Source organism: Leclercia adecarboxylata, from assembly GCF_006874705.1.
GTDB lineage: Bacteria > Pseudomonadota > Gammaproteobacteria > Enterobacterales > Enterobacteriaceae > Enterobacter > Enterobacter adecarboxylatus_C.
Genome location: NZ_CP035382.1, coordinates 2,985,824 through 3,042,363, shown reverse-complemented (window position 1 = coordinate 3,042,363; position 56,540 = coordinate 2,985,824). Strand labels below are relative to the sequence as shown.

At 58.0% G+C, this 56,540-nt stretch carries 54 protein-coding genes, 1 tRNA gene and 2 pseudogenes (2 of these 57 running past the window's edge); 28 read left to right on the top strand and 29 right to left on the bottom strand.

Annotation, left to right across the window (positions count from 1 at the left end):
• Positions 1-728, top strand: partial view of an FGGY family carbohydrate kinase gene (locus ES815_RS15405; protein ID WP_142488561.1) — the final stretch only. It extends 772 nt beyond the left edge of the window; the window shows 728 of its 1,500 coding nt (coding positions 773-1,500); its start codon lies beyond the left edge, outside the window; the stop codon is at positions 726-728.
• A gap of 96 nt (positions 729-824) precedes the next feature.
• Here the strand turns inward: ES815_RS15405 and ES815_RS15400 are convergent, their stop codons facing one another.
• The 3 genes from ES815_RS15400 to ES815_RS15390 form a co-directional block, all read right to left on the bottom strand.
• Entirely contained in the window at positions 825-977 is a 153-nt protein-coding gene (locus tag ES815_RS15400) for a Hok/Gef family protein (protein ID WP_142488559.1), read from the bottom strand.
• A gap of 344 nt (positions 978-1,321) precedes the next feature.
• Positions 1,322-1,474 (bottom strand): Hok/Gef family protein, encoded by a 153-nt coding sequence (locus ES815_RS15395; protein ID WP_142488557.1) that lies wholly within the window; start codon positions 1,472-1,474, stop codon positions 1,322-1,324.
• A gap of 240 nt (positions 1,475-1,714) precedes the next feature.
• Entirely contained in the window at positions 1,715-2,428 is a 714-nt protein-coding gene (locus tag ES815_RS15390; RefSeq protein WP_142488555.1) for a GNAT family N-acetyltransferase, read from the bottom strand.
• Positions 2,429-2,637: 209 nt separating this feature from the next.
• On the opposite strand from ES815_RS15390, the gene ES815_RS15385 reads away from it, so the two are divergent.
• From ES815_RS15385 to ES815_RS15365, 5 genes are all read left to right on the top strand, one after another.
• Entirely contained in the window at positions 2,638-4,206 is a 1,569-nt protein-coding gene (locus ES815_RS15385) for an ABC transporter substrate-binding protein (protein ID WP_142488553.1), read from the top strand.
• A 138-nt stretch (positions 4,207-4,344) separates the two neighbouring features.
• Positions 4,345-5,358 carry an ABC transporter permease gene (locus tag ES815_RS15380; RefSeq protein WP_142488551.1) on the top strand — a complete coding sequence of 338 codons (1,014 nt, stop codon included), beginning with the start codon at positions 4,345-4,347 and terminating at the stop codon, positions 5,356-5,358.
• Positions 5,358-6,191 (top strand): ABC transporter permease, encoded by an 834-nt coding sequence (locus ES815_RS15375; RefSeq protein ID WP_142488549.1) that lies wholly within the window; start codon positions 5,358-5,360, stop codon positions 6,189-6,191. The genes ES815_RS15380 and ES815_RS15375 overlap by 1 nt, the downstream gene beginning before the upstream one ends.
• A complete protein-coding gene (locus ES815_RS15370; RefSeq protein ID WP_142488547.1) occupies positions 6,184-7,020 on the top strand; it encodes an ABC transporter ATP-binding protein in 837 nt (278 codons plus the stop codon). Before ES815_RS15375 ends, ES815_RS15370 begins: the two co-directional genes overlap by 8 nt.
• A complete protein-coding gene (locus ES815_RS15365) occupies positions 7,007-7,717 on the top strand; it encodes an ABC transporter ATP-binding protein (RefSeq protein ID WP_142488546.1) in 711 nt (236 codons plus the stop codon). The genes ES815_RS15370 and ES815_RS15365 overlap by 14 nt, the downstream gene beginning before the upstream one ends.
• A gap of 75 nt (positions 7,718-7,792) precedes the next feature.
• Here the strand turns inward: ES815_RS15365 and ES815_RS15360 are convergent, their stop codons facing one another.
• From ES815_RS15360 to ES815_RS15345, 4 genes and pseudogenes are all read right to left on the bottom strand, one after another.
• A complete protein-coding gene (locus tag ES815_RS15360) occupies positions 7,793-8,275 on the bottom strand; it encodes a cold-shock protein (RefSeq protein ID WP_142488545.1) in 483 nt (160 codons plus the stop codon).
• Between the two features lie 96 nt (positions 8,276-8,371).
• On the bottom strand, positions 8,372-8,617 hold the full coding sequence (locus ES815_RS15355) for a YmjA family protein (RefSeq protein ID WP_142488543.1): 246 nt from the start codon (positions 8,615-8,617) through the stop codon (positions 8,372-8,374).
• 79 nt (positions 8,618-8,696) lie between these two features.
• Positions 8,697-9,011, bottom strand: a pseudogene (locus ES815_RS15350) (cupin domain-containing protein); the annotation flags it as partial.
• A 40-nt stretch (positions 9,012-9,051) separates the two neighbouring features.
• A complete protein-coding gene (locus ES815_RS15345; protein WP_142488542.1) occupies positions 9,052-9,489 on the bottom strand; it encodes a nuclear transport factor 2 family protein in 438 nt (145 codons plus the stop codon).
• Positions 9,490-9,682: 193 nt separating this feature from the next.
• On the opposite strand from ES815_RS15345, the gene ES815_RS15340 reads away from it, so the two are divergent.
• Positions 9,683-10,804, top strand: coding sequence for a YbdK family carboxylate-amine ligase (locus ES815_RS15340; protein WP_142488541.1), 1,122 nt, complete (start codon positions 9,683-9,685; stop codon positions 10,802-10,804).
• Here ES815_RS15340 and ES815_RS15335 read toward each other — a convergent pair.
• From ES815_RS15335 to ES815_RS15325, 3 genes are all read right to left on the bottom strand, one after another.
• The gene (locus ES815_RS15335) at positions 10,794-13,889 is read right to left on the bottom strand and encodes an efflux RND transporter permease subunit (RefSeq protein WP_142488540.1); all 3,096 of its coding nucleotides are present in this window, start codon (positions 13,887-13,889) and stop codon (positions 10,794-10,796) included. The genes ES815_RS15340 and ES815_RS15335 overlap by 11 nt on opposite strands.
• A 9-nt stretch (positions 13,890-13,898) precedes the next feature.
• Positions 13,899-14,963 (bottom strand): efflux RND transporter periplasmic adaptor subunit, encoded by a 1,065-nt coding sequence (locus tag ES815_RS15330; RefSeq protein WP_142488538.1) that lies wholly within the window; start codon positions 14,961-14,963, stop codon positions 13,899-13,901.
• A gap of 63 nt (positions 14,964-15,026) precedes the next feature.
• A complete protein-coding gene (locus tag ES815_RS15325; protein WP_142488537.1) occupies positions 15,027-17,747 on the bottom strand; it encodes a cation-transporting P-type ATPase in 2,721 nt (906 codons plus the stop codon).
• A 488-nt stretch (positions 17,748-18,235) separates the two neighbouring features.
• On the opposite strand from ES815_RS15325, the gene ES815_RS15320 reads away from it, so the two are divergent.
• Both ES815_RS15320 and ES815_RS15315 read left to right on the top strand, forming a co-directional pair.
• Positions 18,236-18,484, top strand: coding sequence for a DUF1158 domain-containing protein (locus tag ES815_RS15320; RefSeq protein WP_142488536.1), 249 nt, complete (start codon positions 18,236-18,238; stop codon positions 18,482-18,484).
• Between the two features lie 244 nt (positions 18,485-18,728).
• A complete protein-coding gene (locus tag ES815_RS15315) occupies positions 18,729-19,670 on the top strand; it encodes an omptin family outer membrane protease (RefSeq protein WP_370649938.1) in 942 nt (313 codons plus the stop codon).
• 46 nt (positions 19,671-19,716) lie between these two features.
• Here the strand turns inward: ES815_RS15315 and ES815_RS15310 are convergent, their stop codons facing one another.
• Positions 19,717-20,058 carry a RamA family antibiotic efflux transcriptional regulator gene (locus ES815_RS15310; protein WP_106992253.1) on the bottom strand — a complete coding sequence of 114 codons (342 nt, stop codon included), beginning with the start codon at positions 20,056-20,058 and terminating at the stop codon, positions 19,717-19,719.
• A 32-nt stretch (positions 20,059-20,090) separates the two neighbouring features.
• On the bottom strand, positions 20,091-21,194 hold the full coding sequence (locus ES815_RS15305; protein ID WP_142488535.1) for an MBL fold metallo-hydrolase: 1,104 nt from the start codon (positions 21,192-21,194) through the stop codon (positions 20,091-20,093).
• A 190-nt stretch (positions 21,195-21,384) separates the two neighbouring features.
• Here ES815_RS15305 and ES815_RS15300 point away from each other — a divergent pair, with 190 nt between their 5' ends.
• The 3 genes from ES815_RS15300 to nfsB all read left to right on the top strand — a co-directional run bounded on the left by ES815_RS15300 (position 21,385) and on the right by nfsB (position 23,079).
• Positions 21,385-21,975: a TetR/AcrR family transcriptional regulator gene (locus ES815_RS15300; RefSeq protein WP_142488534.1), complete on the top strand. Its 591-nt coding sequence runs from the start codon at positions 21,385-21,387 to the stop codon at positions 21,973-21,975.
• Positions 21,965-22,336: an MmcQ/YjbR family DNA-binding protein gene (locus ES815_RS15295; protein WP_142488532.1), complete on the top strand. Its 372-nt coding sequence runs from the start codon at positions 21,965-21,967 to the stop codon at positions 22,334-22,336. Before ES815_RS15300 ends, ES815_RS15295 begins: the two co-directional genes overlap by 11 nt.
• 89 nt (positions 22,337-22,425) lie before the next feature.
• Positions 22,426-23,079, top strand: a complete 654-nt coding sequence (nfsB, locus tag ES815_RS15290) for an oxygen-insensitive NAD(P)H nitroreductase (RefSeq protein ID WP_142488531.1) — start codon at positions 22,426-22,428, stop codon at positions 23,077-23,079.
• A 27-nt stretch (positions 23,080-23,106) separates the two neighbouring features.
• Here nfsB and ES815_RS15285 read toward each other — a convergent pair whose 3' ends face one another.
• The 3 genes from ES815_RS15285 to ES815_RS15275 form a co-directional block, all read right to left on the bottom strand.
• Positions 23,107-23,697 carry a hypothetical protein gene (locus ES815_RS15285; RefSeq protein WP_142488530.1) on the bottom strand — a complete coding sequence of 197 codons (591 nt, stop codon included), beginning with the start codon at positions 23,695-23,697 and terminating at the stop codon, positions 23,107-23,109.
• Between the two features lie 164 nt (positions 23,698-23,861).
• Positions 23,862-24,896, bottom strand: a complete 1,035-nt coding sequence (locus ES815_RS15280; protein ID WP_142488528.1) for a DUF2157 domain-containing protein — start codon at positions 24,894-24,896, stop codon at positions 23,862-23,864.
• On the bottom strand, positions 24,893-25,762 hold the full coding sequence (locus ES815_RS15275) for a helix-turn-helix transcriptional regulator (RefSeq protein WP_142488527.1): 870 nt from the start codon (positions 25,760-25,762) through the stop codon (positions 24,893-24,895). Before ES815_RS15275 ends, ES815_RS15280 begins: the two co-directional genes overlap by 4 nt.
• Positions 25,763-25,869: 107 nt before the next feature.
• On the opposite strand from ES815_RS15275, the gene ES815_RS15270 reads away from it, so the two are divergent.
• Together ES815_RS15270 and ES815_RS15265 are read left to right on the top strand one after the other, a co-directional pair.
• Positions 25,870-27,306, top strand: a complete 1,437-nt coding sequence (locus ES815_RS15270) for an MFS transporter (RefSeq protein ID WP_142488526.1) — start codon at positions 25,870-25,872, stop codon at positions 27,304-27,306.
• 67 nt (positions 27,307-27,373) lie between these two features.
• The gene (locus ES815_RS15265) at positions 27,374-28,618 is read left to right on the top strand and encodes a mechanosensitive ion channel family protein (protein ID WP_142488525.1); all 1,245 of its coding nucleotides are present in this window, start codon (positions 27,374-27,376) and stop codon (positions 28,616-28,618) included.
• A gap of 1 nt (position 28,619) precedes the next feature.
• On the opposite strand, the gene ES815_RS15260 is transcribed toward ES815_RS15265, so the two are convergent.
• The 10 genes from ES815_RS15260 to ES815_RS15215 form a co-directional block, all read right to left on the bottom strand.
• Positions 28,620-29,594, bottom strand: coding sequence for a LacI family DNA-binding transcriptional regulator (locus ES815_RS15260; RefSeq protein WP_142488524.1), 975 nt, complete (start codon positions 29,592-29,594; stop codon positions 28,620-28,622).
• Positions 29,595-29,669: 75 nt separating this feature from the next.
• On the bottom strand, positions 29,670-30,812 hold the full coding sequence (locus ES815_RS15255) for a Gfo/Idh/MocA family protein (RefSeq protein WP_142488523.1): 1,143 nt from the start codon (positions 30,810-30,812) through the stop codon (positions 29,670-29,672).
• Positions 30,805-31,830, bottom strand: coding sequence for a sugar phosphate isomerase/epimerase (locus ES815_RS15250; protein ID WP_142488522.1), 1,026 nt, complete (start codon positions 31,828-31,830; stop codon positions 30,805-30,807). Before ES815_RS15250 ends, ES815_RS15255 begins: the two co-directional genes overlap by 8 nt.
• A gap of 14 nt (positions 31,831-31,844) precedes the next feature.
• A complete protein-coding gene (locus tag ES815_RS15245; protein ID WP_142488521.1) occupies positions 31,845-33,083 on the bottom strand; it encodes an MFS transporter in 1,239 nt (412 codons plus the stop codon).
• Between the two features lie 258 nt (positions 33,084-33,341).
• The gene (gene pheP / locus ES815_RS15240; protein ID WP_142488520.1) at positions 33,342-34,730 is read right to left on the bottom strand and encodes a phenylalanine transporter; all 1,389 of its coding nucleotides are present in this window, start codon (positions 34,728-34,730) and stop codon (positions 33,342-33,344) included.
• A 103-nt stretch (positions 34,731-34,833) separates the two neighbouring features.
• Positions 34,834-36,807 (bottom strand): PhoX family protein, encoded by a 1,974-nt coding sequence (locus tag ES815_RS15235; RefSeq protein ID WP_142488519.1) that lies wholly within the window; start codon positions 36,805-36,807, stop codon positions 34,834-34,836.
• 119 nt (positions 36,808-36,926) lie between these two features.
• A complete protein-coding gene (locus ES815_RS15230; RefSeq protein ID WP_142488518.1) occupies positions 36,927-39,113 on the bottom strand; it encodes a TonB-dependent receptor in 2,187 nt (728 codons plus the stop codon).
• A 64-nt stretch (positions 39,114-39,177) separates the two neighbouring features.
• Positions 39,178-40,260 (bottom strand): YncE family protein, encoded by a 1,083-nt coding sequence (locus ES815_RS15225; protein ID WP_142488517.1) that lies wholly within the window; start codon positions 40,258-40,260, stop codon positions 39,178-39,180.
• Positions 40,261-40,543: 283 nt separating this feature from the next.
• The gene (locus tag ES815_RS15220; RefSeq protein ID WP_142488516.1) at positions 40,544-41,008 is read right to left on the bottom strand and encodes a hypothetical protein; all 465 of its coding nucleotides are present in this window, start codon (positions 41,006-41,008) and stop codon (positions 40,544-40,546) included.
• Entirely contained in the window at positions 40,995-41,804 is an 810-nt protein-coding gene (locus tag ES815_RS15215; protein ID WP_142488515.1) for a winged helix-turn-helix domain-containing protein, read from the bottom strand. Before ES815_RS15215 ends, ES815_RS15220 begins: the two co-directional genes overlap by 14 nt.
• Positions 41,805-42,341: 537 nt before the next feature.
• On the opposite strand from ES815_RS15215, the gene ES815_RS15210 reads away from it, so the two are divergent.
• The 3 genes from ES815_RS15210 (at position 42,342) to ES815_RS15200 (ending at position 45,770) form a co-directional block, all read left to right on the top strand.
• Positions 42,342-42,782 carry a transcriptional regulator gene (locus ES815_RS15210; RefSeq protein ID WP_142488514.1) on the top strand — a complete coding sequence of 147 codons (441 nt, stop codon included), beginning with the start codon at positions 42,342-42,344 and terminating at the stop codon, positions 42,780-42,782.
• Between the two features lie 149 nt (positions 42,783-42,931).
• Entirely contained in the window at positions 42,932-44,848 is a 1,917-nt protein-coding gene (locus ES815_RS15205) for a methyl-accepting chemotaxis protein (protein WP_142488513.1), read from the top strand.
• A gap of 76 nt (positions 44,849-44,924) precedes the next feature.
• Positions 44,925-45,770, top strand: coding sequence for an EAL domain-containing protein (locus ES815_RS15200; RefSeq protein WP_142488512.1), 846 nt, complete (start codon positions 44,925-44,927; stop codon positions 45,768-45,770).
• Here the strand turns inward: ES815_RS15200 and ES815_RS24160 are convergent.
• The gene (locus ES815_RS24160; protein ID WP_142488511.1) at positions 45,711-46,556 is read right to left on the bottom strand and encodes a hypothetical protein; all 846 of its coding nucleotides are present in this window, start codon (positions 46,554-46,556) and stop codon (positions 45,711-45,713) included. The two genes, ES815_RS15200 and ES815_RS24160, sit on opposite strands and share 60 nt — an antisense overlap.
• A 214-nt stretch (positions 46,557-46,770) precedes the next feature.
• On the opposite strand from ES815_RS24160, the pseudogene ES815_RS23970 reads away from it, so the two are divergent.
• Positions 46,771-46,857, top strand: a pseudogene (locus ES815_RS23970) (TraR/DksA family transcriptional regulator); the annotation flags it as partial.
• 1 nt (position 46,858) lies between these two features.
• Here the strand turns inward: ES815_RS23970 and ES815_RS15185 are convergent.
• Both ES815_RS15185 and ES815_RS15180 read right to left on the bottom strand, forming a co-directional pair.
• The gene (locus ES815_RS15185) at positions 46,859-47,350 is read right to left on the bottom strand and encodes a hypothetical protein (RefSeq protein ID WP_142488510.1); all 492 of its coding nucleotides are present in this window, start codon (positions 47,348-47,350) and stop codon (positions 46,859-46,861) included.
• A 246-nt stretch (positions 47,351-47,596) separates the two neighbouring features.
• Positions 47,597-47,673: transfer RNA gene (locus ES815_RS15180), tRNA-Arg, on the bottom strand.
• 222 nt (positions 47,674-47,895) lie between these two features.
• On the opposite strand from ES815_RS15180, the gene folD reads away from it, so the two are divergent.
• From folD to ES815_RS15155, 5 genes are all read left to right on the top strand, one after another.
• Positions 47,896-48,762 (top strand): bifunctional methylenetetrahydrofolate dehydrogenase/methenyltetrahydrofolate cyclohydrolase FolD, encoded by an 867-nt coding sequence (gene folD, locus ES815_RS15175; protein WP_142488509.1) that lies wholly within the window; start codon positions 47,896-47,898, stop codon positions 48,760-48,762.
• Between the two features lies 1 nt (position 48,763).
• Positions 48,764-48,976 (top strand): ribosome-associated protein YbcJ, encoded by a 213-nt coding sequence (ybcJ, locus tag ES815_RS15170; RefSeq protein WP_142488508.1) that lies wholly within the window; start codon positions 48,764-48,766, stop codon positions 48,974-48,976.
• Between the two features lie 281 nt (positions 48,977-49,257).
• The gene (locus ES815_RS15165) at positions 49,258-50,757 is read left to right on the top strand and encodes a PTS transporter subunit EIIC (RefSeq protein ID WP_142488507.1); all 1,500 of its coding nucleotides are present in this window, start codon (positions 49,258-49,260) and stop codon (positions 50,755-50,757) included.
• A gap of 74 nt (positions 50,758-50,831) precedes the next feature.
• Positions 50,832-51,848 carry a Mal regulon transcriptional regulator MalI gene (malI, locus tag ES815_RS15160; protein ID WP_142488506.1) on the top strand — a complete coding sequence of 339 codons (1,017 nt, stop codon included), beginning with the start codon at positions 50,832-50,834 and terminating at the stop codon, positions 51,846-51,848.
• A gap of 72 nt (positions 51,849-51,920) precedes the next feature.
• Positions 51,921-52,442 carry a metal-dependent hydrolase gene (locus ES815_RS15155; RefSeq protein ID WP_142488505.1) on the top strand — a complete coding sequence of 174 codons (522 nt, stop codon included), beginning with the start codon at positions 51,921-51,923 and terminating at the stop codon, positions 52,440-52,442.
• A gap of 89 nt (positions 52,443-52,531) precedes the next feature.
• Here ES815_RS15155 and cysS read toward each other — a convergent pair whose 3' ends face one another.
• On the bottom strand, positions 52,532-53,917 hold the full coding sequence (gene cysS / locus ES815_RS15150) for a cysteine--tRNA ligase (RefSeq protein ID WP_106992225.1): 1,386 nt from the start codon (positions 53,915-53,917) through the stop codon (positions 52,532-52,534).
• Between the two features lie 205 nt (positions 53,918-54,122).
• Between cysS and ppiB the strand changes: the two genes are divergently transcribed.
• The 5 genes from ppiB to purK all read left to right on the top strand — a co-directional run.
• Entirely contained in the window at positions 54,123-54,617 is a 495-nt protein-coding gene (gene ppiB, locus ES815_RS15145; RefSeq protein ID WP_106992224.1) for a peptidylprolyl isomerase B, read from the top strand.
• Between the two features lie 3 nt (positions 54,618-54,620).
• Entirely contained in the window at positions 54,621-55,343 is a 723-nt protein-coding gene (gene lpxH, locus ES815_RS15140) for a UDP-2,3-diacylglucosamine diphosphatase (protein WP_142488504.1), read from the top strand.
• 107 nt (positions 55,344-55,450) lie between these two features.
• The gene (locus tag ES815_RS15135; protein WP_142488503.1) at positions 55,451-55,780 is read left to right on the top strand and encodes a hypothetical protein; all 330 of its coding nucleotides are present in this window, start codon (positions 55,451-55,453) and stop codon (positions 55,778-55,780) included.
• Positions 55,781-55,875: 95 nt separating this feature from the next.
• On the top strand, positions 55,876-56,385 hold the full coding sequence (purE, locus tag ES815_RS15130) for a 5-(carboxyamino)imidazole ribonucleotide mutase (protein ID WP_142488502.1): 510 nt from the start codon (positions 55,876-55,878) through the stop codon (positions 56,383-56,385).
• On the top strand, positions 56,382-56,540 hold the 5' end (the start) of the coding sequence (purK, locus tag ES815_RS15125) for a 5-(carboxyamino)imidazole ribonucleotide synthase (protein ID WP_142488501.1). Its footprint extends 909 nt past the window's final position; 159 of the gene's 1,068 nt are visible here — the first part of the coding sequence; its start codon is at positions 56,382-56,384; the stop codon falls past the right edge of the window. Before purE ends, purK begins: the two co-directional genes overlap by 4 nt.

Sequence of the window (56,540 nt, the reverse complement as noted above, 5' to 3'; positions counted from 1 at the left end):
AAGGCTGCGTGAAGGCGACCTACGGCACCGGTTCGTCGGTGATGGCACCGGTCTCCTCCGCCCGCTGCGACGTTAGCGCGCTGGCCACCACCGTGGCGTGGCATGATGGCGACACCCTGGTCTACGGCCTTGAGGGCAATATTCCGCACACCGGCGATGCGGTGGCATGGATGGCGGACAGCACCGGCTTAAGTGAGCTGTCGCAGGCGGAGCTGGCCCATGAGCTGAACACCCTGCCCCGCTCGGTGGACTCCACCCTCGGCGTCTATTTTGTTCCAGCGCTGACCGGTCTTGGCGCCCCCTGGTGGGATGAAAACGCACGCGGCATGATCCACGGCCTGAGCCGGGGCGTGAAGCGGGCGCACCTGATCCGCGCGGCCCTGGAATCGATCGCCTATCAGATTGCCGACGTCGTTGAGGCGATGCGGGTCCATCCGGGCTTTACCCTCAACGGATTGATGGTTGACGGCGGGCCGACGAAAAACGACTGGCTGATGCAGTATCAGGCGGACCTGCTCGGCTGTCCGGTGATGCGCAGCGACGTGCCGGAGCTCTCCGCGATGGGGGCCGCCCTGCTGGCCCGTAAGGCGCTGTTTAACCTGACCACCGCGCAGCTGCGCCAGTATCTGCCGGAACATGTCACTTTTACACCCGACATGGCGCGTCACGCCCGGTTGCAGAGCCGCTGGCAAGCCTGGCAGGAGACCGTTGAACGAGTAAGAACGTAAAAATGCCCCGTCCGGCTCATCACCAGACGGGGCAAAAAAACGGGTGCCTGTACCAAACCGACAACCGGATAAGCGGGGATTGCTCCCCGCATACCGCTACTTCTTCGTTTCGTAAGCGAGAACAGCTTTCACTTCCATATCGCGCTCCTTAAAGCTCACTTCGCATAGCTGCTCGTGAACCAGAAACGTGACGCCCAGCACCGTTAAACTCAGGACCAGGATCGCCGCAAAGGCGTACTTGTTAAGCATGTCATTGCCTCCTTGCTAAGAAGAGGCTACCATCCAAATTGTCTAGGTTTGGAGTGGTAGCCCCGGTTGATGGAAACATCTCCGGGGCTTTTGCTTTCTGACTCACCACACCTGCCTGAGCTCAGAAAGCATCAGGCACCCGCCGCAATATTACTCTCGTATCGCTGAAAAAAGCGCCATTAAACTGTGTATTTAACCAGTAAAATGACGTTTTCAGAATACGTTTAGGATGCCGCTACCATAAATAAAAATGCCCCGTCCGGCTCATCACCAGACGGGGCAAAAAAACGGGTGCCCGAACCAAACCGACAACCGGATAAGCGGGGATTGCTCCCCGCGTACCGCTACTTCTTCGTTTCGTAAGCGAGAACAGCTTTCACTTCCACATCACGCTCCTTAAAGCTCAGCTCGCATAACTGCTCGTGAACCAGAAACGTGACGCCCAGCACAGTTAAACCCAGTACCAGGATCGCCGCAAAGGCGTACTTGTTAAGCATGTCATTGCCTCCTTGCTAAGAAGAGGCTACCATCCAAATTGTTTGGGTTTGGAGTGGTAGCCCCGGTTGATGGAAACATCTCCGGGGCTTTTGCTTTCTGGCCCACCACGCCTGCCTGAGCTCAGAAAGCATCAGGCACCCGCCGCTATATTACTCCCGTATCGTCTAAAAAATCGCCTTTTAACTGTATATTTAACCAGTAAAATAACCTTTTCGGAATACGTTCAGATTGCCGGGAAATCAGGCGGTTTCCGGGCGCACATGAAACGTCTCTAGGCGTCTGATTTGTCGTCCCTCCGCATCAAAATTATCCGCAGCCAGCCAGCCGCGAATGGCCGCGTCCCGCTCCGGCCATTCGCTGTCAATGATGGATAACATATCGCTGTCGCGGTTGCGGCCTTTACGTACCAGTTTCTGCCGCAGCCGCCCTTCCCAGACAAAGCCCAGCCGCTCGGCGGCCCGACGCGAAGCAATGTTCATCGAATCGCACTTCCACTCCAGTCGACGGTAGCCCCGTTCAAAGCCATACTTCAGCAGCAGCCAGACGGCTTCAGTGCCGAGCGGGCTGTTTTTCATTTTCCGCGACCAGGTGACATGACCAATCTCCACCGAGCCCAGCTGCTGTTCAATTGCCATGTAACAGACCAGCCCAACGGCGCGCTCGCTGCGGCGATCGATCACCGCAAAAGGCACCAGTCCCTCATCCTGCACCTTGACCTGCAACCAGTCGACGGTAGCTTCTACGCTGGCAGGTTGATTGCTGGCAAGCCAGGTCCAGTCGCTGTCGTCGCCCAGCGCGTACGCCTCGAACAGATCCACCGCATGCTCTACCGCATCCAGCGGTTCAAGACGGCAAAAACGCCCTTCCAGTACCCCACGCTCCAACACGCTGGCCCCCTGCCAGCCGGGAACAGGATCGTTAACGGTCTGCCCCCAGATATTGATTTCCGGCACGCTCTCCCCCTTTTGTTTGTTAATAGATTGTTATTTCACAATACAGGATTGCCTGCATAACGGTACCGCTGGCCCCGCTAATAACTATAAATAATTCATTATGCGCTACGGGAATAAGCTAAGCAGAATTAAGACTTTCCTAATTTCTGTCCGCCCCCCTAACGTAACGGTCTATAAAACAATCAAAAACAAGACGTTCAGGGATCGTTATGACCAAAAAACTACTGCCGTTACTGGTGCTGGCTGCGCTGACAGCAACCGCCCATGCCGCTACGCCACCTGATACGCTGGTTGTCGCTCAGGGTCTGGATGACATTGTGAGCCTCGATCCGGCCGAAGCCAACGAGCTCTCCAGTATCCAGACCGTGCCCAGCCTGTATCAGCGCCTGGTGCAGCCTGACCGCGATAACCCGGAAAAAATCACCCCGATCCTGGCCGAAAGCTGGGAGGCGGATGCGGCAGCAAAAACCCTGACCATCAAGCTGAAGCCGGACGCGAAATTTGCCTCCGGCAACCCGCTGCGTGCGGAAGATGTCATCTTCTCGTATACCCGCGCCATCACCCTGAACAAGTCCCCGGCCTTTATTCTTAACATGCTGGGCTGGGAGCCGGGCAACATCGCCAGCCAGCTGAAAAAGGTGGATGATCACACGCTGCAGCTGCACTGGACGGCAGACGTGAGTCCGGCCGTTGCGCTGAATATCCTCTCCACGCCGATTGCCTCCATCGTGGATGAAAAGCTGGTCACCGCCAATGTCAAAGGCGATGACTTTGGCAACGCCTGGCTGAAGATGCACTCTGCAGGCAGCGGCGCGTATAAAATGCGCGTCTACCAGCCGCATCAGGCCATCGTGCTGGAAGCCAACGCCAGTGCGCCGGGCGGCGCGCCGAAGCTGAAAAATATTATTATCAAAAACGTGCCGGATCCGGCCTCCCGTCGCCTGCTGATCGAGCAGGGTGACGCCGATGTCGCCCGCGATCTCGGTGCTGACCAGGTGGGTGCCCTCACCGGCAAACCGGGCGTCACCGTGCTGAGCATCCCCTCTGCGGAGCAGAACTACCTGGTGTTTAACGCTGGCAACAGCGCCAACCCCCTGCTGAATAACCCGGCCTTCTGGGAAGCGTCACGCTGGCTGGTGGATTATGAAGGCATCACCAAAGATCTGCTGAAAGGCCAGTACTTTGTCCACCAGAGCTTCCTGCCGGTAGGCCTGCCAGGCGCTCTGGAGAATAACCCGTTCAAATTTGATCCGGCCAAAGCGAAAGAGATTCTGGCGAAAGCGGGTATCAAAGACGCGCACTTCACCCTCGATGTGGAGAACAAACCACCGTTTATCACTATCGCCCAGTCGATGCAGGCGAGCTTTGCCCAGGGTGGCGTGAAGATCGAGCTCCTGCCAGCGGCCGGTAGCCAGGTGTATGCCCGCGTGCGGGCCAAACAGCACCAGGCCGCTATCCGTCTGTGGATCCCGGATTACTTCGACGCCCACTCCAACGCCAGCGCCTTCGCGTGGAATGACGGCAAATCCAGCACCGTGGCCGGGCTTAACGGCTGGCAGATCCCGGAACTCAACAAAGCCACGCTGGCGGCAGTGGCCGAGCCGGATCCGGCCAAACGCCTCGACCTGTATAAGCAGATGCAGGAGCAGCTGCAGCAGACCTCGCCGTACGTGTTTGTCGATCAGGGCAAAACCCAGATTGTGGTGCGTGATAACGTGAAGGGTTATCAGCAGGGGCTCAATGCGGATATGGTCTGGTACGATAAGGTCACGAAATAGCCCAGTATGTCGGCCACGTACATGCGATCATCGCCCGGCGGCGCTGCGCTTGCACGGGCCTACAAAACCTCTCCACGCACGATGATATTTTGTAGGCCGGGTAAGGCGAAGCCGCCACCCGGCATGAAGAGATCTCCCATGCCACATCTTTCCACCCGCGTGCTCCAGGGCCTGCTGACCCTGTTCCTCACGCTGCTCGGGCTTTTGCTCGTGACCTTTGCGCTCTCTGCGCTCTCGCCGGTCGATCGCGTTTTGCAGATCGTCGGCGATCATGCCAGCCAGTCCACCTACGATCAGGTTCGCCACCAGCTCGGGCTGGATCGGCCGCTGCCGGTGCAGTTCTGGCACTATCTGGTTAATCTGGTGCAGGGCGACCTCGGCACCGCCAGTGCCACCGGGCAGCCGGTGCTGCAGGATCTGCTGCACGCCTTCCCGGCCACCCTGGAGCTGGCCACCCTGGCGCTGATCCTCGGTTCCCTGCTGGGGGTGATGGCCGGGGTGCTGTGCGCCCGTTATGTCGGTTCGCCGCTCGACCTGGTTATCCGCACCCTCACCCTGCTAGGCAACTCGGTGCCCATTTTCTGGCTCGGGCTACTGATGCTGGCGCTGTTCTACGCGAAGCTGCAGTGGAGCGCCGGGCCCGGCAGGCTGGACGATATCTGGCAATATACCGTTGAGCCGCGCAGCGGATTTGCGCTGATCGACACCTGGCTTTCCGGCGACATGGCGGCCTTTAAAAACGCCGTCAGCCATCTGGTTTTGCCGGTGCTGCTGCTGGCCTACTATTCGCTGGCGAGCATCACCCGCCTGACGCGCTCCGCGTGCCTGAGCGAGATGAACAAAGAGTACATCCTGCTGGCACGAGCCAAAGGGGCGGGTGAGATGACCATTCTGCTGCGCCACGTGCTGCCCAATATTCGCAGCACACTGCTCACCGTGATTGCGCTGGCCTACACCAGCATGCTGGAGGGCGCGGTGTTAACCGAGACCGTCTTCTCGTGGCCGGGAATTGGTCGCTACCTCACCACCGCCCTGTTCGCCGGGGATACCACCGCCATCATGGGCGGAACGCTGCTGATCGGCGTCTGTTTCGTGCTGATCAATAATCTGACCGACCTGCTGGTGCGGTTCACTGACCCAAGGGTGCGCTGATGCCGTTTTATCTGTTTTTACGACGTCTGCGCCGCTCGCCGGCGGCATTCTGCGGGCTGGTCATCATTACCCTGCTGCTGCTGGTGGCGCTGTTCGCCCCGTGGCTGGCCCCGGTCGATCCGAACTGGCAGGACGCCGCTGCACGACTGCAGGCCCCCAATGCCCAGCACTGGCTCGGCACCGACAGCTACGGCCGCGACCTGCTCTCACGCTTAATTTATGGCAGCCGTCCGGCGCTGGGACTGGTGGCGCTGGTCACCGTTATCACCCTGCCCGCCGGGCTGCTGGTAGGAATTTTATCCGGCTACTACGGCGGCTGGCTGGAGCGGGTGTTAATGCGCTTTACCGACGTGGTGATGTCGATGCCGCGGCTGATCCTCGCCTTTGCCTTTGTCGCCATGCTCGGTCCGGGGCTGGTCAACGGCGCGCTGGCGCTGGCGTTAACCACCTGGCCGGCCTACGCCCGGCAGGCGCGCAGCGAGATCCAGCGTCTGCGCCACAGCGACTATCTGGCGGCGGCCGAAATGATGGGCATTCGCGGTTTTCGCCTGCTGCTAGGGCATCTTCTGCCGCTGTGTCTGCCCTCGGCCATCGTGCGCCTGGCGCTCGATCTGGCCGGGATTATCCTGGCGGCGGCCGGGCTGGGCTTCCTCGGCCTCGGCGCACGTCCCCCGATGGCGGAATGGGGGGCGATGATTGCCGACGGGATGCAGGTCATTTTCGATCAGTGGTGGATTGCCGCTATTCCGGGCGGAGCGATCCTGATTGCCAGCCTGGCCTTTAACCTGCTGGGCGACGGCCTGCGCGACGTGCTGGAGCCACAACATGACTGAACCCCGCATTATTGTCGATTCCCTGACGATTGATTATCCCGCCGCGCGGGTGGTTAACAACGTCAGCTTTACCCTGGGCAATGAGCGGCTGGCGCTGGTCGGGGAATCCGGCTCGGGCAAGTCGATGACCGCCCGGGCACTGATGGGGCTGGTGCGCAAGCCAGGCCGGGTCAGCGCACAGCGGCTCAATGTGCTGGGGCACGATCTCACTAACCTGTCGCCGCGCGGCTGGCGACAACTTCGCGGTAACGAGATTGCGATGGTGCTTCAGGATCCGCGCTACGCCCTTAACCCGGTAAAAAATGTGCTGGCGCAGCTGGATGAGGCCTTAACCCTGCACCAGAAACTGTCGCGACGGGAACGGCTGGAGCGCATCCACGAGATGATCCACGCCGTGGGTCTGACCGACGCGGTGCTCAGCCGCTATCCGGGGGAACTCTCCGGCGGCATGGGCCAGCGGGTGATGATTGCCATTGCGCTCATCAACAACCCGCGGGTGCTGATTGCCGATGAACCCACCTCCGCGCTCGATGCCCGCCTGCGTAACCAGATCCTCGAGCTGCTGGTGGAGCAGTGCGCGCAACGCCAGATGGCGATGCTGCTGATTAGCCACGATTTGCCGCTGGTGGCGGAGCATTGCGATCGCGTGCTGGTGATGTATCAGGGCGAAAAGGTGGATGAGATGGCAGCGAGCCAGCTGCCTCAGGCCACCCATCCTTATACGCAAACGCTGTGGACCTGCCGCCCTGCTGCCAACACGTTCGGGCAGATGCTGCCGACGCTCGACCGCACTCAGCCCTGGAAGGAGGTGACTCATGGCACTCGTTAACGTAGAACAGCTACAGGTGACCTTCGGGGAAAAAACGGCGGTTTCTGCCGCCAGCTTTACGATTGAGCAAGGTGAAACCTTCAGCCTGATCGGTGAATCGGGCTGCGGGAAATCGACCATTCTGCGGGTGCTGGCCGGGCTACAGCGCCAGTGGCACGGCAATATTCAGGTGCTGGGCGACAAACTCCAGCCCGGGGTACGTTTTACCGGCTCGCTGCGCCGCAACGTACAGATGGTGTTTCAGGATCCCTGGGCTTCGCTGCACCCCAATCACACCATCTCGCGCACCCTGGCGGAGCCGTTACGGATCCACGGTGAAACGCAGATAGCGGAAAAGGTGGCGGAGGCGCTGCAGCAGGTGGGGCTGGCTGCCGATGCGGGCAAGCGCTATCCCCACCAGCTCTCCGGCGGGCAGCGTCAGCGTGTGGCAATTGCCCGGGCGCTGCTGTTACGCCCGCAGCTTCTGCTGCTTGATGAGCCCACCTCGGCGCTGGATATGTCGGTGCAGGCCGAAATTCTCAACCTGCTGAATCGCCTGAAACAGCAGCACGGAATGACCTACCTGCTGGTGAGCCATGATGCGGATGTGATTGCCCATATGTCGGATCGGGCGGCGTTTATGGCGGGAGGTGTGATCCAGCGTTTTTTTGACCGTGAGGCCTTAAACGCAGGTGAACATCGGATGAACCAGGGGTAGTGCCCGGCGGCGCTGCGCTTGCACGGGCCTACCATATCGGCCGGGTAAGGCGTAGCCGCCCCCCGGCAGTGCAGATTACATCAGGTTCTTAAGCTGTTTTACCGTAGCATCAATGTCGATTTCATCTTCGGAGAAAATAAACGTTTTGCCCTGGAAGGTGGTGATCGCCAGTTTTTTCAACGTGCGCATCTCGCCTGTTTTCGCGGCTGATTTTGGGGCGATATTTCCCATCAGGCTCTTCACCGACAGCACCTCTTTATCCAGTTTGGTGTCGGCAGACTCTTCTTCGCTGTACACCAGGTAAGACTTGATGGAGGTGATCTTATGACGCTCGCCATCAATGAAGATGTATTTGCTTTCCGGTATCACTTTAACCGCAAACGCCGACAACCCTTTGTTGTTGGTGGTGGGTTCAAACGTCACCGCGGCATCTTTCTTAATCAGATCAGGGTTGGCGACCTTAATCACATGAAAATAGCGGTTGTCGCCGTTTTCATCTTTGATAAATCCAAACCCCTTATCTTCAAACCAGGTTGTGATTGTTCCGTTCATCGCCATCGCCGTTACCGCCCAATTAATCGTTTATCAACTCAATTTTTGCCGCGCGCAGTGTAAAGCACAACGCCTGCGCAGACTACGTCTTTCACGCAGGAACTACTCATTGCCCCACTGATTGAGGAAATTGGCAATATCATCGATACGCTGCGCGTTGATACCCGCTTCCACCGCCATCTCGGTCTGCGCCTCTTCGCTGATCTCTTCGTTATTCATCAAGCGGGTGATCAGCAGCTGGAAATAGAGCGCCAGCGGATCGCGTTCGGCTTCGCTTACCGGGGTGGCGGCTTCCGTCGTGTACTCATCCACGATGTCATAATATTTAATCGGTACGTCGTTGCTCATAAGTGTTCCTCAGGATGTCAGATGCTGCCTGATAATAGCATTCTCCCGCGTTTTTTTCTGGCATCCCTGCCGGATAACCTTAGATCCAGACATCGTTTTCAGCGGTGCGCGCTCCGCCTTCGTGTCCGGTACTCAGGACGCCGCAAGGCTCGATCATCATCATTTTCACCGTCTCTTCCGCAGAGGTTTTATGCTCAACGCCTTTGGGAATCACGTACATCTCTCCCGGATGAATGAGGATATGCCCGTCGCGAAAATCGATCCGTAAAACGCCCTCGATAACAATAAAGGCTTCATCGGTCTCCGGGTGGGCGTGCCAGATAAAATCACCGGAAATTTTGACGATTTTAAACTGGTAATCATTCATCTGAGCGATGACTTTCGGCTGCCAGTGTTCGAGAGGATGAAGAAAAAAGCCCGTCCATCAGGCGGTATCACCCGCTGCGTACCCTCTTCTTCACGCCGCGTACGGCCCAGCCCAGCAGAGGAAGATGTTCATAAATCATCTCTCCGGCATCGTAGTAATCGCGCTGGCGAACGATCATATCGTCCTCAATTTCCACGAATGAGCACCCCGGCAAAGAGAGCGTTCCGCCTCCGGCCATCCGCGGATGTGACCAGTGCATGGTCCATGTCACGACAAAACGCCGGGCGTCATACAGAGGGGGATCGAGGGTGAAACGGCATGAGTCGACGTTAGCCAGCAGGTGCATGAAATAGCGCTGGATCGAAAACAGTCCTTTGTGCTCGCCAAAAGGATCGAAAAGTATGGCGTTAGCATCATAGAGCGCGACAAGCGCCGAGGGGGGCTGGTTATCCAGATCGGCGTAGTAATCTACAAATCTGTCGATGACGGATGGCAGTGCGCTCATAAATCCTACCCTGTATTTGAACAACATCGTGGTTGCGGCATAGTTAAAACTTACACAACCAATGTATTTTGTCCAAGTTTAGGCTTTTCTATTTTTTAATGACAGCGCTCACCCGCAGCCAATGCCTTCACCTGCCCGGAGCGAGATCCCCCCGTTGTCTATACTCAACTCATCACAGACAACGGAGTGCGCTATGCCTTTACCCGACTTTCATTCCTCTGAACCCTATACCCTGGGCATCGAACTGGAGCTGCAGGTGGTTAACCCGCCGGGCTACGATCTTAGCCAGGACTCCTCCGCCCTGATCGACGCCGTGAAAAACGACATCAAAGCCGGAGAGGTGAAGCATGACATCACCGAAAGCATGCTCGAGATCGCCACCGGCGTGTGCCACAACATCGACCAGGCGGCGGCGCAGTTCTCCGCCATGCAGCAGAGCATCCTGCGCGCCGCGGCGGAGCACCATATCCGGATCTGCGGCGGCGGCACGCATCCGTTTCAGAAATGGCAGCGTCAGGAGGTGTGCGAGGACGAGCGTTATAACGCCACGCTGGAGCGCTTTGGCTATCTGATTTTGCAGGCCACGGTATTCGGCCAGCACGTCCACGTGGGGTGTCGCACCGGCGATGACGCCATTTACCTGCTGCACGGCCTGTCGCGCTTCGTGCCGCACTTTATCGCCCTGGCGGCAACCTCGCCCTACATGCAGGGCACCGACACGAAGTTTGCTTCATCGCGCCTCAATATCTTCTCGGGGTTCCCGGATAACGGCCTGATGCCGTGGGTTAACAGCTGGCAGGAGTTCGAGGGTCTGTTTCGTCGCCTGAGCCACACCAGCATGATCGACAGCATCAAAGATCTGCACTGGGACATTCGCCCCAGCCCGCATTTTGGCACCGTGGAGGTGCGGGTGATGGATACGCCGCTCACCCTCGCCCATGCCATCAATATCGCCGGGCTGATTCAGGCCACCTCGCACTGGCTGCTGACCACGCGGCCTTATAAGCATCAGGAAGCGGATTTTCTGCTGTACCGCTTTAACCGTTTTCAGGCCTGTCGCTACGGGTTAGCGGGGATCCTGACGGACGTGCATACCGGAGAGCAGAAAACCATTGCGGAGGATCTCGCCTGGCTGCTGGAGCGCGTGGCGCCGTCTGCGGAGAAGCTGGGCGCGACGAGCGCGATTCAGGAGATTGGCCTGATGCTGAAGCAGGGCAAGAGCGAGGCGCAGCGCATGCGGGACTTTATCGCAGACGGTGGCTCGCTCATCTCCTTAGTGCAAAAACATGCCGAGCTGTGGGCGACTAATCCGTAAGCCGGTGCCCCCACTCGCGCAGGCGCTGGAACAGCACAAACAGCGCCGGGATAAAGACAATCCCCACCACGGTGGCCACCAGCATGCCGCTGAACACCGTGGTGCCGATGATACGGCGGCTCTGGGCACCGGCTCCGGTCGCCAGCATCATCGGCAGGACCCCGATAATGAACGACACGGCGGTCATCATCACTGCCCGGAAGCGGCGGGACGCCCCCTCGCGGGCAGCATCGACAATGGCCACTCCCTCCATGCGCCGCGCGCGGGCAAACTCGACGATCAGGATGGCGTTCTTGGCGGCAAGGGCGATCAGCAGCACCAACCCAATCTGCACGTAAACGTCGTTGGCGTACCCCGCTATCCACAGCCACACCAGCGCCCCGCCGAGGGCAAACAGCACCGAGAGCATCACGCTCGCCGGCAGCGTCCAGCTTTCGTACTGGGCGACGAGGAACAGCCACGCCATGACCACCGCCGCCAGCACGATCCAGATCGCCTGGTTGCCGGTCTGCTGCTCCTGATACGACATGCCGCTCCAGGCGTAGTCGTATCCGGCGGGCAGATTCTCTGCCAGAAGCTGCCCCATCACCGCCATTGCGGTACTGCTGCTCCCCCCTTGCGCCGCCGAGCCGCTTACCGACACCGACGGGAACTGGTTGTACTGCTGCAGGAACGGCGCGCCGACGGTCGGGGTGATGGTGACGAGGTTGCTCAGGCGTACCCGCTCGCCGTTATTGCTGCGCACGAACAGCTCGCTGATTTGCTCCGCGCGCTCGCGCCACTGCATCTCGTTTTGCATCACCACCTGGTAGACGCGGTTGTTGACGCTGAAATCCCCGGCGCGGGTGCCGCCAAAAGCGGTTTGCAGGCTGCTGAAGATGCGCGACACCGGCACGTCGAGGCGTGCGGCCCGCTCGCGGTCAACGGTTAGGGTCAGCTGGGGCACGTTGCTGCTCCAGGTGGTGAACACCCGGCTCAGCTGCGGGTGCTGGTTGGCTTTCGCCAGCACCTCCCGGGTGACGCGTTCCAGCTCCGCCGGGCTCTGCCCCGTCTGGGCCTGAATGCGCAGGTCGAAGCCGGAGGCGTTGCCCAGCCCCGGCAGCGTCGGGGGCGCGAAGGTCATGATGGTCGCTTCCGGCAGGGCCAGCAATTGGTGCTGCAATGTGCCCATCACCGCATCCAGCGGTGGCCGCTCGCTCCAGTCCCTCAGCATCACGGAGATAAAGCCGCCGTTGGAGGCGCTGGTGCCGTTGAGAATGTTGAACCCGGAGACCTGAATCACGTCCTCCACCGCCGGATTTTTGGCGATCAGCGCCCGCGCCGTCGCCATCACCGCTTCGGTCCGTTCCAGCGAGGCCGACTCCGGCAGCTGGACGCTGGCGAAGAAGTAGCCCTGATCTTCCTGGGGCAGGAAGCCTTTTGGCATCGACATAAAGCTGAACGCGACGACAGCCGCCGCGCCTGCGGTCGCCAGCAGCGCCAGCCACGGGCGCAGGTTTAAAACGTTCACGATGCGGGTGTAAAGATTGCGCGTGGCGTCCAGCCCGCGGTTGAAGGTGCGATAGACTGCCGCCGGGCGCGCAGGACGCGGGCGCAGCAGCATCGCACAGAGCGCGGGCGTCAGGGTCAGCGCCACCAGGCTTGAGAGCGTCACTGCGGTGGAGAGCGTGACCGCAAACTGGCGATACAGCTCGCCGACAATTCCCGGCAGCAGCGCTACCGGCACAAACACCGCCAGCAGCACCAGGGTGGTGGCAATCACCGGCCCGGCAATCTGCCGCAGCGCCTGGGCGGTGGCCGCCGTGCGGCTCTGCCCTTCCGCCATCAGCGTTTCGACGCTCTCCACCACCACAATGGCGTCATCCACCACCATGGTCAGCGCCAGAATAATGGCGAACAGGCTGAGGGTGTTGGCGGAATAACCCAGCGTATAGAGCACCGCAAAGGTGCCCACCAGCGACACCGGAATGGCGAGCGCGACAATCAGCGTCGCGCGCCAGCTTTGCAAAAACAGGGAAACCACTACCACCACCGCCAGCAGGGTCAGCGCCAGCGAAACGCCAATCTCCTTGATGGTGGCCGCAACAAAGGAGGTAGTGTCGAATTTCACTTCGTACGTCAGATCGCCCGGGAAGCGTGCGGACAAACGTTCCAGCTCGGCGCGCACCGCGTCAGCCACGCGCAGGGCGTTGGCGGACGGCGTGGGGTAGATGCCGAGGTAGGCGGAGTCATGCCCGTTCAGCTGTGCGCCGGAGCTGTAGCTGCGGGAGCCGAGTTCAATGGTGGCGACATCCTTCAGGCGCACCAGCTGGCCCATCTCCCCCGCGCGGATAATGATCCCGGCGAAATCTTCAGCCTGATTTAAGCGCCCCAGCCCGTTAATGGTCAGGGTCTGCTGCTGGCCGTTAAACACCGGTGGCGTGCCGACCTGGCCTGCCGCCCCCTGCACGTTCTGCTCCCGCAGCGCCTGGGCCACGTCGTCGGTGGTGACGTTCAGGGCGTTCATGCGGTCCGGACGCAGCCAGATGCGCATGCTGTAGTCCCGCGCGCCAAACATCTGCACCTGCCCAACGCCCGGCAGGCGGGACAGCGCCTCGCGCACCTGGGTGCTGGCGTAGTTGCTGACGAACAGCGGCGTGTGGGTGTTGTTCGGTGAGTAAAGGCTTACCCCCATCATCAGGTTAGTGGCGCGCTTGCGCACCTGCACGCCGTTTTGCTGCGCCTCGGCGGGCAGCTGCGCCACGGCCTGCGCGACGCGGTTTTGCACGTCGATGGCGGCTAAATCGGGGTCCGTTCCTGCGGCAAAGGTGATGTTCAGGCTGTAGCTGCCTTCGTCCGAGCTGGTGGATTCCATATAGAGCATATGATCCACGCCGTTCAGCTGGGTCTCCAGCGGCGTGGCGATGGCTTCCGCCACGTCAGCCGCGCTGGCACCGGGCCATGACGCTGACACATTCACGACCGGGGGCGTGATCTGCGGATACTGCTCCACCGGAATCATCCTCAGCGCGATAGCCCCCAGCAGGGTGATGACCAGCGCGATCACCATTGCGAAGCGCGGGCGTTTGATGAAAAACGTCAGCATGGTGGCTCCTTAATTGAGTATCTGAACGGCAGCGCCTTGCTGCACGCGCTGCGCGCCGTCAGTAATCGCTCGCTCACCGGACTCGATGCCGGAGGCAATCTGAAACTGCTGGCCGATCTGCCCGGCAAGGGTCAGCGGGCGTTGTTCGGCTTTACCGTCGGCGTTAACCACCCAGGCGAAGTATCCGTTACCGTTTTGCTGCACCGCCGCGGCGGGCAGGGTCAGCACTGGCTGAACGCTTGCCGGGCGCAGATACAGGTTTACGTTGCCGCCGGGCAATAGCTGATGGCGCGGGTTGGCAAACTCGGCGCGCAGCATCACGCTGGCGGTGCGCGGGTCGATGCGGTTATCCACGGACGTCAGTTCCCCGCTGATGCGCTGACCGTTGCTGTCTATCAGCACCTGCCAGGCCTGCTTCATGGCGCGAATGTCCGAATGCTGCCCGGCTTTAGTGGCGAAGGCTCCCTCCTCCAGCGCAAAGGCAATGCGGATCGGGTCGAGCTGCACCACCTCCACCAGCACGCCGCTGGCCGGGTTCACGAGGCTGCCCATGTGGAAGTTGCTGTGTCCCACGCGGCCATCAATGGGCGCGGTAATGCGGGTGTACGCCAGGGTGACGCTACGGGTTTCGAGCCGGGCTTTCGCCTGCTCAAGCGCGGCGCGGGCGACGTCGCGCTGCATGCGGGCGTTATCCACGTCGTGACGACTGATGGCGTTGTTACTGCCTAGGCTCTCAAAGCGGGAGAGCTGCTGCTGCGCCTGACGCAGGGTGGCTTCTGCGCTCCTGACTTCGGCCTGCGCCAGGCGCAGGGCGGCCCGCGGCTCGGCGTTGTCCAGCTCAAACAGCAGGTCTCCCTTTTTCACATACTGCCCGTCGCGGAAGTGCACCCGGGCGATCACGCCCTCCGTGCGCGCCCGCAGTTCAACGGTGTGTATGGCTTCGACGCGGCCCGGGATCTGGCGCTCGGCGGCGTGGGCGGTCTGCTCCACGGTGGCGACGCGCACGGGGATGGCGGCGGCAAAGGCGGTTTGCAGGGCGCAGGTGAGGAGTACGCACAGGAAGGTCAGTTTCATGGGGATTATCTCTGAATATGACCCTCTCCCCTGTAGGGAGAGGGTGAGGGGTAAGGTTTGAGGTTATGCAGCCTTACGGAACCTGCGGGTCAGGCGCTTCTCGATTTCGACGATGAAGAACATCACGCTCGCCATCCCCAGGGTGACGCCCCAGTAGCGCAGCGGCAGAGCTTCGGTGCCGAATAGCATCTGCATAAACGGCAGGTAGATAATCGCCAGCTGCAGCAAAAGCAGCACGCCCGTCACCAGCCAGATCCCTTTGTTTGCCAACAGGCCGCGGTTCAGGGAGAAGCCCCCGGTGTTGCGGCAGTTAATCATGTAGACCCACTGGGCACAGACCAGCATCTGCAGCAGCACGGTACGGATAAACTCTGCGCTGTGGCCGCGCGGGGCCAGCCAGGCTTCCAGCGCAAAGGCGGCGACGGCAATCAGGGTACCGACGAAGGCCACGCGCCAGACGGCGTAGGCATCCATCACGTGCTGCCCGGTCTGACGCGGTGGACGACGCATGATGTTGCGCTCGGCGGCTTCAAAGGCCAGTCCGAAAGAGAGCGTGGCGGAGGTCGCCATGTTCATCCACAGGATCAGCACCGGCGTCAGCGGAATGATGTTCCCCGCCAGCAGGGCAATCACAATCAGCAGCCCCTGCGCGAGGTTGGTCGGCATGATGAACAGAATGGTCTTCTTCAGGTTGTCGTAGACGCGACGGCCCTCTTTTACCGCACTGGCAATGGTGGCGAAGTTGTCGTCGGTCAGCACCATGTCGGCGGCTTCTTTGGTCACTTCGGTGCCCTTGATGCCCATGGCAATGCCCACGTCCGCCTGGCGCAGGGCCGGGGCGTCGTTCACGCCGTCGCCGGTCATGCCGACGATCTCGCCCTGCTCCTGCAAGGCCTTCACCAGACGCAGCTTATGCTCCGGGCTGGTACGGGCGAAGATGTCGTACTCCCCCGCCGCTTTTGCGAGCCCGGCATCATCCATATGCTCCAGCTGATAGCCGGTTACCGCCTGGGCGCTGTTGGCGATCCCCAGCATCTGCCCGATGCTCATCGCCGTCTGCGGGTGATCCCCGGTGATCATCTTCACGCGGATCCCCGCCTGCTGGCAGGCGTGAATGGCGTCGATCGCCTCCGGGCGCGGTGGATCCATCATCCCGGCGATGCCGAGGAAGATCAGGCCGTGGCTGAGGTCGTCGTGGGTCAGCTCCTGTTCACCGTTCGCCGGTTTGAACGCCGCGGCCACCATGCGCAGCCCCTGGCGGGCATAGCGCTCCATCTCGGTTTCCCAGTACGCGCGGTTAAAGGCTTCTGCGCCGTTACGGGTCTGCTGCTCTGCGCAGAGGGCGAAAATGACGTCCGGCGCGCCGGTGATCAGGATCTGCTCCTCGCTGCCAATCTGGTAGTGGGTGCTCATGTACTTGTACTGTGAGTCGAACGGGATCTTGTTGAGCAGCGTGGTCATCACCGGCATGAGGTGGGCTTTCGCTGCCAGTACCTTCAGCGCGCCTTCGGTCGGCCCACCGGTAATGCTCCACAGGCCGCGCTCGTCCTGAATCATCTGGCTGTCGTTACACAGGTCAATGGTGCGCAGATACTGTTCCAGCACGGTGCCCGGCTGGATCTGTACCGGCTCGTCGCTGCCCTCAAGGCAGATATTGCCTTCCGGGGAATAGCTGTCACCCTCGACGCGGTAGCAGCTGTCAGCGGTGATGATCGCTTTGACGGTCATCTCGTTCATGGTCAGGGTGCCGGTTTTATCCGAGCAGACCACGGTCATCGCCCCTAACGTCTCTACGGTAGGCAGCTTGCGGATGATGGCCCGCTTACGCGCCATCGCCTGCACGCCAAGCGACAGGATAATCGAGATGATGGCTGGCAGACCTTCCGGCACCGCGGCCACCGCCAGGCTGATTAACGACAGCAGCAGTTCGCCGAGCGGCATATCACGCAGCAGCAGGCTGAAGACAAAGAGCGCGGCCATCATCGCCATAATCAGGCCGAAGATGGCTTTGCCGAGCTTGTCCATCTGCACCAGTAGCGGGGTGCGGTGTTTTTCAATTCCGGCCATCATCTGGTTGATGTGGCCCAGCTCGGTCTGCTGACCGGTGGCAATCACCACGCCCAGGCCGCCGCCCGCGCTGACGGTGGTGCCGGAGAACAGCAGATTGGTGCGGTCGCCCAGGGTTAATTCCCCGGTCAGCGGCAGAATATGTTTATCGACCACCGTAGATTCGCCGGTGAGGATCGCCTCTTCCACGCGTAAATTATGCGCCTCGATCACCCGCATATCTGCCGGAATACGATCTCCGGCGCGCAGGACAATAATATCCCCGGGAACTATTTCAGTTGTCGGTATTGTTTCATGGGCCCCTTCGCGAATAACGCGCGCATCGCTGGCAAGCATATTTCGGATACTGCTCAGGGATTTTTCGGCGTTACTCTCCTGAATATGACCAATTAAGGCATTAATCACCGCCACACCCAGAATCACCAGAGTATCGACCCAGTGGCCCATTATTGCGGTTAACACCGCGGCGGCCAGCAGGACGTAAATTAAGACGTCGTTAAAATGGGCCAGAAAACGCAGCCACGCTGGTCTGGCTTTTTTTTCCGGCAGGGCATTGGGGCCATGCTGCTGCAGGCGCGCCTGAGCTTCGGCACGGCTCAGGCCAGACGTGTTGCTGTGCTGCGCCGCGAGGGCCTGCTCGACGGTCTGCTGATAAGCCTGCGTCGGTGCGTGGTCCGCCGTGGACGGTGGCGTGTGAGGGTGATGTATTTTGGTCATATTTCAGCTCCTTCAGTTCGCAGTGAGCAAAAGCCTGAATTCCATTTCTGCTTTTATAAATCGTCAGGCGTTAATTTAATGGGTTGTCACGGCAATTAATTTAACGCACTATTATTTCTGTCGATGGCATTAAACAGAAAACGTTTCATTTCAATGCGGTGATTTTTACAAATTATTTCTAAACCTAAACTAAACGAGGGGTCAGCATGTTTGGAATTTATCGCGGGCGTCGCCTGGCGTTATATATTATCGCAGCCATTGTTATTGCGACGTTAATTGGATATAGCACTTATACCTTTGTAAAACTATTTTCCGGCGGGTGACAATAATTTACATTAACGCAGGTTAATTGAATTAGCGGGTATCTGGCAGGGGAATATCAGCAAATTAGCGGGCGATTATTTATCGCCCGCGCACCTGATAGAGGATATTGCTTTACGAAGCCCTATCCGGGAGAATGTTATTTTTAACTGACGATTAACATAATCATGAGACACCCGTTAGAAACACTGTTAACGGCAGGCGGCATCTTGCTGATGGCCTTTCTCTCCGTTCTGCTGCTGCCTGCACCTTCGCTGGGGCTGGTGGTGGCACAGAAGCTGATGAGCACCTTCCATCTGATGGATCTCAACCAGCTTTACACCATTATCTTCTGCCTGTGGTTTTTACTGCTCGGCACCGTTGAGTTCTTTGTCCTGCGCTTCATCTGGCGCCGCTGGTTTTCGCAGGCCGATTAATCTCAGCGATCCGCCGTTTCTCCCCTGAATGCGTCCCGTTCAGGGAGAACGTCTCATCACGGCCATAATCATTCTATCAATAAATGATTTTTTATCATTTATAATCAATGGCATATAAGAAATAATCAAAATCCGATTTCCCCCGCCTGAGCACCGCAACAAAACCCGTTAATGCTAATCTTGTCCGCCCCTTTCACCACGTAACATTGCCGTTACGTAGAGTTAATATCAGCACAAGGATGTCATGATGCGACAAAAAGGACTGTCCCTATTTTTAATGTTATCCGCTGGCCTGCCGTGGGCCGGCGCGCAAGCGTCAATCATTAACTTATCCCCGGAAAGCTTTTCCGCAGCCTTATCTACGGGCATTCTCGCTGGCGAATCACACGAGCGGGTGTATAACGCCTCTACGGGCCATCAACAGAGCGAGCTGGACTGGAAATTAAAAAATTCGCCGGTGATTAAAGGAGAGCTCTCGTGGGACATTTTCCCGCGGCTCACGCTCACTGCCCGCGGCTGGACGACCCTTGCCTCCAGCGGATCGCATATGGATGATTACGACTGGATGGATCCCAACCAGGAGAGCCCGACAGACTGGTCAACCCATCCGGCAAGCCGCCTCAATCATGCCAACGAATTTGACCTGAGTGCCAAGGGCTGGTTGCTGAAGCAGGAAAATTACCGGCTTGGCGCAATGCTTGGCTATCAAAAAACCCGCTTTAGCTGGTCATCCCATGGCGGGACCTACAGTTACGGCAACGGCGAAATGACCGGCGAGTACCCGGATAACGATCGCGGTATCTCGTACAAACAGCGTTTTGGTGTCGCCTATGCTGGCCTTGTGGGAATGTATCGCTATGAGAATATTGAGATCAATGGTCAGGTCAGATATAGCCCGTGGGTACGCGCCAGAGATAATGACGAGCATTACGATCGCCAGTTCACCTACCGCGATGAAGCCAATAATGCCGATTATTATGCCGCAATGGTGGATGTGGGCTACTACGTGACGCCGAATGCCAAAGTGTTCGCGGAATTTAGCTGGACGCGCTATGACGAGGGAAAAGGCGGTACCGAAATCAGGGATAACCTGCTCGGGGGACCTTCCTTATATGTGCATGGCGATGCGGCGGGGATCGAAAACGAAAACTATGTTTTCGCCGTCGGCCTGCAGTATCGTTTCTAAAATAGTGGCCTTAAATATCCCCTCCCGCACGGGAGGGGAATGCGCATTAGTGCGCCCGGCTGTGGTTATCCTTGCGATACGCGCCAGGCGGCTGGTTGAAGGTACGGGTGAAGACGCGGGTAAAGGTCTGCTGGGAGTCAAAGCCGTAGCGCAGACAAATGTCGTAGACCTTTTCGTCTGACTCCAGCAGATCCCGCGCCGCCAGCCGCAGCTTACGTTCACGAATATAGCGCCCAAGGCTCTCGCCTTTATACTGCATAAACAGCCGCTGTAAGTGCCACTTGGAATAGCCCGCGTGACGGGCAATATCCTCGATCCGCAACGGCTGATGAAGGTTGTCGTCGATCCACTCGACAATGGTGTCGATAACCTGAGCGGAAATAGTCATGCTGCTCTCCCCCTCTGCTCTTCGATTTAACATTATTCCCACCACGCGCAAAATTGTTGCGTGACATCATCCACTCTGACCGGCTCACCGAGCTCCGGCGTCAGCAGGCGATACGGCTTATCCTTGCTGGCCTGCGACAGCTTGATCAGCGGGTCGTTCCAGGTGTGTTTTGCCAGCACAAAGCGCCCGGAGTGGCCCGGCACCACCGCCCGGGCATTCAAATCCGCAGCGGCCTGCGCCGTCTCATTAGGCTGCATGTGGATGTACTTCCAGTCCTGGTCGTACTGTCCGTTCTCCATGATCGCCAGATCGATGCTGCCAAACTGCTCCCCGATGGCGCTAAAGTGCGGGCCGTAACCGGAATCCCCGCTGTAGAACACCTTTTGCTGCGGGGTGACAAACATAAAGCTGCCCCACAGCGTCTGGTTGCGCTTCAGTCCCCGCCCGGAGAAATGCCGCGCCGGCAGAACGTGCACGGTCAGGTCATCGCTGATGCGCACCGACCGATCCCAGTCCCGCTCCTCGATGATTGACGGATCCATACCCCAGTAACGCAGATGCGAACCTACCCCGAGCGGCGTGACCACGCGCTTCACTTTCGGCATCAGCGCCTTGATGGTGGCGTAATCGAGATGATCGTAGTGATCGTGAGAAATAATCAGCAGATCGATGTCGGGCATCTCTTCGGCGTGCCAGGGGTACTCGCCGGCAAAGGCTTTGTTGAGGAAGGAAAAGGGTGCAGCGTAACTGCTGAACACCGGATCGATCAGGATACGTTTGCCTGCCAGCTGCAGATACCACGAGGAGTGGCCGAGCCAGACCAGGGTGTCCTGATTCAGGGGTAACTGGGCCAGATCGGTTTTAATCAGCGGCAGCGGCTGGGCCGGACGGGCGTTCTCACGCTTCGTCACCAGAAAATCCCACCACGCCGCCAGCATGTTCTTGTTGCCGGTAAACCCCGGCGTGGGCAGGGTGTTATGGAACTGACCGTCGCGATACCGCGGCGAAGCGGCAAACTCACTCAGCTGCGCGCCCTGTGGCGGCTGGCCGAATCCGGCATTCAGTACAAACGGCAAACTCGCCGCTGATGCAATAATCATCACTACCACCAGGCTAATAATAAAACGCTTTTTCATATCCCGACCCGAATTCGCGCCCCATCCGATGGCCTGCGCGGGCAAAACTTGATTATGAGTGAGTAAGCACTCATTATAGAAGTGATGCGAAAGTCGTCAAGACGTTTTAAGATCTTTGACATTCCGCGTTGCAGCCCCGCAAAGGGCATGATTCAATCGGGGTTTTTGCACATAAACTGGAGGAAATGCAGTGGCTCGTCCGAAAAGTGAAGATAAAAAACTGGCGTTGCTGGACGCGGCAACCACCGCTTTTGCCCAGTCGGGCATTGCGGCTTCTACCGCGTTAATCGCCCGCAGCGCAGGGGTGGCTGAAGGCACCCTGTTTCGCTATTTCGCCACCAAAGACGATCTGCTCAACGCCCTCTACCTGCACCTGAAACAGGATCTGTGCCAGACCATGCTGGCGAATATGGATCGTGCCCTCACCCAGCCGAAAGAGCATACCCGCAATATCTGGAACAGCTACGTTGACTGGGGGATCCGCAACCCGGTGGCCCACGGCGCAATACGCCAGCTCGGGGTGAGCGAGAAGATTAACGCCGAAACCGAACAGGCGGTACACGAGATGTTCCCGGAACTGCATGAGCTGTGCCGTCGTCATATCCGCCCGGTATTTATGTCAGAGGAATTTCGACTGTTTGGCGATGCCCTGTTCTTGTCGCTGGCGGAGACGACGATGTCCTTCGCCACCCGCGAACCGGCGCGCGCCGCCGAATTTAAGGCGCTGGGTTTTGAAGCCATGTGGCGAGCGCTAGCCGAAGAGGATATTCATGGACAGTAAAACGCTCGCCGCCTGCGCAAAGCAGGTGGCGCTGGAGTTGCCCTTTACCGAGCACTGCTGGCCCTTTGGCCCGGAATACGATGTGTTTAAAGTGGGCGGCAAAATTTTTATGCTGATGGGCGTGGCGCATGGACGCCAGCACGTCAGCCTGAAGTCAGATCCGCAAAAATCGCTGCTCAACCAGCAGATCTACCGGGGGATCGAGCCCGGCTACCATCTGAATAAAAAGCACTGGATTTCGATTTATGCAGCCGAAGATATCACCCCGGCGCTGCTAGCCGATCTGATCGATGATTCGTGGCATCTGGTGGTGGATAAACTGCCGAAAAAAGAGCAAAAACGTTTACGCCCCGGCGGTTAAGCGCTCTTAATGCCCTTATCTTTGTCCCCTTCCCCTTGTACCCTTTTCCCTTTCTCGCCCCGGTGGGCGATGTTAACCCAGGAGTAGTTATGGATATCATTTCCGTTGCCTTAAAACGTCACTCCACAAAGGCGTTTGATCCGAGCAAAAAACTGACTGCCGACCAGGCGGAACAGATTAAAACCCTGCTGCAGTACAGCCCGTCCAGCACCAACTCGCAGCCGTGGCACTTTATCGTCGCCAGCACCGAGGAAGGTAAAGCGCGGGTGGCGAAGTCCGCAGCCGGTGGCTTTGTCTTTAACGAACGCAAAATGTTGGATGCTTCTCACGTGGTGGTGTTCTGCGCCAAAACCGCGATGGACGATGCCTGGCTGACGCGCGTGGTGGATCAGGAAGAGGCCGACGGCCGTTTCAACACGCCAGAAGCGAAAGCCGCCAACCACAAAGGCCGCACCTTCTTCGCCGATCTGCACCGTGTCGATCTGAAAGATGACGACCAGTGGATGGCGAAACAGGTTTACCTGAACGTCGGCAACTTCCTGCTGGGCGTGGGCGCGATGGGCCTGGATGCAGTGCCGATTGAAGGCTTCGACGCCGCAGTCCTCGACGAAGAGTTTGGTCTGAAAGAGAAAGGCTTCACCAGCCTGGTGGTGGTGCCGGTTGGGCATCACAGCGTGGAAGATTTCAACGCCACACTGCCAAAATCTCGCCTGCCGCTGAGCACCATTGTGACTGAGTGCTGATACAAACGGGCCGCGATTTGCGGCCCGTTACTTTTTACTGATAACCAGGCTGCGATGCGGATGCACGTCGCTATCGTTACGCCAGGCGAACGCTATCCAGCGCTCTTCCAGTTCAGCGTATGAATTAACTGGCGTTAAGTGCCACTCTTCACCAACCGTGCCGTCCGCCACACCGATCTGATAATTCATGGTAAACGCCCAGTCGATCATCCGCAGCCAGAAGCGCTGTCCGTCGCCGGTTTGCTCGCTGTCTGATACCACAATGTCGTATTCGCTTAGCACCCACTGAAAGAATAATTGAGATAATCCGCTTATCACGCGTTGATGGACTGCGCGTGGCGTACGCCAGACCATCACTTGCGTAGCGGCACCGTGGGGAAAGGTAATTTCTTTATGAAATGCCAGCTTTACGGCATACGCCGTATAAGGCTTGCCGTCGTCGGTGGTGACGAGTCGGTATTCATCGCCATAACGCGATTTCAGGAGCAGGTACCCCACAGGAAGCAAAAAACCCGGCAGGTGAAACTCCACTGTACCCCTTGCCAGAAACGCTTCGGTATGTTCGACGTTTCGGGAGATAAGCCCGAGTTTTTGGCTGAAATCTGCGGAATCAATCATCAGTGGGACATGGCTGGTTTCTCATCGCGTAAGTATAGCCCACTTCACTACTCAGCTAAATGACGTAGATTCAGCAGGTTGGTTTACATTAAACCTCATCTTACACGCTCTGACAGCCCTCAACAGAAGGGGCTCCGGATCCCGGAAGCCCTCTCGCAAAAGATCTACTTCGCCCCGCTTCCCGCGTGCCAGATCCGCTCCGCATAGCGCCCGATCACCGCCAGCGATGCCGCCAGGATCAGGAAGAACAGCACCTTGTTCATCCCGTCCCAGAAGTATTCGAAATAGCGGGTATAGAGGTTGATCGCCAGAAACGTCAGGCCAAATCCGCGCAGCATGCCGTCGTCGGTTTTCAGGCTGATATAAATACAAATTCCGGCCGCCACCGCGAACAGCAGCGCCCACGGCAGCAGCGCCGCCCGGGTGGTGCCGTACCCGTTATCGATATCGTAATTGCCAAAAATCGACATGATCCACAGGGCAACAAACAGATAGGTCAGCCCCATCGCTTTACTGGTGGTATACAGATGGCGTTTACGCAGCATCCCGCGCAGCCACCAGCACAGCGCCAGCAGCGCGCCGCCGAAGAAGATAAACCTGACCGGATAGCTCATCCCCAGCCAGTAGGCGCCCCAGCCGGACATGTAGCCGGTCTCCGCGCCAAACCAGTTGCCCAGCGAGAGCAAAAAGAACAGCCACACCAGCCCCGAACGCCCGAAGAAGCCCACCAGCCCGTAAACGGCGCAGCCGAGCAGGAACAGCGGCGCGATATGGCCGCTACCGGTATCCAGCCGTTCCCCCAGCTGCCAGAGAGCAATGGCGGTGAAGAACACGCCGAGGAACAGAATTGCCTCGGTGCTGTAGTGCCACTGGGTTTCCCGCCGCTGGCGGCTGAATCCCCACAGATAAAACAGCCCTGCCATCAGCGCAGGCAGTCCGATGCGGGCGATGGAGGAGAAGGCGAAGAACTCGATGATGCGCGCCATCAGCTCGCTGTCGGCAAACAGGCTACCGATGGCGATGATGACGCAGGCGATTGCCGTCCAGAAGGCGTAGCGGCTGAGGCGCTGCCAGTCCATGGCGACGCGTTTTAAGCTGGCAGCCAGACGCTGATGCTCGTCGGCGGTTAATGCCCCCTCCTGTTGCCATTCGTTGAGGGCGCGGCGCAGGAGGCGTTCCTGTTTGCGGGTGACGTTCATTGTGCCTGCTCCGCCAGCCACGTCAGCGCGCGCTCGCCCTCGTCATCCACCGGCAGATAGACCAGCAGGCGGGAGCCGTTGCGCGGGGCGGAGTACCAGTACATCTGCTGGAGATGAAAATCGCCGAGTTCGGGATGGGTAAACAGCTTGAGCTGGTTTTCCACGCCGCGCACGTCGTTACGCTGGTGCCACAGGGCTTCAAACTCCTCGGACACCGCAAAGAAGCGCGCCAGTTTGGCTTCCCACTGCGGGTCACCCCGGTGCTCCGCCATTGCAGCGCGGAAATAGGAGACGAAAATCGGCAGCACGTCGCCGCGCTTACCGAGGCGGGCGCGCCACGCCGGATGGGTGAGGAACAGATAAATACAGTTGCGGTCTTCCGGCGGAATGTCATTGAAATCGACGCCCATCAGGTGCCCAAAGCTGTCATTCCACGCCACGATATCGAAGTTCGGTTTCTGGATGCTGGCGGGTTTCGGCATCAGGGTGTCGAGAAGACGACGGGTGCCTTCGCTGATCCCCTCGCAGCAGACCGCCTGGGGCGCTTCACCCGGCGGCAGGCCGGCCAGCAGGAAGAGGTGGCGGGCTTCGGTCGGGGTGCACTGCAGCGCCTTCGCCACCGCCGCCATCACCGTGATTGAAGGGTTGACGTCCCTGCCCTGTTCCAGCCAGGTGTACCAGGTGACGCCCACGTCCGCCAGCAGGGCCACCTCTTCCCGGCGCAGGCCTGGGGTACGGCGTCGACCGCTGCGCGGTAAACCAAGGCGCTGCGGGTCGAGACTTTCGCGTCGGGCGCGTAAAAATGCGCCGAGCTGTTTACGGGTGTCATCCTGAAGTGAGGTGACGGGTTCAGACATCAGCGCCATATTGCCCCCTGCATGGTAGTGCCAGTACCAGTATAAGCAAGAACTGGTACCCGTTTATCAGATGGTTGATGCTACGACGCTACGCTGTTTGACGCAATGGAGTCACCATGAATACGTCAGTTGTTTCACCGGGTCGCGCAGGCCTGATATTGCTGTTAACCGGCCAGATGCTGCCGCTGATTGATACCTCAATCACCAACGTGGCGCTGGACGCCATCACCCACTCGCTGCACGCCACCGCCACCGGGCTGGAGCTGATTGTCGCCCTTTACGGCGTGGCCTTTGCCGTCTGCCTGGCCCTTGGCAGCAAGCTGGGGGACAACCTCGGCCGCCGTCGTCTGTTTATGTGGGGCGTGGCGAGCTTTGGCCTGGCCTCGCTGCTGTGCGGCATGGCGGGCAATATCGAGCAGCTGCTGGCAGCGCGCATCGTTCAGGGCGCAGGGGCGGCGATGATCGTGCCGCAAATTCTTGCCACCCTGCACGTCACTCTGAAGGGCACTGCCCATGCGAAAGCCATCAGCCTGTTTGGCGGCATCGGCGGGATTGCCTTTATCGTCGGGCAGATGGGCGGCGGCTGGCTGGTGTCGGCGGATATCGCCGGGCTGGGCTGGCGCAACGCTTTCTTTATCAACGTGCCGATCTGCCTGCTGGTGCTGGCCCTGAGCCGTCGCTACGTGCCGGAAACCCGCCGCGACACGCCGTCGCGTATCGACTGGACGGGCACCGCATTACTGGCGGCGATCCTCTGCTGCCTGCTGTTCCCGATGGCGCTGGGGCCGCAGTGGCACTGGTCCTGGCCGCTGAAGGCTATGCTTCTCGCCATTATCCCGCTGGCGTATTTAATGGCGCTGAATGCGCGTAAAAAAGAGCGCGATGAGGCTCATCCGCTGATCCCGCCGCGGCTTATGCGGCTCGGCAGCATCCGCTTTGGCGTGCTGATTGCGCTGCTCTTTTTCAGCGTCTGGTCCGGGTTTATGTTCTGCATGGCGCTGACCATGCAGACCGGTCTGGGAATGGCGCCGTGGCAGTCCGGCAACAGCTTTATTGCCCTGGGCGTGACCTATTTTGTTTCGGCGTGGTTTGCCCCGCGCCTGATTGCTCGCTACAGCACCGGCACCATTTTGCTGACCGGGCTGGCAATCCAGATTACCGGCCTGCTGGCGCTGATCGTCACCTTCCGCATCTGGGGACTGGAGAACACCGCCCTGACTCTCGCCCCGGCCACCGGGCTGGTGGGCTACGGCCAGGCGCTGATTGTGAACAGCTTCTACCGTATCGGGATGCGCGATATCCAGCCTGACGATGCCGGGGCGGCCAGCGCCATCCTCAGCACCCTGCAACAGGCGGCGCTCGGCCTCGGCCCGGCGATATTCGGCGCGATTTTGCTCCACGCCCTGCACACCCATCGCGGGGATTACGCAGAGGCGATTAACGTCTTCCTGGTGGTGGAAACCGTCATGATGATCGTGCTGGCGCTGGTCACGCTGCGGCTGCGCCATCGCCTGTGCCTGCCGGTGGTGAAGACCTGTCAGGCGGTAAAATAGGCCTGGCGAATTTGCATAATAGATCCTCAGCCGCCATTATGGCGGCTGCTTTAATACAGGAGACGTTATGCAGGAGTTCATTTCCCTGGTCGAAGAGACAGGCATTGAAATTAATCACACCACCTCCCTTGTGATCATCTTTGGCATTATTTTTCTTACTGCCCTGATTATTCATTTTATTCTGCACAAAGTGGTGCTGCGGGCGTTCGAGAAACGCGCCCGGGCCAGCAGCCATTTATGGCTGCAAATCATTACCCAGAATAAATTATTTCACCGTCTGGCCTTTACCCTGCAGGGGATCATCGTCAACGTTCAGGCGGTATTGTGGCTGCAAAAAGGCAGCGACGCGGCGGAAATACTCACCACCTGCGCGAAGCTGTGGGTGATGGTTTACGCCCTGCTGGCGTTCTTCTCGCTGCTGGACGTGATTTTCAATCTGTCGCAGAAAATGGCGACCGCCTCGCAGCTGCCGCTGAAGGGGATCTTCCAGGGCATCAAGCTGGTGAGCGCCATTCTGGTGGGCATTCTGATTATCTCCCTGCTGATCGGCCAGTCCCCCGCCATTCTGATCAGCGGTCTGGGCGCGATGGCCGCGGTGCTGATGCTGGTCTTTAAAGATCCCATTCTCGGGCTGGTGGCGGGCATTCAGCTCTCCGCCAACGATATGCTCAAGCTCGGCGACTGGCTGGAGATGCCGAAATACGGCGCCAACGGTACGGTGACGGATATCGGCCTGACCACCGTCAAGGTGCGCAATTTCGATAACACCATCACCACCATTCCGACCTGGGCGCTGGTCTCAGACGCCTTTATCAACTGGAGCGGCATGTCGGCCTCCGGCGGACGGCGGATTAAGCGCAGCCTGAATATTGATACCACCAGCATCCATTTTCTCGACGAGCAGGAGCAGCAGCAGCTGATTCAGGCGAAGCTGCTAAAGCCCTATATGGCGACACGCCACGAGGAGATTACGCTGTGGAATCAGGAGAATGGCGAAGGCGAGTCGGTGCTGAACCTGCGCAGGATGACCAATATTGGCACTTTCCGCGCTTACCTGAATGAATATCTGCGCAACCACCCGCGTATTCGCCAGGATATGACCTTAATGGTGCGGCAATTAGCGCCGGACGCCAACGGGCTGCCGATTGAAATATACGCCTTTACCAACACCGTGATCTGGGCGGAATATGAGGCGATTCAGGCCGATATTTTCGATCATATTTTCGCGGTGATTGATGAATTTGGCCTGCGCATACACCAGACGCCGACCGGGAACGATATTCGCTCCCTGGCCGGCGCGCTGGCAAAATAGCTCAGGTACTGGCGCGGGAAATAAAGCGCCAGTTCATCATCACCCGCTCGGTCGCGGCGTCGGGGTTGTCGATTCTGTTCAGCAGCAGATCGACCGCCTTGCGCCCGATATCCCGCGACGGCTGTTCGATGGTGGTCAGCGAGACCATCTCCGACAGCTCCGTGCCGTCGAAGCCCACCACGGCAATATCCTGCGGCACGCGCAGCCCTGCCTTTTCGATGGCACGTAACGCGCCCGCGGCCAGGGTATCGGAGACCGCAAACACCGCGTCCGGGCGCGGTTCTGCCGCCAGCAGTTTGGTCATTGCCGCCATTCCGGCTGCGGCGCTGAGATCGCTCGCATACTCAATGGCCTGATACGACAGATCGCGCAGATGCAGCACGCTCTTGTACCCGCGCTCGCGCAGGCGGGCATATTTGTAGCTCAGGTCGTGGTTGATCAAAGCGATGCGCTGACGTCCGCCGTCGGCCAGGCGGCTGACCACATGCTGGGAGGCATCGACATCGTTAATCCCGACGCAGGAGACCGCCCCCGCATCGGCGTATTCGGCGCACTGCACCCAGGGGGCATCGCCAATCAGCGCCGCCAGCTCGGTGAGGCGGGTAAAGGCGTCCATGGTGATAATGCCGTCGACCATTTTGCCGGACAGCAGGCTCAGTCCCGAGCGGGAGCGTTCAATATCGGAACCGGAGTTACAGAGCAGAATACGGTAGCCATTTTTCTCCGCCTGCGCCTCAATGCCCTTCACCACCTCGGCGCAGAACGGGTTGGCAATATTGGAGACCATCACCAGGATCATATAGCTGCGCGAGGTGCGCAGCTGACGAGCCAGAAGATTGGGCTGGTAGTTAGCCTCTTTAATCGCCTGCAAGACGCGATCGCGGTTTTTGGCTTTGACGGTATCGCTGTTATTCAGCACGCGCGATACCGTCGCCACCGAGACGCCCGCCAGTTGGGCGATTTTCTGAATTGACATAGCGACGAGTGATCCTGCAGTTAGCGTTAGCAGCAGGCTACCATAAATGGGTTGCCCGGCGCACCGGGCAAGGAATTACTGCGCGACGCTGATCCAGCGCTGCTGCTGATGGCTTTTTACTATTGCATCAATGATATACATCACGTTTGCCCCGTCATGGAAGGTGGCAAACACGGGCTTATCCGGCATCCTGCCCGCCTGCACTGCACGATAAAACTGCGCCATCATGTTCTTAAAGGCGTCCGGCCAGCCTTCGATATGGCCGCCCGGGAAGTGGGCGCTGTCGGCCACGTCGCGGTTCATCAGGCCTGGATCGTCCGTCAGCGTCTGATTGGCCCGGGCGCGATGGCCCACCCACAGCTGCTGGGGCACCTCCTGATCCCAAGCCACGGCACCCTCGCTGCCGTTGACCTCGAGGCTGAGGCGGTTTTTTCGTCCTGCGCTCACCTGCGAGACGGTAAAGCTGCCTTTGCTGCCGTCGTCGAAGCGGAACAGCACCGAGCCGAAATCTTCAGTGGTGACGGGCTTGTCTTCATACACCGCATCGCCCGCCTGGCTGAAGGTCTGGTTCCCGGCCACGTTGGCCTTGCGGGTCGGCCAGACGATCGACAGGTCGGCCATCACCTCGGTGATGCGCCGTCCGGTCAGAAACTGAATGGTATCGCACCAGTGGGAACCGATGTCCGCCACCGCGCGCGATGCCCCGCCGAGCGCCGCGTCGACCCGCCAGTTATAGTCGGTTTCCAGCAGCATCCAGTCCTGCAGATAGCTGCCGTGAGCGGCAAACAGCCGTCCGAGCGAGCCCGCCCCGACCATGCTCGCCGCCTGGCGCACCATCGCAAACTGGCGATAAACAAAGCTCACGCCGTGCACCACACCCGCCTGCTCCGCCAGGGCCACCAGTTCCCGCGCCTCGTCCGGGGTCATGCACAGCGGTTTTTCGGAAAAGACATGCTTTCCGGCCCGCAGGATCTGGCGGTTGATCTCCGCATGGAGATGGTTTGGCGTGCAGTTGTGCACCACGTGCAGATCCGGGTGCGCCAGCAGTTCGTCCACGCTGCCACAGGCATGAGGAATGTTCAGCGCCCGGGCCTTCTCTTGCGCCTGTTCCAGCGAGCCGTCGCACAGGGCGACGACCTGTACGAAGCCGAGGCGGCGCAGGGCTTCAATGTGCGCCGGGCCGATAAAGCCGCTGCCGATAATGCCGACGTTAATCATGAAGTTCTCCTGCGGCGAAATCGTCAAACGCCCGATCGGAAACCGGAATAATGTGGCGGGAGATAAACTCGCGCCCTTCCCGCGCCCCGGTGTCACCGTCCTTCAGGCAACATTCCCACTCCAGCACCGCCCAGCCGTCGTAGTCGTACTGGGTCAGCTTGCTGAAAATGCCCTTAAAGTCGATCTGCCCGTCGCCCGGGGAGCGGAAGCGTCCGGCGCGGTTGATCCAGCTCTGATACCCGCCATAGACGCCGCTGCGCCCGTTCGGGCGGTACTCGGCATCCTTGACGTGAAACGCCTTAATGCGGGTGTGGTAGTGGTCGATAAAGGCCAGGTAATCCATCTGCTGCAACAGCAGGTGGCTGGGATCGTAAAGGATGTTGCAGCGCGGATGGTTGTCCAGAAGCGCCAGAAAACGCTCGAAGGTGACGCCATCGTGCAGATCTTCCCCGGGATGGATCTCATAGCAGAGGTTCACCCCCTGCTCGTCGAAGGCATCCAGTATCGGCCGCCAGCGGCGGGCCAGCTCGCTGAACGCCTCCTGGAAACGCGCCTCGTTATGCGGCGGCCAGGGGTACATAAACGGCCAGGCCAGCGAGCCCGAGAAGGTGGCGTGGGCGGTTAACCCGAGCCGGGCCGAAGCCGCTGCCGCCTTTTTGACGATATCGGTGGCCCACGCCTGGCGGGCGGCGGCATTACCGCGCACCGCCTGTGGGGCGAAGTTATCAAACGCCTCGTCGTACGCCGGGTTTACGGCAATCAGCTGCCCTTCCAGATGGGTGGAGAGTTCGCTGATGACCAGCCCGTGCTGCGCCAGTTTGCCGCTTATCTCATCGCAGTAGGTCTGGCTCTCTGCCGCCAGCTCTACGTCAAAAATCGCTTTATGGTTGCAGGGAATTTGCACCGCTTTATAGCCCTTTTCCGCTGCCCAGCCTGCCAGCCCGTCGAGGGTGTTAAACGGTGGTTGCCCGCCGATAAACTGCGACAGAAAAATTCCCGGGCCTTTAATCGTCCTCATACCACCTCCAGAAATTACGCCTTGTCATCTTCATATTTGAACGAGACAAGGAAAACGAGTGCAATCACAGCAGCAGCGACTGCCGGGATCCACCAGAATGTCACCCACGCCTCAGGCACGGGTTGCCCGGCTACCAGACGGTTGTACAGCGCGCCGGAAATTTGTGAGCCCAACAGCATGCCGATACCGTAAGTGAACATCACGATCATGCTCTGCGCCTGGCCTTTTACCTTTTCGCCCGCCACGCGGTCGGTGTAGATAAAGCCCACCACGAAGAAGAAGTCATAGCAGACGCCGTGCAGCAGGATGCCGAGGTACAGCAGGAAGCGCCCTTCTTCGCTCACGCCCAGGGCAAACATCGCGTAACGGACGAACCACGCCAGCATGCCGATCAGCAGCATGTACTTCACGCCCAGACGGCGGAACAGCAGCGGGATCACCAGCATAAAGAAGATTTCGGACATCTGGCCGAAGGACATGGCGGTGCTGACATCCGCGATCCCGGCATCCGCCAGATAGGAGGCGGTGTAGGCGTAATAGGTGCCCAGCGGGACGGAGATCAGCATCGCGCACAGGCAGAAGATAAAGAAGTGACGGGTTTTCAGCAGCGCAAAGGCGTCGGCGCAGAAGAGATCGCGCATCTTCACCGGCATCCCTTTGGCCGGAGCCGGCGTGTGCGGCAGGGTCAGGCTATAGAGCGCCAGCAGGACGGAGCTGGCCGCTGCCACCTGGAAGATGGTGACGCTGGAGGCCACGCCGGTGACGCCGATGAAAATCCCGGCCACAATCCAGCCGATGGTGCCAAACACGCGTACCACCGGGAAGGTTTTATCGACGTTCGCCAGGCTGTGGAAGGCGATGTTGTTGGTCAGCGCCAGGGTCGGCATGTAGCAGAGCGTGTAGCCAAACAGCAGGCCGATCAGCAGCGCACCGTTTTCCGCAATTAACGCGCCAGGGACGAACCACAGGATCGCCGCCCCGGCCAGGTGCATCACCGCCATCACCTTTTGCGAGGCGAAGAAGCGGTCCACCAGCATGCCGAGGACGAACGGCGACAAAATGGAGGCAATCGGCCCGGCGGAGAAGGCATCCCCGATCAGCAATGACATGTTGTGCTGAGTCATCACCAGACCGAGAGTCACCGACCAGCTACCCCAGATAAAGAATTGCAGGAACATCATCAGCGACAGGCGCGGCACCAGCATTCGGTGCTGCCCTATCACCTTTCCACTACTTTCAGTTGTTGACACCATGATCCGCCCCACCCTTAAAAAGTAATCGATTACAAATCGTATCAAATGAAAAGTAATCGATTACAAAATAAAGATCCCGTTGATCGATTAAGAAGTGGGAGGGGGGTCACGATAAAGGTGAGGATGGGTGCGGAGAGGTGCCGGATGGCGCTGCGCTTACCCGGCCTACGGGTTTTGTAGGCCCGTGCAAGCGAAGCGCCGCCGGGCATTGCAGTTTTCCAGGCCCGGTGGCGTTGCGCTTACCGGGCGAAAGCCGCACTACTTCTTGCGGGAGAGTTTAAACGCCACAAACAGGAACACAACCCACACCGGGAGCAGGATGGCCGAGGTGCGCATGCCGTCCATAGTGCACATCAGCACCAGGATCATCGCCAGGAAGGCGATACAGATGTAGTTACCCGCCGGATAAAGCAGCGCCTTGAACTGCGTCTCGCGCCCCTTGCGACGCATCGCCGCGCGGAACCGCAGGTGCGCCAGGCAGATCATGATCCAGTTCAGCAGCAGGGTCGCGACCACCAGCGCCATCAGCAGGCCAAAGGCTTCGTGCGGCAGCAGATAGTTGACCAGCACCACCAGCGAGGTGATGGCCCCGGAGAGCAGCAGCGAATTGACCGGCACGCCGCGACGGCTGACGCGGGTTAAAAATTTCGGCGCGTTACCCTGCACGGAGAGGCCAAACAGCATCCGGCTGTTGGAGTAGACGCCGCTGTTATAAACCGACAGCGAGGCCACCAGAATCACAAAGTTCAGCGCCGAAGCCACCACGTTGCTGTTCAGATCGTGGAAAATCATCACAAACGGGCTGCTGTCGGATTTCACTTCCACCCACGGATAGAGGGCCAGCAACACCACCAGCGAACCGATATAGAACAGCAGAATACGGTACACCACCTGGTTGACCGCTTTCGGAATGCTTTTATGCGGATCCTGCGCTTCGGCGGCGGTAATGCCGATCAGCTCCAGCCCACCAAAGGAGAACATGATCACCGCCAGCGACAGCACCAACCCTTTCCAGCCGGTGGCGAGGAAACCGCCGTGCTGCCAGAGGTTGTCGATGGTTGCCCGCTCGCCGCCGTGTCCGGAGAACAGCAGCCACAGGCCAAAGCCGATCATGCCGATGATCGCCAGCACCTTGATTAAGGCGAACCAGAACTCGGTTTCACCGTACAGGCGCACGTTCACCAGGTTTACGGCGTTAATGATGATGAAGAACACCGCTGCCCAGATCCAGGTTGGCACGTCCGGCAGCCAGTACTGCATGTAGATGCCCGCGGCGGTCAGCTCCGCCATGCCCACCAGCACGAACATTACCCAGTAGTTCCAGCCGGAGAGGAAGCCGGCAAACGGGCCCCAGTATTTATAGGCAAAATGCGCGAAGGAGCCTGATACCGGCTCTTCCACCACCATCTCGCCAAGCTGGCGCATGATCAGAAAAGCGATAATACCCGCGATGGCATACCCCAGCAGCACGGCGGGACCAGCCATCTGGATCGCGGGACCGATGCCGAGGAACAGCCCGGTGCCGATAGCGCCACCGAGGGCGATAAGTTGAATATGTCGGTTCTGTAAACCACGATGCAGCGTCGGTGTCTGTTCCGACGAGGCTTCAGCAAGACCCTTGCCTGAAGCGGATGACGCGTTTTTCACGTCTTACCCCTGTCTCTTTTTATGGAAGGGGCACCTTTTAACACTTCAGGCAGACGGGAGCAAGTTAAACGCCGGGCAACGGTTGCTGCCCGGCGGGAGCCGATCACGAGCCGATAATGCCGCCGTCCGCTTTGGTGATGACCACCGTCGAGGCGCGGGGACGCCCTTGCGGATTGTTGTCCGGCCAGTTAGAAACGGCGCGCGGGTTTGCCGGGTCGGTAATGTCATCCCCGCCCTCGCCCGGATGCTGAATATTAATAAACAGCGTGCGGTTGTCGGGAGTGAAGGCAATGCCGGTGATTTCGCAGCCGCGCGGGCCCGTCAGGAAACGGCGATACTCGTTGGTGCCCGGAATGGTCGCCACCATCTGGTTATTGCCCATCCCCTCATAGGCTTTCTTGTTAATGGTGCTGGAGGAGACGTCGGTCTGGATCCAGAGCACGCCCTGATGGTCAAACGACAGGCCGTCCGGGCTGCCAAATTCGGCGCCCTTCATGCTGCCCTTCGCCTTTTCATCCGTAGTGTCCGTTCGCCCGGCCAGCACCAGGATGTCCCATTTGAAGCGTAATGCTGCAGGATCCCCGCCCTCTTCGTGCCAGTGCATAATGTGGCCGAAAGCGTTATTGGCTCGTGGGTTGGCCGCATCCACCGGCGCTTTGCCCTCTTTGCCGCGATCGCTGTTATTGGTCAGCGTGCAGTAAACGCTGCCGCTGCTGTGCGGATCGACCGCAATCCACTCCGGACGATCCATCTTAGTCGCCCCCACGGCGTCGGCCGCCAGACGGGTTTTAATCAGCAGATCGCCCTGGCTTTCAAACCCTTTACTCTTATCCAGGCCGTTCTGGCCGAAGACCAGCGGCAGCCACTCACCGGAGCCGTCGTCGTTGAATCTGGCGACGTAGAGCGTGCCGGTGGTCAGCAGCTGCATACTGGCTTCGCGATCCGCCGGATTGTATTGGTTGTCGGAAACAAATTTGTAGATGTACTCAAACTTCTGGTCGTCGCCCATATACGTGACCACTCGCTTATCAGCGGCCAGGGTGACGGCGGCACCTTCATGCTTGAAGCGCCCCAGCGCGGTGTGCTTGCGCGGCGTGGAGTTCGGGTTGTACGGGTCGATCTCGACCACCCAGCCAAAGCGATTCGGCTCGTTAGGCGTTTTATCCACGTTGAACCTGTCGTCCACCTCGCTCCAGCGATAGGACTCATCGCTGTCGCTGATGCCGTAGCGCTTCTCCAGCGCGTTACGCTCGCCTTTCTTGACGAAAATATCCGACCAGTTCTCTTCGCAGGTGAGGTAGGTTCCCCAGGGGGTATAACCGTTGGCGCAGTTTTGCATGGTGCCGAGCACCTGCTCGCCCTGAGGATCGGCGGCAGTTTTCATTAACGTCTGCTGGCGCGCCGGGCCGGTGAGCTGCATCGGGGTGTTCACCGTGATGCGGCGGGCAAAACCGGAGGGGCGCACCACTTCCCAGTCGCTGCCACTCTTTTTCACTTCGATAACCGATACGCCCATGGCGTTCTGGCCTTTCCGCGCCTTATCCAGGCTCCAGCTGGCGGTGCCGTCGGTAAAGAGCATGCCGTTATCGATATATTCATGGTTCATCGCCAGCAGGCCATGACTGGGGTTCTCTTCCCCCTGCGGCAGGCTAAACCACGCCATGCCGTCATGGTGCATGCCCGCCTGCGCCGCCTGCTCGTCTGTCGTGTTGCTGGCGTCAAATTTGAACTCTGGCATAGCGCCCTTGATCCCGGTGGCATCGCCCCAGCGGTAGAAAGGACGCGCGATGTAGCCCTCGGGCACCCTGACCGTATCCTCGGTCGAGACCGGAATGCTGGTAAAGCCGAGCGAGACCGCTTTGCTCAGGGCTGAAGGCTGTGAAACCGCAGCCAGGGCGTTTTCAGGCTTGAGTAAAAAAGGGAAAGAGGCGGCGGCACCGGCAACGGCGCCCATCTGCAAAAAGCGGCGGCGGGAGAGGAATATCTCCGCCACGCTGGAAAATACCGGGTTAGCGCTGGGATTGCTGACATCGTCACGATGTTCTTTTTTGAATACGGACTTAAGAGGTTTACCCACGATGGCTTCCTGTCTTTAGGCTAAGAAATGACAAAGTGGGAACACTATAAGAACAATTGATTACATTTTTATAACAGTAGAAAGGTAGGGCATCCTTGCCCTGATAACGAGGGTCGAACTCAGAACTCGTAGCCGACGGAAACCCTAAAGGTGCGCGGCTCACCCTGGAACAGGTAGGTGCCACCGTCGTCCACGCTTGACCAGTAGTTCTCGTCGGTGATGTTTTCAATCCCGGCGCGAACGGTCATCTGGTTCTGGTCGTTGTTGACCGCGAAGCGGTAACGCATGCCCAGATCCAGGGTGGTGTAGCTGTCCAGCTTTTTGCTGTTGGCCAGATCCGCATACTGCGAACCGGAGTGGTTCACGCGAGCGGTGGCGGTCAGGCCGTCGATGGGCTTGATGTCATACTCTGCGCCCAGCACGCCGTAGAATGATGGAACGCCAATGGCGTCGTTGCCCTGGTTAACACCGTTGTTGGTTTTGGTCAGCTCCGCCTGTAGCCAGGTGGCGCTGGCGTTCAGGCGCAGGCCCAGCACCGGCTCGCCAAAGACGTTCAGCTCAACGCCGCGGTTACGCTGCTCGGCATCCAGGCCGTAGTATTTGGTCTGGCTGTCGAGAATGGCGGACGGCATTTTGATCTCAAACAGCGCCAGCGAGCCGCCAACGCGCCCGAAATCGGCCTTCACGCCCACTTCGTTCTGCTTAGAGTGGACGATACCGGTGCTCTGGCCGTAGTTGGAGGCGGTGTTGGGCGCGGTTTTACCCGGCTGGAGTGCCTCGGTGTGGTTGGCATACAGCGAGATCTCGTTCCACGGCTTGTAGACTACGCCGTAGGTCGGCATCCAGCGGTCGCCGTCGAAGCTGTCACCCGCGTTTTCGATCCCGGTCACTTTGTTATAGCCGCGGATCACCACTTTCTGATGACGGGCACCCACAATGAACAGCAGTTTGTCATCCAGCACGCCAAGGGTGTCGCTCAGCAGCCAGCCCTGAGTGCGGGTGCGGCCGCTGGTCAGCGGATCGCTGTAGTTCCCGCCCGCCCCGTTGGAGTTGGTGCTCGGCGGCGCATCCACGCCGGTGTTGTGGTAGATATTGGTAACCGGGTTATCCTTCGCCGCCGACATCTTCCACGCAATCTTCTCGTTTTTGGTCATCGCCGAGTAGCCGACGTTGACCTTGTGGGTCACAAAGCCGGTGGCGAAGTTACCGCGGATGCCCGCCATGCCGCTCACGCTGTCGCTGATGCGGTTAGTATCCAGGCGGGACGCGGTGGCTTTGCCGCTCTTGTCCACCAGCTTCGCGCCGCTGTAGAGCCCCTCTTCATGGGCGTGCTGGGCCCCCAGACCGGTATACGCGGTCCAGCTGTCGGTGATGTCGTATTCGCTGCGCCACATACCGAATTCGTTCTCGATATTGCTGTAGGCCCATTTCTGCGAGTAGTTGCGATCGTTCTTCGGTGGCTCGGGCACGAAGTTCACGCCAGCCACGTTGACCCCGGTTTCCGAGCCGTGGAAGGTTTTCTTCTGATAGCCCATGTCTACGGAGCTGCGGAACTTATCCCCCGCATAGTCCAGGCCGGTGGAGAGCAGCGTGGTGCGACGGCGGTCGTTGGCGACCGGCGCTTCGCCTTCACGGTGCACTACGTTAACCCGGGCGCCAAACTGGTCGCTGTCGCCAAAACGACGCCCGGCATCCAGGGTGGTGCCAATTTGCGAATCTGAGGTGTAATCGACGCCCACTTTCGCCTGCGGCGTGGCCCCCGCATGTTTCGGCTCAAGGTTGATCATCCCGCCGACGCCGGAGCTGGCCGCGCCGTTCATCAGGGAGTTGGCCCCTTTGAAGATCTCAATGCGATCCACCATCTGCGCGTCCACCACCTGACGCGGCAGCACGCCGGAGAGACCGCCAAAGGTCATGTCATCCCCGTCGAACTTCAGGCCGCGGATGCGGTAGCTCTCCGCGCTGTTGCCGTAGCCCTGCACGGACTGGACGCCCGCATCGTTCGCCACCACGTCGCCAATGGTCCGCGCCTGCTGATCTTCCACCAGTTTGGAGGTGTAGCTGATGATGTTAAAGGGCACGTCCATCGCATTTTGCTGACCGAGCATCCCCATGCGTCCGCCGTTCGCCACCTGCCCGTCGAGGAAGGCCGGCACCAGCTGGTCGCCGCCGGGTTTAAAGTCGCTGGCAGCAGACTGCACCACTATGGTCTCTTCTTTTTTGCTCTCCGCCGCCACGGCGGAATGGGCGACCGCGCCAATGGCGAGGGCCAGCAGCGTCTTGTTCATTCTTCTGGTGTTATTCATGATTAACCCGTTCAAAATACGCGCAAAATGGCCCGTTGCCGGGCCTTAATTGTTATGAGAAAGATTATTTCAGGGCGATACGCACAACGCTGTCCGGCCCGTTGGTGGAGTGGTCTTTGTTAAAGGCCTGCTTCACGGTGACGTACAGCGTCTGGCCGTCCGCCGACAGCAGCAGGCTGTTCGGGTTCGGCAGCAGCTCCCAGCTCTGCTTCACGGCATAAGTGGTGGCATCCAGGCTCAGCAGCTTGCCGCTTTCGTGCTGGGTGATGTACAGCTCGTTGCGCGCCGGGTTAAATTTCACCGCCAGCGAGTCGCCCACGTCGAGCTGCTTAATGACTTCACCGGTATGGATATCCAGCACCAGGGTGGTTTTGGCTTTCGAGTTGTCGGTGACGAACAGGCGGCCCGTCGCTTTGTCTTCCGCCAGATTAAGCAGCAGCGCCGGTTTGTCGCCGAGCGGCTTCCAGCGTTTTTCGATACGGTTGTTCTTAGGATCCAGCACCAGGATCTCACCGCCGCCGTTTGCCACGTAAATGCGCTGGGTCTGTTCAGACCACATCAGGCCGGTGACCCACTGCCCTGCGTTTTTGATGGTTTTTTTCAGCTTCAGCGTTTTTGCATCCACCACCCAGATCACCGCCGGATCGGCCACGCCGCCGATGTACAGCACGTCGTTATGCAGTAACACCTGACACGCGCCGTACGGGTAGCCCTCTTTGTTGCGCTCGGTAAACAGCAGGCGTTTTTTCACCTTGCCGTCAGCGGTGTCGATGGCGCTGATCCCGCCGTCCAGCGAGTTCGTGGCATAGACGGTTTTACCATCCGGGGAGATGGCCAGAGCGAAGTTTTTCAGATCGGTATGGCTGCGGCCGAGGGTTTTCAGGGTAGTGGGATCGAGCTTATACACCACTCCGCCCTGCACATCCTTAAAGCCTTCGGAGCTGGCAACGTACAGCGCATCGCCTTTAGGGTTGAGGACCATTTCGTACAGGCCGTCAGCCAGATCGCGTTTTACGACGTTGGTTTGCGCGGGGGCGGCAGGTTTCGGGGCATCAGCAGCAGGCGCGGTTGTCGCAGTGTGCTGAGTAGCGCAGCCGCTGAGTGAGACAGCCACCAGCAGCGCCAGGGCGGACAATTTTTTGGTCATCAGGAACATCCTTTACCGTGCAAATCAAATTTGAGGAGGACGTCTGCGTCGCCTGGTGTTTGCGATTAGGATTATGGTTTCAGGCCGTCAGGCCAGTGCAGCGTCCCCCGATAACACTCAGTGTTCCGTGTGAGATCTGCACTCACTGTTGATGCGGGAAAGTCCCTACGCGCCCGCAAACACTAAAGAGAATGAGAACTATACTCATTATCTTTATATGATCAAGTGTAAACAGGGGCAACAAAGTAAAAAAGGAAGTCTAAACACCTCTGATGGTGCGGGGTTATCCTTTCGTACAATACATCACTGGCGAATTACTGTAGGTAAAAAAATAGCTGTCAGCATTGGCGGGAAGAATATTCAATCTGATTCCCCGCTCCCGGTGCTGAAAGAAGTCCGGGACATAGGCGAGATAGTTTAAATGTTTCTTCGGCAGGACATTGGTTTCGTTAGAGACCAGAATTACCTCCCCCTCTTCACGCCAGTAGGTGAACCCCACCTTATTACTGATTGCCACTGGCGGTTTATTCTCTTCAATATACTCCCCGGTGGCGTCGTAACTCCCGACACCGTCATTAAACGAAAAATTCATTACCATATCGATAACCGCCCGCTGTTCGACAATAGTCGCATGGGTCTCACAGCTAAAATTATTACGCTGATAATGCAAATAACCGGCAACAAGCAGCGGGGAGATAGCCGCCAGAAAAATAACACACCAGCGCAACAGCTGCTTATTCATTGTCATAGTAGGGTTGCCTGTAAAAAATAGATTCACAGCGCGCCTCGCGATTTTCCGGCGCACGGTCGCAAATAATCACCGATATTCCCAACTGCGCGCGGTTCAGCGTCATATAGGCCACCTCGCCCTTTTTACAGGTCAGCGGAAAACGCTGAGACAGCGAGGCCCACATCCTCTGGCTTTTCTCTGTCTCATTCCACGAGGAGTAGGCCTCACAGCCATCAATGGTGCCTATGGGGTGATAGCCGACAAATACCGGTTCAGCGGGTTTGAGTTCCGGATACAGTACACCGCAGGAGAGTAAAAAAAGCGCGCCTGCCAGCCAGTAACCCATAGCCGGTCGCCAGAAATGGCGGGAGCGTTGCGTTGCAGGGGGCAGAATGTCGGGTTTGACGACTTCGGAGGATACCTCGGCTAAATCGGGGTTAGTTATGGTTTTATTCCGTTCGATAAACTCCGCCTGGGTACCGACCCGCAGCCGAGCGACGGATTTAAACCCGGCTTTCGGAACAGTGATAATGACGTTCTCTTCCAGCCCGGCCGATTTCAGCGCTTTTCTGATTGAGGCGATGGTCTGGTAAAGGGCGTTGGTGGTCACGACGGTGCCCTGTTTCTCCCACACGGCGGCAAATAAATAGCGCTGCGTCAGCACCTGCTCATTCTGCTCGAGGAGCTGAAGCAGGCACTCACTCACCGGCCCATGCAGAATGACTGCCCGCGCCGGGTAGTCAGTAAGCGAGCACAGGCGGCGGGCTTCCGGCTCAAACAGGACGGTTTCGTTAATCAGAAAAACAGGTTTCATTTCATGACCACAGGCTCATTGGCAAAGGATGGCGTTCATCAAATTTCTGATTCAGATTTTTTAAAATATTTATCAATCACCTGGTTGTCAAAAAACCGCCGGACGGCCACGTTAAGCGAGGCGATAGCGCACTTCTGATTCAGTATAAATCATATAACTTCACTCCTCTTTTTTCGTTGTTCGCCGCATTCTGAGAACACAGAAAAACGGTATGCGGATCGCCCTTCAACTATCAGTGAAAAATGCTAACGTGATGCCTAAATACACCATTTCATCTTGATGCGTCGCCTCATTATGCAAAATCAGGATAAAAGCGTAGTAACAGAAAATCAGGCAGCGTTTAATACCGAAAATCTGGTTTACAGCAACAAAAGGACTACACACGAGGGTTTCTCAACCGCTTTGCTGTAGCGCACCGGGGTGTGTATTGGAAAGCATTCATAGCAGCCATATAATCCCCCACATAAACGGTGTGGATTTATGTTCGGCGTGCAGGTCGGGATCGGTATTTTATTTAATTATCCAGGTATGAAATAAATGGGCTATCGACTCTATGGATTTATGATCGGTGATGAGATTCACTTCGATATTTCAAATCGCAGGCTGTATCGGCTTACCGGTAGCCACACCGATAAAAGTATAGTATTTGCATCAATCTATTTTAATGAAACTATGCTCAGGCTTTTTCTCTATCTGCTGGAGCATGGACGGCGCACCGCGATCAGTAAAGAAGAGCTGTTCGACAAAATTTGGGAGGAGAATAACCTGTGTCCTTCCACGCAGCGACTGTGGCAAGTTCTGAACAACCTGAATAAAAAGCTGGGTCTGCTGGGACTTCCCGCAGATTTTATCCGCAACATTAAGGGGCGTGGCTACATGATTAATTATCAGGATGTGATACCGGTATATTACAGGATGAGTGAACTCCCGCCTCAGCCTGATAATAAAAGGGAGAAACCAGATAGTCTGAGTGAGTGATGTCAACCCAGGCATTCGCCCTGAGCATTAATGCGAGGGGCTTTTTTTTACGTTTTGATGACCAACGCCAGGGAATTCACCTCCCGTTAATGATGGCAAAAATAGCATAAAAACACTTTTTATCGGCATGCACCGATAGTGGAAGATATATGAGCATAGTTAATCGCTTTCTAAATTTAAAAGTCAGCCGAAAATTATTTTTCGGCTTTGCAGTCGTCCTGCTGGTGACGCTGGCGATCCTGTCATCGGGCTTGTTGGGGCTTAACAATATCAAGGATAAAGTGGATAAAAACGGCTTAACCACGAACCTGTTCAATGCCCTGTCTGCCGTGCGTCTGGGCCGAACCAATTTCCAGTACACGCTCGATCAAACGTATCTGGATCAGGTAAATGCCGCCACCACGCAGATGCAGGACACTATTGCCCAGCTGGAGACCTATAGCTGGTCGCCGGAAGGCAAAACGGTTCTGGACAATACTACCGCAGCCGTGAACAGCTACATCATTACCCTGGTCTCCTTTACCAAAGCCCTGTCTGAAAAGAAACAGAGTGAACAAAAGGTCTCTTCGCAGGTGCTGTGCGACAACGCCGAAATCGTGTCCAGATTGAGCCGGGAGCCGTCTATGTCGCCTGAAACTGCGCTCCTGGCCGGGCAGGTGGCCTTTGCGATGAGCGATATCGACTCGCAGATGACGCTGTATAAACAGCACCCGACCTCAGACATGGAGAAACAGATCCAGTCCCGGCTGGAGGTCGGCAAAACCGATGTCGGCCAGCTACTTCAGTTAATGCCTGAGGCTCAAAAATCGCTGTTACAGGCAAGCCTTGAGAACATTCAGAACATCGGCCCTGAGCTGGAACATTACCGAGCCGTCTGGAATGAGCAGGCTACCCTGTCCGATACCTTAACCGGCAAAGCGGAGGTCCTGACGAAGGCCATCCAGACGCTGTTTGACATACAGCAGAAAAAAGTCGCGAATACCGTCGACGGCGTTGAGTACCAGATGGCGATCGTCGCTGCGATCGGTATCGTGCTGGCCGTGCTGCTGGCAATGGCGATCACCCGCTCCATTACACGTCCTCTCAGCGAGACCCTGCGCGTGGCCGAACAGATTGCCAAAGGCGATCTCACCGCGACCCTCAGCAGCAATCGCCGCGACGAGCCGGGTATGTTGATGAACGCCGTGGCTACCATGAATGAGAACCTGAAAAACATCATTCATGACGTGCGTAACGGTGTGGATAGCGTGGCGCGATCGGCCTCCGAAATTGCCGCCGGCAATATGGATCTGTCGTCGCGTACCGAGCAGCAGTCTGCCGCGGTGGTCGAAACGGCGGCCAGTATGGAACAGCTCACCTCCACCGTGGCGCTGAACGCTGAGAATGCCAACCATGCCCGCGCCCTCGCTCAGGAAGCCTCGGTGAATGCCACCGAAGGCAGCCAGATTTCGCAGAAAGTGATCGACACCATGAAGAACGTGCGTCAAAGCTCGCACCGTATTTCGGAGATCACCACCGTCATCAACAGCATCGCCTTCCAGACCAACATTCTGGCGCTGAACGCCGCGGTGGAAGCTGCCCGTGCAGGGGACCAGGGCAAAGGCTTTGCGGTCGTCGCCGCCGAGGTACGTACCCTGGCCCAGCGCAGCGCCCAGTCAGCGAAGGAGATTGAAAACCTGATCGGGGAATCGGTGGTGTATGTCGATAACGGCTTTAACCTGGTGGAGGGGGCCGGGGAAGCGATGTCCCGCATCGAAAGCTCTGTCGCCCAGGTTCGCGACATCATGAGCGAGATCGCCGCTGCGACCGATGAGCAAAGCCGCGGCATTGCGCAAATCGCGCAGGCGATGGCCGAGATGGACACCACCACCCAGCAGAACGCCGCCCTGGTGGAAGAGTCCTCTGCCGCTGCCAGTTCGCTGGAGGATCAGGCCGTCCAGCTGGAGAAAGTAGTGGCGATATTCAAAGTGTCGCAGTCACAGAGTGGCGTCGCCGCGCGGGCCGTCACGCCAGCCTCGGGCAAAAAAGCCCCGGCGCAACCCTCGGGCGACTGGGTGCAGTTCTGACGCCAGCCAGATGATATAGCCCCTGTCAGGCCACCGGTTTTCCGGTTGCCTGACCCAGGCCGCGGTGAAACTGACCATGATTAACATTCACAAACTGCGGGCCAGCCTGAATGCCAGGTTAACCCGCTATTTTTCGGGGCAGTTTAGCGCCTCAGCCAGCGCGCTACGCACGGCGATTGCACACCGGCAGATTGTGCCCTTTTACCAGCCCTTTATGAACGCCAGCACCGGTCAAATTGCCGGGATCGAAGTGCTGGCCCGCTGGCGCCATCCGCTGTACGGGGCTGTGGCACCCGATGCGTTTATTCCGCTGGCGGAAAAGCACGATCTGATCGTTCCCCTGACCCACCAGCTGATGCAGCAGGTGATTGCCGATCTGCAGGATCAGATCCACCGCTTCCCGGTCGGGACCTATATCTGTATTAACATCAGCGCGCAAAACTGTCTCGATCCTGGTTTTGAATATGATACCCGCGACATGCTGAGTAAATTCAATGCCAATCAGAGCCACGTGGTGGTGGAGATCACCGAGCGGCATCCGCTGCATTTCACGCCGCAGCTGAGTAACTGGTTTGCCGCATTGCGCCAGGCCAATATTTCGCTGGCGCTGGATGACTTTGGCACCGGCTATTCAAATCTGTCCTATATCTCAGCCCTCAATCCTGAATTTATTAAGATTGATAAGCTGTTTGTCAGCCAGATTGGTGGGAATGGCGATACGCGGCTGGTAGACAGCGTGATCGACCTGGCGAAAAACATGCGCCTGAAGATCATTGCCGAAGGGGTGGAGACCAAAGTGCAGGCCGACTATTTACGCCGAAAGCAGATCGATTTTTTACAGGGATACTATTTCTTCAAGCCGCTACCGGCCAGTGAGCTTATCCATCAGATCATTGCCCGCGATCGCGTGCTCGCCAGCTGACACTTTCAATACCGGCGTTGGGCTGTCCGACAGCGCCGCCATTCCCAGCGCCGATGATATCCCGCTCGCAATCGTCTCATCGGAAAAGGGCACGTCCCCATTCTCCTGATGAATAATGGCCTTACTCAACGCGGTTAAGACCGCGGGCGAGGCCACATCCAGCCGGGTAGTCGGTGAGACGCCAAGCGCCTGGCTGACGTTCTGGATATATGCGTTGGTATTGTTATTGTCCTGCGGCGGTGCCCAGCGGGAGATAATTTTACTGATGGTATCCAGCCCGCGCCGCTGGTAGGCGAGCAGATTTACGCCCAGCGCGCGGATGCCGTGTTCCGGGGAGGCAAAGGTGGCAAAACGCCCGTCGGTGCCATTCTGTCCCTGCCAGGTAAAGGCCCAGCTGGCTTCCAGATTGCCGGGGTTGTTATTACGGATCCCACGGATGCCTCCGACCGGCGACCACGCGGGCCCGGTGCGGCTGTTCCGGTACTGAGGTAAGCGTTTCATCAGCGCAAGCTGATTTTCACTCCACCCCTGCAGGCTGGCGTATTGCCCCAGCTGCTCAAACGAGGCGGGCGTGGCGGCAATCGATGCCTGGCGGCGATCGGCGGGTTGCGCTGAGCGTGTCGCAGGCTGAGCGATGATCGGCTGCGAAGAATGCGTTAACTGCGAAAAGGAGGCGGGTACGCTGGTCTGCGTCATCCCGGCAGAGGGCGACTGTGCCGATAGCGTGGCCACTTGTTGCGGGCTGCTTATCTGCTGGTGTTCATAATAATGCGCAATACCGGACATCATTCCCTCTTAATACTTACCCGACCTCAGCGCGAGGCTGAAAGCACGCGTTCGCCGGTATTATACAGATGCGGGTCAGGTTGCCAGCATAATATTGAACAGCGTCACCTGGCGGGAGGTCAGTCGCGATAAGACACGGGATTCAAATAAGATCCTGTCGATGTTTGCCGCCCTGACGACCAGATCGTCAACATGCCTAAGCAGGCTGTCCAGGGCGCGGCGCGCTGCCGTTCCCGGCTGCCAGACGTGCGCTGAGTGCCAGGGCGTTATCGAACTGAAGGATAAACAAAGGGGTATTTAATTCAGCTGCATACTTTTGCATAAAGTTCATTGAAGGCTTTCACCTGAGAACGATATTCATCGACCAAAAAACCATCACCCGTCGCGTACGCTATCGGTCGTCGTGAATACTTGAAGCCCAGAACCAAATGATATGGTTCGGCAGCAATAAAACGCGCGCCTATTTTTCGGCCCAGTTGAGTCTCACCAGAAATGATGCCGCAAACAAATGGATGCCCTTCAGAATCATGCACAAACATTTCTGTGAAAGTGACTGGCCTGGTTGTATCTAGGTCGCTATCACAGAAACCAGTCATCATTTTTCTTGTTTGCTCATCCTTTGGATTTTTTGCGAGCTGCTCCTGGAGCATATCGCAACCATCAGGATTCCCTGCCCCGTGCTTAAAGAATTCAACAACTGCAGGTTTTACATCTTCAAAATTGTAGTGTTCCTGAGCATGAGTACATTGCGCAAAAATAAAGAGCACAAACAGCAGTAATTGCTTTGTTTTCATGAATATCCTTCCCCCGCTATTTCGGGGCTTTTGTTTACCTGACCACGTCACAAACGAAATCCACGTTATCGGCGGAACAAATAAACAGCGCTATGGTATGTATTCCTGATATATGCCGATCGCCAGACCGCATGAACAAGTTAAGCGTGTATTCAAATTGACTCGATTTTCGGGATTGATGTCCCAAATATGTCCCATAAGGAAAAAGTCGAAGCGGGAGGGATTAAGTAAGCGCTTGATTTGAAATGGTACGCCCTAAAGGATTCGAACCTTTGACCTACGGCTTAGAAGGCCGTTGCTCTATCCAACTGAGCTAAGGGCGCACGGAGAAGAATGTCTTCGCAGTGGTGAAGCGCGTGGAATTATACGGTCAATGACCGTTGAGTCAATGCATTTTAGTACAATCCTCTTGTAGTTCATATCGATGGCTGGCAACAGGCCCGCTTAACAGGAAAATCCGCAAAGTGTGACTGACAGCAGCGCGCGCTTCTGACAAAATATGCTCATCCCCCCTTTCACTCCTTACAGATGGAATCTTCTCTCTGATGGCAGCAAAGATTATTGACGGTAAAACGATTGCGCAGCAGGTGCGCTCTGAGGTCGCGGAAAAAGTGGCAGCACGTCGGGCCGCAGGAAAACGCGCTCCCGGGCTGGCTGTTGTGCTGGTCGGCAGTAACCCGGCTTCACAAATTTATGTCGGCAGCAAACGCAAAGCATGCGAAGAGGTGGGCTTTCTCTCTCGCTCTTATGATCTGCCGGAAACCACCTCCGAAGCAGAGCTGCTTGAGCTGATTGATACCCTGAACGCCGATAAAGAGATTGACGGCATCCTGGTCCAGCTGCCGCTGCCTGCGGGCATTGACAACGTAAAAGTGCTGGAACGTATCGCGCCAGACAAAGACGTGGACGGTTTCCATCCGTACAACGTCGGCCGTCTGTGCCAGCGTGCGCCGCGTCTGCGTCCGTGCACGCCGCGCGGCATCGTCACGCTGCTGGAGCGTTATAACATCGACACCTACGGCCTGAACGCCGTGGTGATTGGCGCGTCCAACATCGTTGGCCGTCCGATGAGCATGGAGCTGCTGCTGGCCGGCTGCACCACCACCGTCACCCACCGCTTTACCAAAAACCTGCGCCAGCACGTCGAAAATGCCGACCTGCTGATCGTGGCCGTGGGCAAGCCGGGCTTTATTCCGGGCGAGTGGATCAAGGAAGGCGCGATTGTGGTGGACGTGGGGATCAACCGTCTGGAGAGCGGCAAAGTGGTGGGCGATGTGGTTTACGAAGATGCCGCCGCGCGCGCCTCTTACATCACCCCGGTTCCGGGCGGCGTGGGTCCAATGACCGTCGCAACCCTGATTGAAAACACCCTGCAGGCATGCGTTGAGTATCACGACGTAGAGGAAGCGTAAGATGGCGACTTTTTCATTAGGTAAACACCCGCACGTTGAGCTGTGCGATCTGCTGAAGCTGGAAGGCTGGAGCGAGAGCGGCGCCCAGGCCAAGATCGTTATTGCTGACGGTCTGGTGAATGTCGACGGCGTGGTGGAAACCCGCAAGCGCTGCAAGATTGTCGCGGGTCAGACCGTGAGTTTTGAAGGGCAGAGCGTGACCGTGACGGCCTGAGTCGTCTGATGCCCGGCGGCGCTTCGCTTGCCGGGCCTACGTATTGGATCCGTTTGTAGGCCGGGTAAGGCGCAGCCGCCACCCGGCAACTCCCCTCAATATCCCCCACACCTATCACGGTTAATTATCGATCAACTTCAAATAATCACTATTTCATCTGTTGAAATGTGAAAATTAAGTTGCGCGATTTTCAGGCTTTCCTCACGATAAGTAGAACGTTCTACTAAAACGTTCTACTCACTATAACAGCGCTCACAGAGCGCACTCGGGGGGAAATCAGCATGAGTCTGATATCAGGGTTTGTTAAATCGCTGTCGAAATTATCGATGATTGGTCGCGCCTTAATGCTGCCAATCTCACTGCTTCCTGCTGCGGGCCTGCTGTTGGCCTTCGGGGATAAGTTCCACCTGCCGCTGATGATGAACGCGGGCGGCGTCATTTTTGATAACCTGCCGATGCTTTTCGCTATCGGTTCGGCCGTCGGCCTGGCATCAGAATCCGGTATCGCGGCGCTGTCGGCGGCGGTGGCGGTGTTTGTCACCAACATTACCATCGGCACCGTGCTCGGCATTACGCCGGAGATGGCCTCTCAGGGTGGGAAATACGCCATGGTGGTGGGCATCCCGACGCTGCAGATGGGCGTCTTTGGCGGCCTGCTGTGCGGTATTCTCGCCGCCTGGTGTTACAACCGCTTCCATACCATGCAGCTGCCGGAATTCCTCGGCTTCTTCTCCGGGAAGCGTTTTGTCGCCATTGCAACGGCGTTCCTGTCGTTCGTGATGGGCCTGCTGCTGCCCTATATCTGGCAACATATTCAGGCCGGTATCGATGCGCTGTCAGTGGTGGTCAACGGTGATAACCAGGCGGCATCGACCTTTATCTTTGGTCTGGTGGAACGTGCGCTGATCCCGCTGGGTCTGCACCACATCTGGTATCCGTCGTTCTGGTACTCGTTCGGGGATTACACCACCCAGGCGGGCCAGGTGATCCACGGCGACCAGACCATCTGGTTCAAAATGCTGGAAGAAGGCACCAAATCCTTCAGCAGCGACACCTACCAGAACGCCGGTAAGTTCATGCAGGGCGAGTTCCCGCTGATGCTGTTCGCGCTGCCTGCGGCCTGTCTGGCGATGTACCACGAAGCCCACACCAAAAACAAAAAGATCGCTGCCGGTATCCTGTTCTCTGCGGCACTGACCTGCTTCCTGACGGGGATCACCGAGCCGGTAGAGTTCACCTTTATCTTCGTGGCGCCGATCCTCTACGTCTTTAACGCCATCATGGCAGGCCTGGCGTATATGACCATGTACCTGATGCATGCGCATATCGCCAAGTCCTTCTCGGCGGGCTTTATCGACTACCTGTCGTTCGGGATCCTGCCGTCGTTTAACGGCTACCAGACCAACTTCCTCAACGCCATTATCATCGGTATCCCGATGGCGCTGATTTACTACTTCACCTTCCGCTTCGTGATCCGTCGCTTCGACGTGAAAACACCGGGCCGCACCGAAGTGACGGCCAACGCGGATGATAAAACCGACACCGAAATCGCTACCGAAATCATCGGCCTGCTGGGCGGCGCGCAGAACATCGACTCCGTCGGCTCCTGCATCACCCGCCTGCGTCTGGAAGTGGCGAAGAGCGAGATGGTGGATAAAGATGGTCTGAACGGCCTCGGCGCACGCGGCGTGGTCTTCGTCGGTGACTCCGGCATTCAGGTTATCTTTGGCGCCCGGGCACAGTTTATCGCCCAGACGATGTCCACGATGATCGGTAAATAATAAGCTGCCTGACCGACACGTCTCCTGTACTCTTACGGGAGACGTTGTCTTATCAGGCATTTCAGGGAGAAAATGTGAAGAAGGTCAGCATCATTGATGTCGCCAGAGAGGCAGGGGTTTCGGTCTCCACCGTCTCGCTGGTCCTGCGTCAGAAAGGAAAGATCTCCGAGGCGACGATTGAAAAAGTCCACGCCGCCATCACCGCCCTGGGCTATGTGCATAACGTGGCCGCCGCCAACCTCCGCGCCAACACCTCCAATCTGATCGGGCTGATCCTGCGGGATTTCAGCGACAGCTTTTCCATCAAGGTGATGGCGAGCATCGTCCAGGAGCTGGAGAAGCAGGGCTTTATGGTGTTTCTCGGCCAACCGCTGAACGACGGCGAACACCTGGAGCGCTGCCTGCTCTCCTTTAAGCAGCAGGGCGTCGCCGGGGTGATCTATCTGGCATCAGACACTCGCCATGCCGCCCTTCCGGCGTTGATCCGCCAGTGCCCGCTGCCGCTGGTTGCGGTGTCGCAGTCGCTGCTGGATGAGACCTGCAATCTGGTGATGCGCGATAACCGCCAGGCGGCGCATCTGGCGACCCGCTATCTGATTGAGCGCGGCCATCGCAATATCGCCTATATCGGCGGCACGGAAGGGGATCGGATCCGCGAGCAGCGCCTGCTGGGTTTTCGCAGCGCGATGACGCAAAACGGGCTGGTGTTCCGCGAGGAATCCGCTCCGGCCTGCCGCGACGATACCCAGGCGGCGAGTTTCGCCACCCGTCAGCTACTGGAGAAAAACAACACCATTACCGCCCTGCTCTGCCACTCTCCGGATGCGATGCTCGGTTCCATCTCCGGCATTCATCATGTGGGCCGCACGGTGGGCAAAGATGTGTTTCTGACCCAGCAGGTGGCGCTGGTGGGGTTTGAGGATATGCTGCACGTTAATCTTACCTCCCCGTCCTTTACCTATGTCTCTTCCGCCAGTGAAGAGACGGGCCGTCAGGCGGCGGGGCTGATGATCCGCAAGCTGAAAGAGCCTGAGCTGCAAACCCAGCGCATTACCCTGTCGGGGCAACTGATCGCCCGGGAATCGGCGTAATTCAGATTTACGCCCGGCACGGAGTTCCGCCGTGCTCTGCTATATTTCCATGATTTGCCATGGATAATCGTTATGCCAACCATCATTACCCATGCCGCTGTGCCGATTTGCCTCGGCTTAGGGCTGGGCACCCGGGTTATTCCCCCTCGCCTGCTGTTCGCCGGGATTGTCCTCGCCATGTTGCCGGATGCCGACGTGCTGTCGTTTAAGTTCGGCGTCGCCTACGGCAATATTTTTGGTCACCGCGGCTTTACCCACTCCCTGCTGTTCGCCTTTGTGGTGCCGTTACTTTGTGTGTTGATTGGACGACGATGGTTCAGGGCCGGGCTGGTGCGCTGCTGGCTGTTTTTAACGGTGTCGCTGCTGTCGCACAGCCTGCTGGATTCGGTGACGACGGGCGGGAAAGGGGTCGGCTGGCTGTGGCCCTGGTCGGATGAACGCTTCTTTGCGCCCTGGCAGGTGATCAAGGTCGCGCCCTTTGCGCTGTCGCGCTACATGACGCCCTACGGGCATCAGGTGATTCTTTCGGAACTGCTGTGGGTATGGCTGCCGGGGATGGTGCTGATGGGATTGTTGTGGTGGAAACGGCGGTAAAAGAAAAGCCGGGTGCGGCTACGCCTTACCCGGCCTACGTTCGTGTTTTTGTAGGCCGGGTAAGCGCAGCGCCACCCGGCGTAACGGACTTACTTACGGCGCCAGGTGGTGCCCTGCGGACCATCTTCCAGAATGATCCCCATCTCGGTGAGACGGTTACGCGCGGCATCGGCTGCGGCCCAGTCTTTCGCCTGACGGGCTTCCAGACGGGCTTTAATCAGCGCTTCAATCTCCGCTACTTCACCGTCATCCGCCTGCGCACCGCTCTGCAGGAAGACTTCTGGCTCCTGCTCCAGCAGACCCAGCACGCCCGCCAGCTTGCGCATATGGGAGGCCAGCGCGTTAGCGGCATGCGCATCTTCACCTTTCAGGCGGTTCACTTCACGAGCCATATCAAACAGCGCCGAGTAGGCTTCCGGGGTGTTGAAGTCGTCGTTCATTGCTTCGACAAAACGGGCTTCGAACGCCTCGCCACCGGCTGCTGCGACTGAGGTGTCGGTTCCGCGCAGCGCGGTGTACAGACGCTCCAGCGCAGAACGCGCCTGCTTGAGGTTCTCTTCGCTGTAGTTCAGCTGGCTGCGATAGTGGCCGGACATCAGGAAGTAGCGGATGGTTTCAGCATCGTAGTACTTCAGCACGTCGCGCACGGTGAAGAAGTTGCCCAGCGATTTGGACATCTTCTCGCGGTCAATCATCACCATCCCGGAGTGCATCCAGTAGTTCACGTACTCGCCATCATGAGCGCAGGTTGACTGGGCAATTTCGTTTTCATGGTGCGGGAACATCAAATCTGAACCGCCGCCGTGAATATCGAAATGGTTACCCAGCTGTTTGCAGTTCATGGCCGAACATTCGATGTGCCAGCCCGGACGGCCTGCGCCCCACGGCGATGGCCAGCTCGGCTCACCCTCTTTGGACATCTTCCACAGCACGAAGTCCATCGGGTTGCGCTTCACGTCAACCACGTCAACGCGGGCACCGGCCTGGAGCTGATCCAGATCCTGACGGGAGAGCTGACCGTAATGCGGATCGGTCGGCACGTCGAACATCACGTCACCGTTGTCCGCCACGTAGGCGTGACCTTTGGCGATCAGCTGTTCGGTGATCTCAATGATCTCCGGGATATGGTGCGTGGCGCGCGGCTCCAGATCCGGGCGCAGGATATTCAGCGCATCAAAATCCTTGTGCATTTCGGCGATCATGCGATCGACTAAGGCGACGAAGTTTTCGCCGTTCTCGTTAGCACGCTTGATAATTTTGTCGTCGATATCGGTGATATTGCGTACATACTTAAGGTTGTACCCGAGGAAACGCAAATAGCGTGACACCACGTCAAAAGCGACAAAGGTACGGCCATGGCCGATATGACAGAGATCGTAAACGGTAATACCACACACGTACATGCCGACTTCCCCGGCATGAATAGGTTTGAATTCCTCTTTTTGGCGCGTCAGTGTGTTGAAGATTTTTAACATCGAAGATTCCATGTGAGACGTGTGTGGGTGAAAACGGCGTATTCTACACGCAAAATCATTTAAATGGATGAAGCGTGTAACCGTAATTCAAACCCGAAGCCGCTAACAATGCAAGGTGATCGCGCCGTGAGGTTATGCTATAACAAGCGCTTATTGTGGCCCCCCGAGGGGTCGAAGCACCACTATAACGGAACAGGATGCAAAAATGGTTACTTTCCACACTAATCATGGCGATATCGTAATCAAGACCTTTGATGACAAAGCGCCTGAAACAGTTAAAAACTTCCTGGACTACTGCCGCGAAGGTTTCTACAACAACACCATTTTCCACCGTGTAATTAACGGCTTTATGATCCAGGGCGGCGGTTTTGAACCTGGTATGAACCAGAAAGAGACCAAAGCGGCGATCAAAAACGAAGCCAACAACGGTCTGAAAAACACCCGCGGTACGCTGGCAATGGCCCGTACTCAGGCGCCACACTCCGCCACCGCGCAGTTCTTTATCAACGTGGCTGACAACGACTTCCTGAACTTCTCCGGCGAAAGCCTGCAGGGTTGGGGCTACTGCGTGTTCGCAGAAGTGGTTGAAGGCATGGACGTGGTTGAGAAGATCAAAGGCGTTTCTACCGGCCGCAGCGGTATGCACCAGGACGTTCCAAAAGAAGACGTCGTGATCACAAGCGTGACCGTCAGCGAATAATTCGTGGCGACACTCTTTATTGCAGATCTGCATCTGCAAACAGAAGAACCGGCGATCACCGCCGGTTTTCTGCGTTTTTTACAGGGTGAAGCCCGGCACGCCGATGCGCTTTACATCCTGGGGGATCTGTTCGAAGCCTGGATTGGCGACGACGACCCCAACCCGCTTCACCGCGAGATAGCAGCCGCCATCAAAACCCTGGTGGATTCCGGCGTCCCCTGCTTCTTTATTCACGGTAACCGAGACTTTCTGCTCGGCAAGCGCTACGCCCGCGATTGCGGCATGACCCTGCTGGCGGAAGAGACCGTCCTTGACCTGTATGGCCGTAAAATTCTGATCATGCATGGCGATACGCTCTGCACCGACGATACCGGTTATCTGGCATTTCGCGCCAAAGTGCACACCCCCTGGATCCAGACCCTATTTCTCGCCCTGCCGCTGTTTATCCGCAGCCGCATTGCGGCGAAGATGCGCGCCGGCAGCAAAGCCGCCAACAGCAGTAAATCCCTGACCATCATGGATGTGAATCCGCAGGCCGTCGTCAGCGTAATGGAAAAACACCAGGTACAGTGGCTCATTCACGGCCATACCCATCGCCCTGCCGTCCATCACTCAGACGTCAACGGCAAGGCCGCTTATCGCGTGGTTCTCGGCGCATGGCACAGGGAAGGTTCGATGGTGAAGGTCACGCCAGAAGACGTTGAGCTGCTTCATTTCCCCTTTTAGTCCCTCTGCAAGCACTATTCCGAAAGTACCCTTTCAGCGTCAGAAGTTCTGTCTTTCCCTTTAGCCGCCAGGTTAATTTTCAGCAAAATTAACCTCAGGGAACGAACATGCAAAAATGGGATCAGCCTCTTATCTGGGGAATGGTTATCGCGGTAATCGCCCCGATTGTAGTCAGCTTTTTCGGTGTGGCGTTTATCTCCTTCGGCTCGCCCACTGTGTTGTGGTTCGCGGTTTTATTATGGCTACTCTATTTTTATGCGATATACCTTTTGTGTACGCGGCAACATGATGACCGCTTCGTGCAAACCTATATGTTGATCATAAGTATTTTCATGCTGCCCTGGGGCCTGGTACTCGCTTTTACCTTTTTCGCCAGCGCGACCAAAGCCCATAATCAACGTATTTCATCAGATAGCAACGAGCCAAAAGAGCGCTAACTACGCGCACGCAACCGTTTTCCTTGCCTGTATATCGTGCTATTCTTTGTCACCTCAAAAGCCGAGAATAGCGCCTCACAGGAGTTTTTAGCCGCATGTCTTCCAGCAATAATCCGGCGCGTGTCGCCATCGTGATGGGGTCCAAAAGCGACTGGGCTACCATGCAGTTTGCCGCCGAAATCTTTGACATCCTGAATGTTCCTCACCACGTTGAAGTGGTCTCCGCACACCGCACCCCCGATAAACTGTTCAGCTTCGCCGAAGGCGCGGAAGAGAACGGCTATCAGGTGATTATTGCCGGTGCCGGCGGGGCCGCGCATCTGCCCGGCATGATTGCCGCCAAAACTCTGGTGCCGGTGCTCGGCGTCCCGGTACAAAGCGCTGCCCTGAGCGGCGTCGACAGCCTCTACTCCATCGTGCAAATGCCGCGCGGCATTCCGGTGGGAACGCTGGCGATTGGGAAAGCGGGTGCCGCTAATGCCGCCCTGCTGGCCGCACAGATCCTCGCAACTCACGATAAAGCACTGCATCAGCGCCTGGTCGCGTGGCGTACCGCCCAGACCGACGAGGTGCTGGAGAACCCGGACCCGCGAGGTGCGGCATGAAGCAGGTTTGCGTTCTCGGTAACGGTCAGTTAGGCCGCATGCTGCGTCAGGCCGGTGAACCGCTCGGGATCAGCGTCTGGCCGGTCGGGCTGGATGATGAACCCGAAGCCGTGCCCTTTCAGCAGAGCGTGATCACCGCAGAGATTGAGCGCTGG

Bases quoted from the DNA above. Each gene is read 5' to 3' on its own strand.
- ES815_RS15400 (WP_142488559.1), bottom strand. From the start codon at position 977: ATGCTTAACAAGTACGCCTTTGCGGCGATCCTGGTCCTGAGTTTAACG.
- ES815_RS15395 (WP_142488557.1), bottom strand. From the start codon at position 1,474: ATGCTTAACAAGTACGCCTTTGCGGCGATCCTGGTACTGGGTTTAACT.
- ES815_RS15385 (WP_142488553.1), top strand. From the start codon at position 2,638: ATGACCAAAAAACTACTGCCGTTACTGGTGCTGGCTGCGCTGACAGCA.
- ES815_RS15380 (WP_142488551.1), top strand. From the start codon at position 4,345: ATGCCACATCTTTCCACCCGCGTGCTCCAGGGCCTGCTGACCCTGTTC.
- ES815_RS15375 (WP_142488549.1), top strand. From the start codon at position 5,358: ATGCCGTTTTATCTGTTTTTACGACGTCTGCGCCGCTCGCCGGCGGCA.
- ES815_RS15370 (WP_142488547.1), top strand. From the start codon at position 6,184: ATGACTGAACCCCGCATTATTGTCGATTCCCTGACGATTGATTATCCC.
- ES815_RS15365 (WP_142488546.1), top strand. From the start codon at position 7,007: ATGGCACTCGTTAACGTAGAACAGCTACAGGTGACCTTCGGGGAAAAA.
- ES815_RS15360 (WP_142488545.1), bottom strand. From the start codon at position 8,275: ATGGCGATGAACGGAACAATCACAACCTGGTTTGAAGATAAGGGGTTT.
- ES815_RS15355 (WP_142488543.1), bottom strand. From the start codon at position 8,617: ATGAGCAACGACGTACCGATTAAATATTATGACATCGTGGATGAGTAC.
- ES815_RS15345 (WP_142488542.1), bottom strand. From the start codon at position 9,489: ATGAGCGCACTGCCATCCGTCATCGACAGATTTGTAGATTACTACGCC.
- ES815_RS15340 (WP_142488541.1), top strand. From the start codon at position 9,683: ATGCCTTTACCCGACTTTCATTCCTCTGAACCCTATACCCTGGGCATC.
- ES815_RS15335 (WP_142488540.1), bottom strand. From the start codon at position 13,889: ATGCTGACGTTTTTCATCAAACGCCCGCGCTTCGCAATGGTGATCGCG.
- ES815_RS15330 (WP_142488538.1), bottom strand. From the start codon at position 14,963: ATGAAACTGACCTTCCTGTGCGTACTCCTCACCTGCGCCCTGCAAACC.
- ES815_RS15325 (WP_142488537.1), bottom strand. From the start codon at position 17,747: ATGACCAAAATACATCACCCTCACACGCCACCGTCCACGGCGGACCAC.
- ES815_RS15320 (WP_142488536.1), top strand. From the start codon at position 18,236: ATGAGACACCCGTTAGAAACACTGTTAACGGCAGGCGGCATCTTGCTG.
- ES815_RS15315 (WP_370649938.1), top strand. From the start codon at position 18,729: ATGATGCGACAAAAAGGACTGTCCCTATTTTTAATGTTATCCGCTGGC.
- ES815_RS15310 (WP_106992253.1), bottom strand. From the start codon at position 20,058: ATGACTATTTCCGCTCAGGTTATCGACACCATTGTCGAGTGGATCGAC.
- ES815_RS15305 (WP_142488535.1), bottom strand. From the start codon at position 21,194: ATGAAAAAGCGTTTTATTATTAGCCTGGTGGTAGTGATGATTATTGCA.
- ES815_RS15295 (WP_142488532.1), top strand. From the start codon at position 21,965: ATGGACAGTAAAACGCTCGCCGCCTGCGCAAAGCAGGTGGCGCTGGAG.
- nfsB (WP_142488531.1), top strand. From the start codon at position 22,426: ATGGATATCATTTCCGTTGCCTTAAAACGTCACTCCACAAAGGCGTTT.
- ES815_RS15285 (WP_142488530.1), bottom strand. From the start codon at position 23,697: ATGATTGATTCCGCAGATTTCAGCCAAAAACTCGGGCTTATCTCCCGA.
- ES815_RS15280 (WP_142488528.1), bottom strand. From the start codon at position 24,896: ATGAACGTCACCCGCAAACAGGAACGCCTCCTGCGCCGCGCCCTCAAC.
- ES815_RS15275 (WP_142488527.1), bottom strand. From the start codon at position 25,762: ATGGCGCTGATGTCTGAACCCGTCACCTCACTTCAGGATGACACCCGT.
- ES815_RS15270 (WP_142488526.1), top strand. From the start codon at position 25,870: ATGAATACGTCAGTTGTTTCACCGGGTCGCGCAGGCCTGATATTGCTG.
- ES815_RS15265 (WP_142488525.1), top strand. From the start codon at position 27,374: ATGCAGGAGTTCATTTCCCTGGTCGAAGAGACAGGCATTGAAATTAAT.
- ES815_RS15260 (WP_142488524.1), bottom strand. From the start codon at position 29,594: ATGTCAATTCAGAAAATCGCCCAACTGGCGGGCGTCTCGGTGGCGACG.
- ES815_RS15255 (WP_142488523.1), bottom strand. From the start codon at position 30,812: ATGATTAACGTCGGCATTATCGGCAGCGGCTTTATCGGCCCGGCGCAC.
- ES815_RS15250 (WP_142488522.1), bottom strand. From the start codon at position 31,830: ATGAGGACGATTAAAGGCCCGGGAATTTTTCTGTCGCAGTTTATCGGC.
- ES815_RS15245 (WP_142488521.1), bottom strand. From the start codon at position 33,083: ATGGTGTCAACAACTGAAAGTAGTGGAAAGGTGATAGGGCAGCACCGA.
- ES815_RS15230 (WP_142488518.1), bottom strand. From the start codon at position 39,113: ATGAATAACACCAGAAGAATGAACAAGACGCTGCTGGCCCTCGCCATT.
- ES815_RS15225 (WP_142488517.1), bottom strand. From the start codon at position 40,260: ATGACCAAAAAATTGTCCGCCCTGGCGCTGCTGGTGGCTGTCTCACTC.
- ES815_RS15220 (WP_142488516.1), bottom strand. From the start codon at position 41,008: ATGACAATGAATAAGCAGCTGTTGCGCTGGTGTGTTATTTTTCTGGCG.
- ES815_RS15215 (WP_142488515.1), bottom strand. From the start codon at position 41,804: ATGAAACCTGTTTTTCTGATTAACGAAACCGTCCTGTTTGAGCCGGAA.
- ES815_RS15210 (WP_142488514.1), top strand. From the start codon at position 42,342: ATGGGCTATCGACTCTATGGATTTATGATCGGTGATGAGATTCACTTC.
- ES815_RS15205 (WP_142488513.1), top strand. From the start codon at position 42,932: ATGAGCATAGTTAATCGCTTTCTAAATTTAAAAGTCAGCCGAAAATTA.
- ES815_RS15200 (WP_142488512.1), top strand. From the start codon at position 44,925: ATGATTAACATTCACAAACTGCGGGCCAGCCTGAATGCCAGGTTAACC.
- ES815_RS24160 (WP_142488511.1), bottom strand. From the start codon at position 46,556: ATGTCCGGTATTGCGCATTATTATGAACACCAGCAGATAAGCAGCCCG.
- ES815_RS15185 (WP_142488510.1), bottom strand. From the start codon at position 47,350: ATGAAAACAAAGCAATTACTGCTGTTTGTGCTCTTTATTTTTGCGCAA.
- folD (WP_142488509.1), top strand. From the start codon at position 47,896: ATGGCAGCAAAGATTATTGACGGTAAAACGATTGCGCAGCAGGTGCGC.
- ybcJ (WP_142488508.1), top strand. From the start codon at position 48,764: ATGGCGACTTTTTCATTAGGTAAACACCCGCACGTTGAGCTGTGCGAT.
- ES815_RS15165 (WP_142488507.1), top strand. From the start codon at position 49,258: ATGAGTCTGATATCAGGGTTTGTTAAATCGCTGTCGAAATTATCGATG.
- ES815_RS15155 (WP_142488505.1), top strand. From the start codon at position 51,921: ATGCCAACCATCATTACCCATGCCGCTGTGCCGATTTGCCTCGGCTTA.
- cysS (WP_106992225.1), bottom strand. From the start codon at position 53,917: ATGTTAAAAATCTTCAACACACTGACGCGCCAAAAAGAGGAATTCAAA.
- ppiB (WP_106992224.1), top strand. From the start codon at position 54,123: ATGGTTACTTTCCACACTAATCATGGCGATATCGTAATCAAGACCTTT.
- ES815_RS15135 (WP_142488503.1), top strand. From the start codon at position 55,451: ATGCAAAAATGGGATCAGCCTCTTATCTGGGGAATGGTTATCGCGGTA.
- purE (WP_142488502.1), top strand. From the start codon at position 55,876: ATGTCTTCCAGCAATAATCCGGCGCGTGTCGCCATCGTGATGGGGTCC.